At 60.5% G+C, this 55,700-nt stretch carries 57 protein-coding genes and 1 tRNA gene (2 of these 58 cut by a window edge); 24 read left to right on the top strand and 34 right to left on the bottom strand.

What is annotated here, in order from left to right; all coding sequences use genetic code 11:
• The 4 genes from AB4874_RS10590 to nagA form a co-directional block, all read left to right on the top strand.
• Positions 1–180, top strand: the 3' portion of a protein-coding gene (locus AB4874_RS10590) for a glucosamine kinase nucleotide-binding domain-containing protein (protein ID WP_368391960.1). The gene continues 666 nt to the left of window position 1, outside the view; 180 of the gene's 846 nt are visible here — the last part of the coding sequence; the start codon falls outside the window, past its left edge; its stop codon occupies positions 178–180.
• Between the two features lie 86 nt (positions 181–266).
• Entirely contained in the window at positions 267–1,004 is a 738-nt protein-coding gene (locus AB4874_RS10585; RefSeq protein WP_368392044.1) for a GntR family transcriptional regulator, read from the top strand.
• Positions 1,001–2,032: an SIS domain-containing protein gene (locus AB4874_RS10580; protein ID WP_368391959.1), complete on the top strand. Its 1,032-nt coding sequence runs from the start codon at positions 1,001–1,003 to the stop codon at positions 2,030–2,032. The genes AB4874_RS10585 and AB4874_RS10580 overlap by 4 nt, the downstream gene beginning before the upstream one ends.
• Complete coding sequence (nagA, locus tag AB4874_RS10575) at positions 2,032–3,177, top strand: N-acetylglucosamine-6-phosphate deacetylase (protein ID WP_368391958.1); 1,146 nt, start codon at positions 2,032–2,034, stop codon at positions 3,175–3,177. The genes AB4874_RS10580 and nagA overlap by 1 nt, the downstream gene beginning before the upstream one ends.
• Positions 3,178–3,334: 157 nt before the next feature.
• Here the strand turns inward: nagA and AB4874_RS10570 are convergent, their stop codons facing one another.
• From AB4874_RS10570 to AB4874_RS10555, 4 genes are all read right to left on the bottom strand, one after another.
• A complete protein-coding gene (locus AB4874_RS10570; RefSeq protein WP_368391957.1) occupies positions 3,335–3,886 on the bottom strand; it encodes a biotin transporter BioY in 552 nt (183 codons plus the stop codon).
• 2 nt (positions 3,887–3,888) lie between these two features.
• Positions 3,889–4,503 carry an energy-coupling factor transporter transmembrane component T family protein gene (locus AB4874_RS10565; protein ID WP_295533005.1) on the bottom strand — a complete coding sequence of 205 codons (615 nt, stop codon included), beginning with the start codon at positions 4,501–4,503 and terminating at the stop codon, positions 3,889–3,891.
• Positions 4,478–5,242: an energy-coupling factor ABC transporter ATP-binding protein gene (locus tag AB4874_RS10560; protein WP_368391956.1), complete on the bottom strand. Its 765-nt coding sequence runs from the start codon at positions 5,240–5,242 to the stop codon at positions 4,478–4,480. The genes AB4874_RS10565 and AB4874_RS10560 overlap by 26 nt, the downstream gene beginning before the upstream one ends.
• Before the next feature lie 181 nt (positions 5,243–5,423).
• Positions 5,424–5,996 (bottom strand): cupin domain-containing protein, encoded by a 573-nt coding sequence (locus AB4874_RS10555; RefSeq protein WP_438273466.1) that lies wholly within the window; start codon positions 5,994–5,996, stop codon positions 5,424–5,426.
• A 142-nt stretch (positions 5,997–6,138) separates the two neighbouring features.
• Here AB4874_RS10555 and AB4874_RS10550 point away from each other — a divergent pair, with 142 nt between their 5' ends.
• Both AB4874_RS10550 and AB4874_RS10545 read left to right on the top strand, forming a co-directional pair.
• Positions 6,139–7,416: a 4-aminobutyrate--2-oxoglutarate transaminase gene (locus AB4874_RS10550; RefSeq protein WP_295533002.1), complete on the top strand. Its 1,278-nt coding sequence runs from the start codon at positions 6,139–6,141 to the stop codon at positions 7,414–7,416.
• A gap of 1 nt (position 7,417) precedes the next feature.
• The gene (locus tag AB4874_RS10545; protein WP_368391955.1) at positions 7,418–8,896 is read left to right on the top strand and encodes an NAD-dependent succinate-semialdehyde dehydrogenase; all 1,479 of its coding nucleotides are present in this window, start codon (positions 7,418–7,420) and stop codon (positions 8,894–8,896) included.
• Between the two features lie 45 nt (positions 8,897–8,941).
• Here AB4874_RS10545 and AB4874_RS10540 read toward each other — a convergent pair whose 3' ends face one another.
• Positions 8,942–10,279, bottom strand: coding sequence for an ATP-binding protein (locus AB4874_RS10540; RefSeq protein ID WP_368391954.1), 1,338 nt, complete (start codon positions 10,277–10,279; stop codon positions 8,942–8,944).
• Positions 10,276–10,935 carry a response regulator transcription factor gene (locus AB4874_RS10535; RefSeq protein ID WP_295532999.1) on the bottom strand — a complete coding sequence of 220 codons (660 nt, stop codon included), beginning with the start codon at positions 10,933–10,935 and terminating at the stop codon, positions 10,276–10,278. Before AB4874_RS10535 ends, AB4874_RS10540 begins: the two co-directional genes overlap by 4 nt.
• 137 nt (positions 10,936–11,072) lie before the next feature.
• Between AB4874_RS10535 and AB4874_RS10530 the strand changes: the two genes are divergently transcribed.
• The 5 genes from AB4874_RS10530 (at position 11,073) to AB4874_RS10510 (ending at position 15,657) form a co-directional block, all read left to right on the top strand.
• The gene (locus AB4874_RS10530; protein ID WP_295532998.1) at positions 11,073–11,366 is read left to right on the top strand and encodes a PepSY domain-containing protein; all 294 of its coding nucleotides are present in this window, start codon (positions 11,073–11,075) and stop codon (positions 11,364–11,366) included.
• 168 nt (positions 11,367–11,534) lie between these two features.
• A complete protein-coding gene (locus tag AB4874_RS10525) occupies positions 11,535–11,972 on the top strand; it encodes a hypothetical protein (protein ID WP_368391953.1) in 438 nt (145 codons plus the stop codon).
• A gap of 21 nt (positions 11,973–11,993) precedes the next feature.
• Positions 11,994–12,464 carry a DUF2271 domain-containing protein gene (locus AB4874_RS10520; RefSeq protein ID WP_368391952.1) on the top strand — a complete coding sequence of 157 codons (471 nt, stop codon included), beginning with the start codon at positions 11,994–11,996 and terminating at the stop codon, positions 12,462–12,464.
• Positions 12,465–12,479: 15 nt separating this feature from the next.
• Positions 12,480–14,687 carry a PepSY domain-containing protein gene (locus tag AB4874_RS10515; protein WP_368391951.1) on the top strand — a complete coding sequence of 736 codons (2,208 nt, stop codon included), beginning with the start codon at positions 12,480–12,482 and terminating at the stop codon, positions 14,685–14,687.
• The gene (locus tag AB4874_RS10510) at positions 14,668–15,657 is read left to right on the top strand and encodes an FAD:protein FMN transferase (RefSeq protein WP_368391950.1); all 990 of its coding nucleotides are present in this window, start codon (positions 14,668–14,670) and stop codon (positions 15,655–15,657) included. Before AB4874_RS10515 ends, AB4874_RS10510 begins: the two co-directional genes overlap by 20 nt.
• Before the next feature lie 211 nt (positions 15,658–15,868).
• Here AB4874_RS10510 and AB4874_RS10505 read toward each other — a convergent pair whose 3' ends face one another.
• The 13 genes from AB4874_RS10505 to AB4874_RS10445 all read right to left on the bottom strand — a co-directional run bounded on the left by AB4874_RS10505 (position 15,869) and on the right by AB4874_RS10445 (position 31,358).
• Complete coding sequence (locus tag AB4874_RS10505; RefSeq protein WP_368391949.1) at positions 15,869–16,576, bottom strand: ABC transporter ATP-binding protein; 708 nt, start codon at positions 16,574–16,576, stop codon at positions 15,869–15,871.
• A gap of 4 nt (positions 16,577–16,580) precedes the next feature.
• Positions 16,581–17,717 carry an ABC transporter permease gene (locus AB4874_RS10500; RefSeq protein WP_368391948.1) on the bottom strand — a complete coding sequence of 379 codons (1,137 nt, stop codon included), beginning with the start codon at positions 17,715–17,717 and terminating at the stop codon, positions 16,581–16,583.
• On the bottom strand, positions 17,714–18,868 hold the full coding sequence (locus tag AB4874_RS10495; RefSeq protein WP_368391947.1) for an efflux RND transporter periplasmic adaptor subunit: 1,155 nt from the start codon (positions 18,866–18,868) through the stop codon (positions 17,714–17,716). The genes AB4874_RS10500 and AB4874_RS10495 overlap by 4 nt, the downstream gene beginning before the upstream one ends.
• Positions 18,865–19,479 (bottom strand): TetR/AcrR family transcriptional regulator, encoded by a 615-nt coding sequence (locus AB4874_RS10490; protein WP_368391946.1) that lies wholly within the window; start codon positions 19,477–19,479, stop codon positions 18,865–18,867. Before AB4874_RS10490 ends, AB4874_RS10495 begins: the two co-directional genes overlap by 4 nt.
• Positions 19,480–19,719: 240 nt before the next feature.
• A complete protein-coding gene (locus AB4874_RS10485; protein ID WP_368391945.1) occupies positions 19,720–20,262 on the bottom strand; it encodes a DUF2478 domain-containing protein in 543 nt (180 codons plus the stop codon).
• A 39-nt stretch (positions 20,263–20,301) separates the two neighbouring features.
• On the bottom strand, positions 20,302–20,922 hold the full coding sequence (locus AB4874_RS10480) for a carbonic anhydrase (RefSeq protein ID WP_368391944.1): 621 nt from the start codon (positions 20,920–20,922) through the stop codon (positions 20,302–20,304).
• A 3-nt stretch (positions 20,923–20,925) separates the two neighbouring features.
• The gene (locus tag AB4874_RS10475) at positions 20,926–21,723 is read right to left on the bottom strand and encodes a peptidylprolyl isomerase (RefSeq protein ID WP_368391943.1); all 798 of its coding nucleotides are present in this window, start codon (positions 21,721–21,723) and stop codon (positions 20,926–20,928) included.
• 4 nt (positions 21,724–21,727) lie between these two features.
• Positions 21,728–22,492 carry a respiratory nitrate reductase subunit gamma gene (gene narI / locus AB4874_RS10470; protein ID WP_368391942.1) on the bottom strand — a complete coding sequence of 255 codons (765 nt, stop codon included), beginning with the start codon at positions 22,490–22,492 and terminating at the stop codon, positions 21,728–21,730.
• Positions 22,493–22,503: 11 nt separating this feature from the next.
• Positions 22,504–23,226, bottom strand: a complete 723-nt coding sequence (gene narJ / locus AB4874_RS10465) for a nitrate reductase molybdenum cofactor assembly chaperone (RefSeq protein ID WP_368391941.1) — start codon at positions 23,224–23,226, stop codon at positions 22,504–22,506.
• Positions 23,223–24,746, bottom strand: a complete 1,524-nt coding sequence (narH, locus tag AB4874_RS10460) for a nitrate reductase subunit beta (RefSeq protein WP_368391940.1) — start codon at positions 24,744–24,746, stop codon at positions 23,223–23,225. The genes narJ and narH overlap by 4 nt, the downstream gene beginning before the upstream one ends.
• Positions 24,743–28,471: a nitrate reductase subunit alpha gene (locus AB4874_RS10455; protein ID WP_368391939.1), complete on the bottom strand. Its 3,729-nt coding sequence runs from the start codon at positions 28,469–28,471 to the stop codon at positions 24,743–24,745. Before AB4874_RS10455 ends, narH begins: the two co-directional genes overlap by 4 nt.
• Before the next feature lie 67 nt (positions 28,472–28,538).
• Entirely contained in the window at positions 28,539–29,930 is a 1,392-nt protein-coding gene (locus AB4874_RS10450; RefSeq protein ID WP_368391938.1) for a NarK family nitrate/nitrite MFS transporter, read from the bottom strand.
• 63 nt (positions 29,931–29,993) lie between these two features.
• A complete protein-coding gene (locus AB4874_RS10445) occupies positions 29,994–31,358 on the bottom strand; it encodes an MFS transporter (RefSeq protein ID WP_295532981.1) in 1,365 nt (454 codons plus the stop codon).
• Between the two features lie 240 nt (positions 31,359–31,598).
• Between AB4874_RS10445 and AB4874_RS10440 the strand changes: the two genes are divergently transcribed.
• A complete protein-coding gene (locus AB4874_RS10440) occupies positions 31,599–32,333 on the top strand; it encodes a cyclic nucleotide-binding domain-containing protein (RefSeq protein ID WP_368391937.1) in 735 nt (244 codons plus the stop codon).
• Between the two features lie 125 nt (positions 32,334–32,458).
• Here AB4874_RS10440 and AB4874_RS10435 read toward each other — a convergent pair.
• The 3 genes from AB4874_RS10435 to AB4874_RS10425 form a co-directional block, all read right to left on the bottom strand.
• Positions 32,459–32,535 (bottom strand) — tRNA-Arg (locus tag AB4874_RS10435).
• 47 nt (positions 32,536–32,582) lie between these two features.
• The gene (gene aroB / locus AB4874_RS10430; RefSeq protein ID WP_295532979.1) at positions 32,583–33,695 is read right to left on the bottom strand and encodes a 3-dehydroquinate synthase; all 1,113 of its coding nucleotides are present in this window, start codon (positions 33,693–33,695) and stop codon (positions 32,583–32,585) included.
• Entirely contained in the window at positions 33,688–34,203 is a 516-nt protein-coding gene (locus tag AB4874_RS10425) for a shikimate kinase (protein WP_438273470.1), read from the bottom strand. Before AB4874_RS10425 ends, aroB begins: the two co-directional genes overlap by 8 nt.
• Before the next feature lie 175 nt (positions 34,204–34,378).
• On the opposite strand from AB4874_RS10425, the gene AB4874_RS10420 reads away from it, so the two are divergent.
• Genes AB4874_RS10420 through AB4874_RS10405 form a run of 4 tightly spaced genes read left to right on the top strand, consistent with a single transcriptional unit; the run spans position 34,379 to position 38,487 of the window.
• Positions 34,379–34,618, top strand: coding sequence for a hypothetical protein (locus AB4874_RS10420; RefSeq protein WP_368391935.1), 240 nt, complete (start codon positions 34,379–34,381; stop codon positions 34,616–34,618).
• A complete protein-coding gene (locus tag AB4874_RS10415) occupies positions 34,608–36,194 on the top strand; it encodes a hypothetical protein (protein ID WP_368391934.1) in 1,587 nt (528 codons plus the stop codon). Before AB4874_RS10420 ends, AB4874_RS10415 begins: the two co-directional genes overlap by 11 nt.
• The gene (locus tag AB4874_RS10410; RefSeq protein WP_368391933.1) at positions 36,191–37,144 is read left to right on the top strand and encodes a site-specific tyrosine recombinase XerD; all 954 of its coding nucleotides are present in this window, start codon (positions 36,191–36,193) and stop codon (positions 37,142–37,144) included. Before AB4874_RS10415 ends, AB4874_RS10410 begins: the two co-directional genes overlap by 4 nt.
• A gap of 32 nt (positions 37,145–37,176) precedes the next feature.
• Positions 37,177–38,487, top strand: coding sequence for an HlyC/CorC family transporter (locus AB4874_RS10405; protein ID WP_295535047.1), 1,311 nt, complete (start codon positions 37,177–37,179; stop codon positions 38,485–38,487).
• A gap of 6 nt (positions 38,488–38,493) precedes the next feature.
• On the opposite strand, the gene arsJ is transcribed toward AB4874_RS10405, so the two are convergent.
• From arsJ to AB4874_RS10390, 3 genes are read right to left on the bottom strand one after another with little or no spacing between them, the layout of a single operon-like run.
• Positions 38,494–39,753 carry an organoarsenical effux MFS transporter ArsJ gene (arsJ, locus tag AB4874_RS10400; RefSeq protein ID WP_368391932.1) on the bottom strand — a complete coding sequence of 420 codons (1,260 nt, stop codon included), beginning with the start codon at positions 39,751–39,753 and terminating at the stop codon, positions 38,494–38,496.
• Positions 39,750–40,748: an ArsJ-associated glyceraldehyde-3-phosphate dehydrogenase gene (locus AB4874_RS10395; RefSeq protein WP_368391931.1), complete on the bottom strand. Its 999-nt coding sequence runs from the start codon at positions 40,746–40,748 to the stop codon at positions 39,750–39,752. Before AB4874_RS10395 ends, arsJ begins: the two co-directional genes overlap by 4 nt.
• On the bottom strand, positions 40,745–41,587 hold the full coding sequence (locus AB4874_RS10390) for an arsenate reductase/protein-tyrosine-phosphatase family protein (protein WP_368391930.1): 843 nt from the start codon (positions 41,585–41,587) through the stop codon (positions 40,745–40,747). Before AB4874_RS10390 ends, AB4874_RS10395 begins: the two co-directional genes overlap by 4 nt.
• Before the next feature lie 264 nt (positions 41,588–41,851).
• Here AB4874_RS10390 and AB4874_RS10385 point away from each other — a divergent pair, with 264 nt between their 5' ends.
• From AB4874_RS10385 to AB4874_RS10375, 3 genes are all read left to right on the top strand, one after another.
• The gene (locus AB4874_RS10385; RefSeq protein WP_368391929.1) at positions 41,852–43,576 is read left to right on the top strand and encodes a type I secretion system permease/ATPase; all 1,725 of its coding nucleotides are present in this window, start codon (positions 41,852–41,854) and stop codon (positions 43,574–43,576) included.
• Positions 43,573–44,868 (top strand): HlyD family type I secretion periplasmic adaptor subunit, encoded by a 1,296-nt coding sequence (locus AB4874_RS10380; protein ID WP_368391928.1) that lies wholly within the window; start codon positions 43,573–43,575, stop codon positions 44,866–44,868. The genes AB4874_RS10385 and AB4874_RS10380 overlap by 4 nt, the downstream gene beginning before the upstream one ends.
• Before the next feature lie 189 nt (positions 44,869–45,057).
• On the top strand, positions 45,058–46,086 hold the full coding sequence (locus AB4874_RS10375; RefSeq protein WP_368391927.1) for a polysaccharide biosynthesis/export family protein: 1,029 nt from the start codon (positions 45,058–45,060) through the stop codon (positions 46,084–46,086).
• Positions 46,087–46,171: 85 nt separating this feature from the next.
• Here the strand turns inward: AB4874_RS10375 and AB4874_RS10370 are convergent, their stop codons facing one another.
• Both AB4874_RS10370 and nth read right to left on the bottom strand, forming a co-directional pair.
• The gene (locus AB4874_RS10370; RefSeq protein ID WP_368391926.1) at positions 46,172–47,158 is read right to left on the bottom strand and encodes an adenosine kinase; all 987 of its coding nucleotides are present in this window, start codon (positions 47,156–47,158) and stop codon (positions 46,172–46,174) included.
• Positions 47,155–47,799 (bottom strand): endonuclease III, encoded by a 645-nt coding sequence (gene nth, locus AB4874_RS10365; RefSeq protein WP_368391925.1) that lies wholly within the window; start codon positions 47,797–47,799, stop codon positions 47,155–47,157. Before nth ends, AB4874_RS10370 begins: the two co-directional genes overlap by 4 nt.
• Positions 47,800–47,968: 169 nt before the next feature.
• Between nth and AB4874_RS10360 the strand changes: the two genes are divergently transcribed.
• The 4 genes from AB4874_RS10360 to AB4874_RS10345 all read left to right on the top strand — a co-directional run bounded on the left by AB4874_RS10360 (position 47,969) and on the right by AB4874_RS10345 (position 51,551).
• Positions 47,969–48,913, top strand: a complete 945-nt coding sequence (locus AB4874_RS10360) for a Hint domain-containing protein (RefSeq protein ID WP_368391924.1) — start codon at positions 47,969–47,971, stop codon at positions 48,911–48,913.
• A 70-nt stretch (positions 48,914–48,983) separates the two neighbouring features.
• The gene (locus tag AB4874_RS10355; protein ID WP_368391923.1) at positions 48,984–49,841 is read left to right on the top strand and encodes a methylated-DNA--[protein]-cysteine S-methyltransferase; all 858 of its coding nucleotides are present in this window, start codon (positions 48,984–48,986) and stop codon (positions 49,839–49,841) included.
• Between the two features lie 163 nt (positions 49,842–50,004).
• A complete protein-coding gene (locus tag AB4874_RS10350) occupies positions 50,005–50,685 on the top strand; it encodes a YiaD family glycine zipper/OmpA-like lipoprotein (protein WP_295535075.1) in 681 nt (226 codons plus the stop codon).
• 98 nt (positions 50,686–50,783) lie between these two features.
• Positions 50,784–51,551, top strand: a complete 768-nt coding sequence (locus AB4874_RS10345; protein ID WP_368391922.1) for a FadR/GntR family transcriptional regulator — start codon at positions 50,784–50,786, stop codon at positions 51,549–51,551.
• A 79-nt stretch (positions 51,552–51,630) separates the two neighbouring features.
• On the opposite strand, the gene AB4874_RS10340 is transcribed toward AB4874_RS10345, so the two are convergent.
• From AB4874_RS10340 to AB4874_RS10320, 5 genes are all read right to left on the bottom strand, one after another.
• Positions 51,631–52,185: a F0F1 ATP synthase subunit B gene (locus AB4874_RS10340; RefSeq protein ID WP_295535080.1), complete on the bottom strand. Its 555-nt coding sequence runs from the start codon at positions 52,183–52,185 to the stop codon at positions 51,631–51,633.
• 4 nt (positions 52,186–52,189) lie between these two features.
• On the bottom strand, positions 52,190–52,759 hold the full coding sequence (locus AB4874_RS10335; RefSeq protein ID WP_295535082.1) for a F0F1 ATP synthase subunit B': 570 nt from the start codon (positions 52,757–52,759) through the stop codon (positions 52,190–52,192).
• 91 nt (positions 52,760–52,850) lie between these two features.
• The gene (locus AB4874_RS10330) at positions 52,851–53,087 is read right to left on the bottom strand and encodes a F0F1 ATP synthase subunit C (protein WP_295535084.1); all 237 of its coding nucleotides are present in this window, start codon (positions 53,085–53,087) and stop codon (positions 52,851–52,853) included.
• Positions 53,088–53,151: 64 nt separating this feature from the next.
• A complete protein-coding gene (locus AB4874_RS10325; RefSeq protein WP_295535087.1) occupies positions 53,152–53,937 on the bottom strand; it encodes a F0F1 ATP synthase subunit A in 786 nt (261 codons plus the stop codon).
• Complete coding sequence (locus AB4874_RS10320) at positions 53,921–54,289, bottom strand: AtpZ/AtpI family protein (RefSeq protein WP_295535090.1); 369 nt, start codon at positions 54,287–54,289, stop codon at positions 53,921–53,923. Before AB4874_RS10320 ends, AB4874_RS10325 begins: the two co-directional genes overlap by 17 nt.
• Before the next feature lie 217 nt (positions 54,290–54,506).
• Between AB4874_RS10320 and AB4874_RS10315 the strand changes: the two genes are divergently transcribed.
• The gene (locus AB4874_RS10315) at positions 54,507–54,896 is read left to right on the top strand and encodes an ArsR/SmtB family transcription factor (protein ID WP_438273468.1); all 390 of its coding nucleotides are present in this window, start codon (positions 54,507–54,509) and stop codon (positions 54,894–54,896) included.
• Between the two features lie 25 nt (positions 54,897–54,921).
• Here AB4874_RS10315 and AB4874_RS10310 read toward each other — a convergent pair whose 3' ends face one another.
• Together AB4874_RS10310 and AB4874_RS10305 are read right to left on the bottom strand one after the other, a co-directional pair.
• On the bottom strand, positions 54,922–55,098 hold the full coding sequence (locus AB4874_RS10310) for a hypothetical protein (protein WP_295535095.1): 177 nt from the start codon (positions 55,096–55,098) through the stop codon (positions 54,922–54,924).
• 188 nt (positions 55,099–55,286) lie between these two features.
• A protein-coding gene (locus AB4874_RS10305) for a succinate dehydrogenase iron-sulfur subunit (RefSeq protein WP_295535097.1) crosses the window boundary here: on the bottom strand, positions 55,287–55,700 show its 3' portion. Its footprint extends 363 nt past the window's final position; only the last 414 of its 777 coding nucleotides appear in the window; its start codon lies off the right edge, out of view; its stop codon occupies positions 55,287–55,289.

Below are 55,700 nucleotides of genomic sequence, written 5' to 3'. Positions count from 1 at the left end.
CTGCGCCGGCTCGAACATTTGCAACCCGAAGCAGCGCGGCTTCCGGTCTGTTTCACAGGCGGGCTCGGCCCGATCTTTGCCGCGCGTCTGGGCGATCGACTGGGCGTCGATTTGCTTGAACCGCGCGGAACCGGGCTTGACGGGGCGCTGATGCTGGCGCGCGCGGGGGGCGTGACATGAGTGATAAGCACATGAGTGATCAGGGCATGAAAACACCGGAGTTGGGCGATGTCAGCGCGCGGATCTTTTCCGCCGAGGGGTTCGATATGCCCGGCGCTGGCCCGCTTTATCTGCAATTGCGCGCACGCATCACCGAGGCGATCGAGAGCGGTGCGTTGCGCCCGGGCGAGAGCCTGCCAGCCGAGCGTGATATCGCCGCGATGTCGGGCCTGTCGCGAGTGACGGTGCGCAAAGCGGTCGAGCAACTGGTCGCGGCGGGCAAATTGGTGCAGCGGCATGGCTCGGGGACCTTCGTGGCGCCGCGGGTCGAGAAGGTGGAGATGGCGCTCTCGCAGCTTAACTCCTTTACCGAGGACATGGCGCGGCGAGGCCGCGAGACCCGTGCGATCTGGCTGGAGCGCGCCTTGGTGCGACCGTCGACGGATGAAGTGATGGTGCTGGGCCTCAAGGCGCATGAAAGGGTCGCGCGGCTGGCGCGGGTGCGTCTGTCGGACGGGGTGCCGCTGGCGATTGAGCGGGCCGCGCTGCCCGAGACGATCCTGCCCGATCCAGGCGCGGTCGGGGACTCGCTTTATGAATATCTTGGCTCGCGCGGAATGCGCCCGGTGCGCGCGGTGCAGCGCATCTCGGCGACCAATATCGACGCCGAGACCGCCGCACTTCTTGAATCGCCCGAAGGGGCTGCGGGCCTGCAGATCGAGCGGGTCTCATATCTGCCATCCGGGCGGGTAGCGGAGATCACGCGCTCGATTTATCGTGGTGATGCTTATGATTTTACAGCGGAATTGCTGCTGTCAACGGCACCGGAAAGGAATGGCACATGACGGAAAAGACGTTGATGCGGCGCGAGATCGAAGAGATCCCGCAGGCCACACGCAGGCTTCTGGAGCAAGGCTTAGCGGAGCGCGCGATTGCCGGAGAGGCGCTGCGTGCGCTTGATCCCCATTGCATCGTGACGGTGGCGCGAGGCTCGTCGGATCATGCCGCGACCTATCTGAAATATGCCATCGAACTGGCGGCGGGCGTGCCGGTGGCCTCGGTCGGGCCCTCGGTCGCCTCGATCTACGGAGCGCAGCTGCGACTGGGTGGCATGGGCTGCATCGGGATTTCGCAATCGGGTCGCAGCCCCGACATTGTCGAATTGTTGCGCGCGGCGAAAACGGGCGGCGCACTGACCTGCGCCATCACCAATGACGGCGCGTCGCCGATGGCCGAGGCTGCCGATCATTCGCTGGCGTTGCGCGCGGGACCGGAACGCTCGGTCGCGGCGACGAAAAGCTTCGTGACCTCGATCGTCGCGGGGCTATCGCTGCTGGCAGAATGGCGTCAGGACGCAGCACTGGGCACAGCGCTGGCCGGGCTGCCAGACGTGTTCGAGCGCGCGATTTCCTGCGACTGGACACCTCTTTCGGATCGGTTGGTGCGCAGCCAGTCGCTTTACGTGCTCGGGCGCGGCCCCGGTTTTGCCATCGCCAACGAAATGGCGCTGAAATTCAAGGAAACCTCGGGGCTCCACGCCGAGAGCTTCTCGGCAGCCGAGGTGCTGCACGGGCCCGCAGCCATCGTGCAGGCAGGGTTTCCAGTGTTGGCGCTGGCGGTGGAAGATGCGGCCCTCGACCGGCTCGAGGCAACGGCCGAGCGGCTGGTCGCGCAAGGGGCGGATGTGTTCCTGACCGCGCCCGGCAAGACCGCGGGGGCGGTCATCCTGCCTTCGGTGAGCGGTTTGCATCCGCTGGTCGCGCCACTGGTGCCGGTGGTGAGTTTCTATGCCTTTGTCGAGGCCCTGTCGCGGCGGCGCGGTTTCCATCCCGACACGCCGCCGCATCTGCGCAAGGTCACGGAGACCGTGTGATGACGCAGCTTACGGTCTATTCTGGTGCGCGGATTGTTGACGGTACCACGCTGTTTTGCGATCATGTGCTGGTGATCGAAAAGGATCGCATCGCAGCGATCATGCCCGCCGCCGCCGCGCCAGCGGGTCAGCATGTGGCTCTGGCTGGCGGCATCCTCGCGCCGGGGCTGCTGGACCTGCAGGTCAATGGCGGTGGCGGGGTGATGCTGGGCGCAGGCGATGCCACGACCGAGATCCGCACCATTTGCAACGCGCATCTGAGGCTGGGCACGGCAGGGTTACTTCCGACGCTGATCACCTCCACGCGCGAGACGGTGGGCGCGGTGTTGCAGGCCGGGATCGCGGCTGCGCGGGCGCAGGTTCCGGGGTTCTTGGGGCTGCATCTTGAGGGGCCGCATCTTGACCCGAACCGCAAGGGGGCACATGCGCCCGAGCTAATCCGCCCGATGGAACAGGTCGATCTGGACATGATCTGCGCCGCAGCGCGGCAGATGCCCGCCCTGATGGTGACGCTGGCCCCGGAAACGGTACGCCCCGATCAAATCGCAGCGCTGACACGCGCCGGGGTAATCGTGAGCCTTGGCCACTCCAATTGCAGCTACGACACAGCCATGGCGGCATTTGGCGCGGGGGCGCGTTGCGTGACCCATCTCTACAATGCCATGAGCCAGCTTGGCCATCGCGCGCCGGGGCTGGTGGGCGCGGCCCTCGACAGCGGCGTGGCGGCCGGGATCATCGCGGATCTCGTCCATGTCTCGGCTCCCGCGCTGGGAGTCGCGCTGCGGGCCAAAAGGGCGCCAGAGCGGCTGTTTCTGGTGACAGATGCGATGGCGGTGGCGGGGACAGATCTGTCTGGTTTCACCCTCAATGATCGCTGGATCGAGCGCCGTGACGGGCGGCTGACGCTGGCCGACGGGACGTTGGCCGGTGCCGATGTGACCCTGCCACAGGCCATTGCAAACATGCATCACCGGATCGGGCTTGATCTGGTTACGGCGCTTGGCATGGCGACACGGGCCCCCGCAGATTGCATCGGGCTAAGTGCATCCTGCGGCACTTTGCGCCCGGGGGCCGCAGCGCATTTCGTGCATCTGGATGACGGGCTGAAACTGCGGCAAAGCTGGCATGGCGGCGGCCCGTTGTGACGGGCTGAGGGTGTGCATCTGCCGCCGAGTCTGTGATTGCACTGCCCCTGACAACGGCATCCTTTGAAGCTGGAGTTGTCAGCTAAGCATTCCGGGTGGTGAGAGGTGCGCTCGGCCCACCGATCGCACCTCAACTGACACCAAATCTCCCGCCGCTTTATCGCGCCTGACGCGACAAAAGACTGCTTGGGCGGGCGCGCGCCAGTGATGCGGTCAACAGTCCGGCCACGATGGCTTTGGCGATGTCCCCCGGAATAAACGCCAACACCAAAAGCGTCGCTTCCGAAATGGTTTTGCCAAGCACGAGGGACATACCAACGATCCCAAAGGCATAAAGCACCGCAATTCCCCCGATGATCGAGGCCACGCTCGCCACAAGCACCAAGGGCGCGCCGCGCCACTTCTCAACGATCAAGCCGGTGACAAAGGCCGCCGCGACCCAGCCAAACAAAAAGCCCGAGGTCGGCCCCACAAAGACCCCAAGCCCACCACGTCCGCCAGACAAAAGCGGCAAGCCAAGCGCGACAAGCAGCAAGAAGACAAGCACCGCCATCGCCCCGCGCCGTGCGCCCAAAACCGTGCCGCATAGCATCACACCCAGACTTTGCGCCGTGATCGGCACGCCAAATCCAAGCGTGATATTGGGCACCAACCCCAGAACTGCGATCAGCGCCGCAAATAACGCCACATTGGCGACAGTCTTTTCCATTCTCATCTCTCCTGCAAGTCGATCAACCCACCGCGGGCGCGAAGGGCCTCTGCTACGTGATCCGCATCCTCAAGTGCGCACAGCGCAAGCGGTAAAACAATGCGCCAGCGCGGCTTTCGCGTCGAGCGCGCGCGCCAGCTTTGCGATAGCAACTGTCCCTTTTGCGCCAAAACGGGGATCATGCGGATCACAAGGGCGATGCAAATTTCAAGCGCGCGCAGGTTCAAGCCAAATCGCGCGAAGGGGGCCGTGAGCCTGTGCACCACCGCCATCATGTCACTCAGACGCGTGGTCATCGTCACCAGATTGGCAAGCGCCACAGCGCTCATCATGCGCAAAACGATGACTAGCCCCGCAGTCGTCGCGCCGCTCCAGATGTGCCACGCCAGAACAACCACGACGAAGGGCCAAAGAATGAAAAGCCGCCGCAGGCCCACGCTGAAAAACAGCCAGCCCGGAAGCAGATACAAGATCACCGTGGCCAGAAAAACCGCGCCATGAAACCACAGGTTTGACGTGCTCGCCAAGATCACCGTGGCCAGAAACAACAGCCCCAGCTTGAGCGCCGCAGGCATATCATGAGCGCGCGTTCTAACGGGAGAGGTCAGAGATATCATCACCTTCTCCCAGCTTGGTCATTGCCTCAAGATAGTCGTTCAGAACATCCGGCGCGGCACCGGCACGCGCAATCTGCCCCTTTTCCAACCACAGGACCGTCTCGCAGTCTGCCAGATCCTTGGGGTCATGCGAGATGTGAATTACCGTGCCGCCAAACAGTTGCAGATAGCGGCTTAGCTGCGCTTTCGTGGGCATATCGAGCCCCGCGAAAGGTTCGTCCAGCACCACCACCTTGGGGGACATCGCAACGATGGACATCAGACAGACAAGGTGTTTCTGCCCATGTGAGAGCGTTGAAATCGGCATCTGCGCCCATTGCGATTTCTGGAACCGCGCGAGGATTTCATGGGCGTCGCGTTCGGCCTGCTTTGCTTTGCGCCCGAGTTGCGCAAGGCCAAAGGCGACCTCCTCAAGAACGGTGGGAAAAATGATCTGGTGATCGGGATTTTGAAACAAGATCCCGACTTCTCGTAGCGCCGCGCGGCGATCCCCGAAAACATCGACCCCGTTCAGACGCACCAGCCCGTCCTGCGGCGCAATCAACCCGGCAAGCAGGCGTGCAAAGGTGGATTTCCCTGATCCGTTACGCCCGACAATTCCAAGGCGACGAAACGAGACATCGAGGCTGAGTTGGTTCAGCACGGGGCGCTCTTCGATGCGCACCGAGACATCGGCAAGGGTCAGCTGCGCCTCGGGTGCCTCTTGCATCTGCTTGGCCGTCATGCGGTTCAACGTCATTCTCCCGCCCCAATCCGGGTTTTTCGGTTGCGACACGCTCCCAACGTCATCTGCAACGCATTTCTACGCACCATCTGCCTGCACGCACTGATTTACGCAAGGCTCATCCCGTTTTGACGCCCGATACGCAAGACCGCTCTGCAGACAAGTCCTTGACGCAGAGCCGCACCCGCGACGCCGCTCAAAAGGTTGGCGGCGTGCAGGCGCTGACGATGATACTTTTTTCCGGGCCGACCTGACGAAAGCGATGCGGCGCACGGCTGTCGAAATAATAGGCATCCCCCGGGCCAAGGATTTTGCGTTGTGCACCCACCGTGATCTCGACACGTCCCGCCAGAACAATGCCCCCCTCTTCGCCCTCATGGCCATACATGACCCGGCCCGTATCCGCCCCAAGGTCATAGGTTTCATACAAGATCATCAACGCCCGCCCGAACAGGCTTGACCCGACCTGCTTGAGCGACAACTTGCCCTTGCCAATCTCGCTGAGATCGCCTGCGGCATAAAAGCTGACCTTCTCGCGGTCGGGCTGAAACGCGAAGAATTCCGACAGGCTGATCGGGATGCCGATCAAAACACGGCGCAGCGCCCCGACAGACGGATTCATCTTGCCCGACTCGATCAAGGAGATCGTCGAATTCGGCACCCCGGTCTTCTTGGCCAGCTCGCGTTGCGACAATCCGGCACGCTCGCGCATGAAGCGCAAACGCTGTCCGATCTCGATGTCTTCCTGCGCGGCGTTTGGATTGTTCATTATTCACCATCATAATAATTCCATCCCAATTATTACAGCAAGTTAGCGCACAAAAGAAACAGACTATTTTAGTTCCCTCGACGCTTTATCGTGCAAAGATCGACTCACCGGGCGCTCATGCCTTTCCCAGAGGAACCACCAGATGAAAAACGCAGAGATTTCCAAACGCCGCGATGCCGCCATTTCGGTGGGTGTTGGAATGCAGACTCAAATCTATGTCGAACGCGCCTCTGGGTCAGAAGTCTGGGACGTCGAAGGTCGGCGCTATATCGACTTTGCGGCCGGGATTGCCGTGGTCAACACAGGCCATTGCCACCCCAAGGTGATGGCAGCGGTGCGCACTCAGACCGAGGCGTTCACCCATACCTGCCACCAGGTCCTGCCCTATGAAAACTACATCCGGCTTGCCGAGCGGCTGAATGAAAAAGTGCCGGGCGACTTCGCGAAAAAGACCGTCTTCGTGACCACCGGTGCCGAGGCCGTCGAGAATGCCATCAAGATCGCGCGCGCCGCCACCCGCCGCCCCGCCATCATCGCCTTTGGCGGTGCGTTCCATGGCCGCACGTTCATGGGCATGAGCCTGACCGGCAAGGTTGCCCCCTATAAGAAAAACTTCGGTGCGATGATGCCCGATGTGTATCACGTCCCGTTCCCGATTGAACTGCACGGAACCAGCACCGAAGACACGCTTTCGGGCATTCAAAAGCTGTTCAAGGCTGATCTGGACCCCGATCGCGTGGCTGCAATCATTGTGGAACCCGTTCAGGGCGAAGGCGGCTTCTACCCCGCGCCGGCCGAACTGATGCGCGCCCTGCGTGCGCTATGTGACGAGTATGGCATCCTGATGATTGCCGATGAAATCCAGACCGGCTTTGCGCGCACTGGCAACCTGTTCGCGATGGAGGGCTATGACGTGGTGCCCGACCTCACGACCATGGCCAAGGGTCTTGCGGGCGGTCTGCCGCTGGCGGCGGTCACCGGGCGCGCCGAGATTATGGATGCCGCGCAACCGGGCGGTCTGGGGGGCACCTATGGTGGCAACCCGCTGGGCATCGCTGCGGCCAATGCCGTGCTTGATGTGATCGAGGAAGAAGACCTGTGCAACCGCGCCAACGCGCTGGGGTCTCGCCTGAAACAGCGGCTGAATGAGATCCGTTCGCGGGTGCCCGAAATCGTCGATGTGCGCGGTCCCGGCTTCATGATCGCAGCCGAGTTCAACACCGCAGATGGCTCTGCCCCCAACCCCGAGATGGCCAACGCCATTCGCGCCGAAGCGCTGGAGCGCGGGCTCGTGCTGTTGACCTGCGGTGTGTATGGCAACGTGATCCGTTTCCTTGCACCGCTCACCATCCCTGATGAGGTGTTCGCCGAGGCCATGGATATTCTGGAAGCGTCGATCGACGCCGTGAAAGGTGCCTGACATGACGCTTGATCTCACGCCGCGTGCGTTGTCGCTGAAAGACCCCTCGCTGCTGGAAACGCGGGCCTATGTGAACGGCACGTGGCACGCAGGCGATACCCGCTTTGGCGTTCACGATCCTGCCACCGGCGCGCTGGTGGCGGAGGTTACCGACCTGTCGGTGACCGAGACTGCGGGCGCGATTGACGCCGCCTATGCCGCCGGCCCTGCTTGGGCGGCGCAGACCGGCAAAGAGCGTGGCGCGATCCTGCGGCGCTGGCACGATCTGATAATCGAGAACGCCGATGATCTGGCAACGATCCTGACGGCCGAGATGGGCAAGCCCTGGCCCGAGGCGCGCGGCGAGATCCTGTATGGCGCGTCCTTCATCGAATGGTTCGCCGAAGAGGCCAAACGCGTTTATGGCGATGTCATTCCCGGCCACCAGCGCGATAAACGCATCATGGTGCTCAAGCAGCCCGTGGGGGTTGTCGGCTCGATCACGCCGTGGAACTTCCCCAATGCGATGATCGCGCGCAAAGTTGGCCCGGCGCTGGCGGCAGGCTGCACTTTTGTGGCCCGGCCCTCTGAATTGACCCCGCTTTCCGCGCTGGCAATGGCGGTGCTGGCACATCGCGCGGGCATTCCCGCCGGTGTGTTCAACGTGATCCCATCAACCGACGCCTCGGGCGTGGGCCTTGAGCTTTGCGCCAATCCCAAAGTGCGCAAGATCACCTTTACCGGCTCCACCCGCGTTGGCAAAATCCTGATGGAGCAATGCGCCAGCACAATCAAAAAAATGTCGTTGGAACTGGGCGGCAACGCGCCTTTCATCGTCTTTGATGACGCGGATCTGGACGCGGCGGTCGAAGGCGCAATGATCGCCAAGTTCCGCAATAATGGGCAAACCTGCGTTTGCGCGAACCGCATCTATGTGCAGGCCGGGGTCTATGACGCCTTCGCCGAAAAGCTCAAAATCAAGGTGCGCGATCTGTCCGTGGGCAACGGCTTTGACGAAGGCGTAACCACCGGCCCCCTGATCAACGAGGCCGCAGTCGCGAAAGTCGAAGCGCATATTTCGGATGCTTTGGCAAAAGGCGCCGAGGTGACAACCGGGGGCACGCGCTCTAACTTGGGGGGCACATTCTTTGCGCCGACCGTTATGCGCAACGTGACCCGAGACATGTCCGTCTGTCACGAGGAAACCTTTGGCCCGCTGGCCGCCCTTGTGCCCTTCACGACCGAAAGCGAAGTGATCGCACTGGCCAATGACAGCGAATTCGGGCTTGCTTCGTATTTCTACAGCCGGGATCTGGCGCGTGTGTGGCGCGTGGCCGAAGCCTTGGAAAGCGGGATGGTCGGGGTGAATACCGGCCTGATCTCAACCGAGGTCGCCCCGTTTGGCGGCATCAAGCAATCCGGTCTTGGCCGGGAAGGCTCAAAATACGGGATCGAGGATTTCCTCGAAATCAAGAACGTCTGCATCGGCGGGATCAGCTAAGCGCGCCAAAATAAGACGGCTCGCAAGCGCCTGTACCCCGCGTATCTAGTGGTGCAGGCGCAGCGGCAGATCGGCGCGCGCAACAAAGCCGCGCTCGCGCCCCGGCGCGGGCGATTTTACATCAAATGTGCCGCCCGCGCGCTCCATGATCGCGTGCACAATGGCAAGGCCCAAACCGCTGCCAACTCCCGATCCGGGGGCGCGCTCAAACCGATTGCCAAGCTGGGCCAGCACCTCGGCGGGCAGCGGGTCACAATCATTCTCAACCGATAGCTGACCAGCCTGTGTCAGGCGCACCACCACCGGCGCGCCCGGCGTGCCGTGGCGCAGCGCGTTCTCGATCAGGTTGCGACACAAGATGCCGAAGATGTCGGGATCAAGATCAGAGCGCACCTCAGTCTCGGGCAGCTCAAGCTGAACCGGCGGCGCCCCAGCAAGACGCGCAGTATCATCGGCCATCAAGCGCAGGATCGGGCGCAGATCGCGCATATCCTCATTGCGCAGCTTGCCGCCCTCGGCGCGCGCCAGTTGCATCAACCCCTCGGACAGCCGGGTGAGCCGCTTTAACCCGGCCTCAATCTCGCCAGCACGCGCGGCGCTTGCGGGGTCTGTCGTCTCTGAACGCAGCCGCTGCGTCTGCGCGATGGCCCCGGCCAGCGGCGTGCGCAACTCATGCGCGGCATTGGCCGCAAAATGGCGTTCGGCCTGAAACGCCGCATCCAGCCGGGCCAGCAGCGCGTTCAGCGTCTCGCCCAAAGGCTGCACCTCGGCGGGCAGATCGCGGGTCTCCACCGCAGAAAGATCCGCCGCTCCACGCGCCGCCAAGCGTAACCGGAACCGGCGCAGCGGGGTAAAGCCCAGCCCCAACACCAGCGCAATCGCCCCAAGCGACAACGGAATGATCAGCCCCAGCGGTGCCAATAGACCCATCTGCACCTCATGCGCGGCGTTATCGCGATGCGTGCGCGGTTCGGCGACCGAGATCGTGATGCTGCCGCGCAGCGCTGAATCGGAATAGATTCGCAGCTTGGGCGTGTCGTAAAATCCGGGCCCCGAATAGGGTGGAAACAACGCGGGCTGCGCCATATGCGACTGCAGCAAAACAGTGCCCGACGCATCGCGCACGACATAGGTGAAATGCTCTTCATGGGGGCGAACTATCGGCACGGTCTGCGCCCCCGTCACACCCTCACGGCCAAGGATTTGCCCAACCGCAAGCGGCAAAATCCGTTGCGCAGTCTCTTGCAATGCAGAATCGAACACCTCGTTCATCTCGCCGCGCATCAGCTGCGCTGTCACCAACGCACTCGCGACCCAAAGCAGGGTCACAACCACCCCCACCGCAAGACCCAGCCTGATCTGGAGCGAGTGCGGCCACCTCATCGTCGGCCCAACCGATAGCCAAGCCCGCGTTCGGTCACGATCACACCTGCCCCCAGTTTCTTGCGCAGGCGGCTGACATGTACCTCGACGGTGTTGCTCTCGATCTCGGCGTCAAAGGAATAGAACCGCTCTTCAAGCTGTTTTTTGGACAATAACTGGTCAGGGCGGCTCAGAAAGGCCTCAAACAGCACCCATTCGCGCGCCGTCAGCGCGACCGGATTGCCATCGCGGTAGATCGTGCGCGCCGCCAGATCAATCTCAAGCGGGCCATGCGTGATCGTCGGGTTGGGATTGCCCGCATAGCGGCGCGCAACAGAACCGATACGGGCCGAAAGTTCCTCCAAATCAAAGGGTTTGACCAGATAATCATCCGCGCCCGCATTCAGCCCGTCGATCCGGTCAGACACCTGATCAAGCGCGGTCATGATGATCACCGGGGTGACATCGCCACGCGCACGCAGCTTGCGCAGAAAGCCAATCCCGAGCCCGTCGGGCAGCATCAGATCAAGCAGCACAAGGTCAAAGACCGCCACCGCCATCGCATCGCCCGCCTCATCGAGCCGCTTCATCCAATCGACCGAATGTCCATCGGCTGCGATCTGGTCGCGCACGGCAGAGCCAAGCACGCTATCATCTTCGATTAGCAAAATGCGCATTCAACTCTCCAAGCGGCCGTTACAGGTTATCGTGTGCCAAGCTGACCGCAAGCTGAACCCGACGCGCCCCCCCGCTTCAGGTTGGCGTCAGCTTCATGCGCCACATCAGCGTCAACCGACCTGAATCGGAGCCCTTCATGCCGCGTCTTTTTCGTCTTCGTCGTCTTGCCCTGCCCTTGGTTCTTGCCACGGGCATGGGCACGGCTGCGCTGGCCTCTGAGCATGATTGCCGCGTCCCGATGGCAGATTGGCAACCGATAGCAGCGGTCAATGCGCTGATGCAAAAGCGCGGCCTGACAGTACGCCGTATCAAGATCGACGATGGCTGCTACGAGGTCAAAGCACGTGACGCAAAAGGCAACCGGGTTGAGCTGCGCCTCGATCCCGGCACGTTGCGCGTCTTGGAGCCAGAGCGCCAGGACGACGACTGATCCCGGGCCCGTTCCCCGGGGCAGGGCGCGTCGATTCACCCCCAAGTTAGCGATCGACGCGCCCACCTGACACGAACCTGAAGCGCTGCGGCGCAACGCTTCAGGCTCCTATCAGACTCAGCCCTCATGGTCGGCCCAAGGAAACGCCACAGACAAAGGAAATCGTCCATGAAATCCGCATTTGCCCTTCTCGCCCTGACCGCCGCTGTTGGCACAAGCGTCTTTGGCGCATTGTCCGCAGCCCCGATCCCTGCACCTGATGTCACTGTCACGCGCACGGCGACGCTGATGCAATCGACATCCAGCACAGCTGCGTTGGTAGGGTCTGCACTGGTCGGCTCTGCGCAGGTCGTAACCAGCCCTGCCGCGATTGCCAGCGCACAAACCGACGCGCCCGCCGCCCATATCGTGCTCGCTGATAACGATAGCGACGAGCACTGGTTCAAGAGCCGTAAGAAACATCACGACGATGAAAACGACGACGAAGATGACGATGACGGCGGCATGGGCAGCAAAGCCATGAACCCCGCGCCCGCTGGCACCGCGCCACCGCCCGCGAACGGTTTGTTCAACAACGCCACCCCGCCGCAAGTTCAAGCGAACTGATCGCGCAGCCAGGAGACACCGATGAAAACTCTGTTGACCACTTTGGCGCTGACAACCGCGCTCACCGTGCCCGGTCTCGCCTCTGCGCGCCCTGTCACCTTTAGCACCCAGATGACCGACTATTATGGCAATAACGCCTATTTCGCGATGTATGTGACGAACGCGAATGGGGCCTATGTCGGTAGTCTGTGGATGGCGGGAGGCAATGCGCGCTACTACCGCCACCTCAGCGGCTGGTATCAGGCAACGGGCGGGGATGCCGCGCAAGTTTCGGGCATTACCGGGGCCTCGGTCGGCTCCGGGCGTTCGGTCAAGGTGACGCTTGATCTACAAGATGCGCTGTTTGATGCGGGCTATGTTCTGCATGTCGATGCGGCGGTCGAGAACATGCCCGAAAGCCCCAAGGAAATCGTGGTGCCGTTGAGCAAGGCCAATCTTGGCAAAGCCATTGGCGGGCGCCGCTACATCAAGAGCCTGACCATTACCGAGTGACCCAGAGGATATCGCATGTTGCGTCTAACCCACCGCTGGCCCGGTCTGATCGCGGCCCTGCTTGTGATTGTCGTGTCGCTCAGCGGGGCCGCGCTTTCGGTCTTTCCCGCGCTTGATCATCTGAGCGCCCCTCAGGCTTCAGCGAATTTGACGGTCGCGGCGCTGACCCAACAGGTCGCGGCCAATCATCCGGGGCTTGAGCAGATCCGGCGCACGCCATCGGGCCAGATCGAGGCCTATTGGTTCAAGGCAGGTGCACCGGGTGCGGCCGTAATCGACCCGGCAACGGGCAAGGATGCCGGGTCAGCCGATCCGTCGCGGGTGGAGCTGTGGCTGACCGATCTGCATCGCTCGCTGTTTCTGGGCAATGCCGGGCGGTGGATAACGGCGGCGGGCGCGGTGGCAATGCTGGTGCTGACGCTGTCGGGCGCGGCGCTGGTGGCGCGCCGGATGGGCGGCTGGCGGCGTTGGTTCGGGCCCACCCGTGGCCCGTGGCCCGGACGCATCCATGTGGAACTGGCGCGCTTTGCGGTCGGGGGCTTGGTGCTGTCCTCGCTGACGGCGCTCTGGCTGACCGCGCTGACGTTTTCGATGATCCCCGATGACAGCGCGCTGCCCAGTTTTGCCAGCGCCACGCCGGGGGTTACCGCGCTGCCGGTTGCGCAAATACCGATCCTAGCAAGCACAAAGGTTTCCGCGCTGGAAAAACTCTCGCTGCCCTCGCCCAGTGATCCCACCGATGTCTATACTCTCAAGACGGATGGTGGCACCGCATTGGTCGATCCGGGCACGGGCAAGGTGCTGTCTTCGGCCACGCCCGGCATCTGGACGCGCATTTCCAACATTATCATGTTGTTGCACACCGGGCGCGGCGCATCTGTGCTGGGGCTGATCCTTGGCCTGATGGCGCTGAACGTGCCGACGCTTGCGCTGACAGGGGTCGTGCAATGGCTGGCACAGCGCGGCAAGGCCAGCCGGATCAAGGGCAACACAGCCGCAGGCAGCGCCGAGACGGTCGTGCTTGTCGCCTCGGAAGGAGGCACAAGCTGGGGGTTTGCGCGCACCCTGCGCGACGCGCTCAAGGCGCAGCGTCAGGGCGTCCACGTCGCCCCGCTGAGCCAGTTTGACCCGAAACGCTATAGCCACGCCAAACGCTTCATCATCTTGGCCGCAACCTATGGCGAGGGCGCCCCCCCAAGTGCGGCACGCGGCGTGATCGAGCGGATCCGCGCATTGCCTGCAGCCCCGCACGCGCCGCTCACCATCCTGGGCTTTGGCGATCGCTCTTTTCCGCAGTTTTGCGGCTTTGCGCAGGATTTGGCGCGCGCGGCGCAAGATATCGGCTGGCCCGAGTTTCTCCCCTTGGCCACGGTGGACCGCCAATCGCCGCAAGATTTCGCGCGTTGGGGGCATGATCTTGGCGCGGCCCTTGGTCTGCCGCTTGAGCTGTCGCATCTTCCCGAAGTACCGCGCACCGAGGCGCTGCGCCTGATCCAGCGGCGCGATTACGGCAAGGCCGTGGGCGCCCCCACCGCCATTCTGCGCTTTGCCCTGCCCCCGCGCAGCCTGTGGCAACGCCTGACCTCTCAGGGGTTTGCCCGGTTCGAGGCGGGCGATCTGTTGGGCATTGTGCCGCAAGGCTCGACCGTGCCACGGTTTTATTCGCTGGCGTCATCGCGCGCGGATGGGTTCATCGAGATTTGCGTGCGCCAGCATGAGGGCGGGCTGTGCTCGGGGCAGTTGACGACGATGACCTCGGGCGAGAGTGTCGCCGCCTTCTTGCGCCGCAACCCCGATTTCCGCCCCGCCCCCGGACGCGCCCCCGTGATCTTGATCGGCGCGGGCACCGGGATTGGCCCCTTGGCCGGATTCGTGCGCGCCAATCACAAGCGCCGCCCGATGCATCTGTTCTTTGGCGCACGCACGCCAACCAGCGATCTGCTTTATGATGAGGAACTGCTCAACTGGCAGAGCGCGGGGCAGCTTGCGACCCTGACAACCGCCTATTCCCGCCAAGAGCCGCACCACTATGTGCAAGACAGCCTAAAAATCAACGCCGGGCGCATACTGCAACTGCTGACGGGCGGCGCGCAGATTATGGTGTGCGGTGGGCGCGAAATGGCGGCGGGCGTGCGCGAAACCCTAGCCGAAATGCTGTCCGCGAGCGGGCAAAGCCCCGCCACTCTCAAAGCCGAGGGACGATATGCCGAAGACGTCTACTAAAGACCGATTTGCGCTGAACGGTGCCACGATGGGCACGCGCTGGTCGGTCGTGCTGCCTGCAGCCCCCGAGGATCGCGATGGGCTGCAAGACGCGCTGCAGCAGGCGGTTGCGCAGGTCGATGCGCAAATGTCGACATGGCGCGCTGAGAGCGATCTGATGCGCCTGAACGCGGCCCCCCTTGGGTCATGGGTGGACCTGCCCGCGCAACTGTTGGCGGTTCTGGACACGGCGCTACAGATCGGGCGGCTCAGCGATGGCGCATTCGAGATCGCGATGGGCGATGCAATTGCCGCGTGGGGCTTTGGCCCCGCCCCGGCAGACGCGCAGGCAATCCGCGCCGCATTGGCGCGCAAACGCCAGCCAAGTTTCACCACGCTGGAGTTGGATTGCGCCAATCTGCGCGCACGCAAACATGGCGAGATGACGCTGGATCTGTCGGGCATCGCCAAGGGCTATGGTGTGGACCGGTTGACCGAGGTGCTGGGCGCGCAGGGCATTCCCAACGCGCTGGCCGCGATCGACGGCGAATTGCGCGCGCTTGGGAATGGCCCCAAGGGGCGCGGCTGGAGCGTGGCGCTGGAACGTCCCGACCCGGACATCCGCGCCATGCATTCCGTCTTTGAACTGTGCGACACGGCGATTGCGACCTCGGGCGACTACCGCCACTGGGTGCAGGTCGGTGCGCAGCGGTTGGGCCACACGATGGACCCCGCGCGCGGCGCGCCGCTGATCGACGGCCCCGCCTCGGTTACCGTTCTGGCACCAAGCTGCGTCGAGGCCGATGCACTGGCCAGCGCGTTCATGGTCCTGGGCGAGGCCGCAGGGCGCGACCTGGCTGATCGATTGGGTGTTGAGGCCGTGTTCTTGTCAGAAAAAGACCGCTCCAAGACGGACCATTCCGACACGCGGGAAGGAAACCAACGAAAATCCAGCGGCCGGCGGCCGGCGGCCGGGAATAGGGTAAGATGACGTCGAAAAGGGATAACTCCCTCGTCGCCTTGGGATTTCGTGTGGCAGGACGATGCCGTGCAAATTCAAAGCAGCGTGGTTCGACCACCCAACAACGACAGTCATGAACGCCCACTATCCGTTGCGACAGCCACGTCCTGAGGATGCTGAAAGGACCGCAAGACGCCTACCTCGACTTTGAGGGGGGAGGTGTCTGAGATTGATACTATCTTCACATCGCCTCCCCCCGGTCAAGCTGCCCATCACGCAGATGGAAGACCTTGTCAAAACGGTCGTAGATCTTCTCGTCATGGGTCACGGCGATGATGCAGGCATAATGCTCGGCGGCAAGTTTGCGCAGCAAATCCATCACGATTCCCGCGCGCTTGCTGTCAAGTGCGGCCGTGGGCTCATCGGCCAGAATGATGCGCGGGCTATTGGCCAAGGCACGCGCGATCGCCACGCGTTGCGCCTCGCCGCCTGACAGAAGGGCTGGCATGGCATCCTTGCGATGTCCCACCTCCAGATAGTCGAGCAATTCAAGGGCGCGCCTTTGGGCCTCGGCTGAGGATTTGCCCGCCAGCTTCAACACCAGAGCCACGTTGTCTTGCGCGTGCAGGAAGGGCAGCAAATTGTGGAACTGAAAGATAAACCCGATCTTGTCGAGCCGAAGCTTGCGCAAATCTCCGCGCAGCCAACGGTCATCATACACCAGCTCGTCATCCAGAATGACCTTGCCCGCACTCGGGTCGATGATGCAGCCGATGATATTCAACAGCGTCGTCTTGCCCGATCCCGAAGGCCCCAGCAGCGCCACCACCTCGCCCGCATGCACCGACAGATCAACACTTTTCAAAGCGTCAACACGTGCATCACCTTCGCCATAGTGCTTGGAGACATTCGCAACATTAACGATCACGCGGCGCGTATCCACGGTCATCCCCCTACCCTCCGATCGCCGTTGCCGGATCAACCTTAAGCGCGGCACGCACGCCAAGGCCACTTGCCGCGATGCATACCACCAGAATGATTCCGGCAAGGGCCGCAGCGTTGATCGGTTCCAGCACGACGCGGCGTGGAAAGTAGTCTTTGACAAGCAATATGAGGACCAAGCCAAAGCTCCAGCCGACCGCGCCAAGCGCCACAGATTGCTGCACGATCAAGCCCACGATGGTGCGATCAGGCGCTCCTATCAGCTTCAACGTCGCGATTTGTTTGAGCTTTTCCATCGTCATGGTGTAAATAATCAGCGCAATCACCACGGCTGAAACCGTCAGAAGAATACCCAGAAACAAGCCGATCTGACGCTTTGCGCGGTCCACCACAGAGAGCAGCAAAATGGATTCCTGATCGCCTTGGGTCAGCGCCGAGAGATGTTTCCACTGACGCACTGTTTGCGCCACGGCTTGGGGGTCTGCGTCGGGTTCCAACTTGGCAATGACCGCCGCGACATTGTCTTGCGTTTTGAAAACGCCCTGATCGCGCGCGACCTGCACGCGTTGCGCAGCAGGGGCCAGTTGCGTTTGCAGCACCTGCGCATCACGCAACGTGATGAACACTGCCGGATCGCCCCCTGAATTCATCGTGTCTTTGACCAGCCCGACCACAGTAAACGGGTTCCGCCCCAGCCGGATCACATCGCCCACCTTCAGGCCGGATTTGTCATCGGCGACGATCTCGAAATGAGACTTCTCAATCGATCGCCCCTCAGAAATGACCTCGGGGCCGCCGGGATAACCTGGCTCATACCCAATGACATAAAGCCGCAACGTGTCCCCCCGGAAGGGTGCCTCGACGGTCTGATAGGTCAGACTGCCCGCCGCCGCCACGCCATGCAGTCGCGCAATGGCATTGCGTGTTTCACTGGGAATACTGGACGCCTCGGCAAACGGCCCCTGCGTGCCAGCCTCAACGACCCAAAGATCCGCTTTGGGTGCCTTCACGATATTGAGCGCATCTGCAACCAGACCGTTGTAGATGCCGATCATTGCCAGCACGACCGCCATCAAAAGGCTCAGCCCCAAACAGGTCAGAACGAAACGGAAAAGGTTGTGACGCACGTCACGATACGCAAGGTTCATGACGCATCCCCTTCAGCGACGCGCACCAAGCGGCCCTCTGACAAGCCTTTGAGCGGTCTTATGATGGCGCGTGCGCCCTCGGGGAGTTCGCTGAGCAACTCGACGCGCGCATCCTCGGTGCGGTGTCCGAAGCTGGCGCTCACCTGATGCGCGCGGCCATCTTGCGCAATCCAGAGACGCCCGGTGTCGCCGTCAAACCCGGTTATCGCGATCTCAGGGATCAGCAATGCCTCGGCCAGTTTGGCAACCGTGATCTGCACTTCTGCCTGCTCTCCGAGAAAGACTTGCGTGGGACATTGCTCACATGAGATCCAGACCCGGCGTTCTTCGTTCACACGGTCGCTTTCGATACCGATCCGCGCGATTTTTCCGTGAAACACCTGATGGGGCAGCGAACGCAACCGCACGTCAGCGCTTTGTCCGATGGCCAGCGCCCCGGCGCGGGCCTCATCCACATAGGCGAGCGTCCAAACGGTTGCAGGATCCATCAAGGTAAAGATCGGCTCACCGGCATTGACCACGGTTCCCGCCTCGGCATGACGTTCGACGACGACCCCATCGAAGGGGGCCCGTAGCTCGTGTTGATCAAGCAACACCCGTTCGTATTGCAGGGCAGCTTTGGCGTCATTAAGCAACGAGCGCGCGACTTCGATGTCGCTTTGCGCGACCGTCAAATCGGCTGCCGCCACCGCCACATCGCTTTGTGACTCCTCGGCGGCTTGGGTCGAAACTGTGCTGCGTCCAACTAGGGCCTGCTGACGCGCATTCGTCGCCTCGCGCTGAGTGAGGATCGCGCGTGCGCGGATCTCATTCGCCTCCGCCTTGCCAAGCGTGGCGGCAGCCGCCGCGACTGCGGCCTCTGCGCGCGCAACTCTCGCTTGTTGTTCCTCGGAGCTCAGACGGGCCAGAACTTGTCCGGCTGCGACGCTATCCCCATTATCGGCGTAAAGCTGGGTCAATGCTGCGCCCACCTCAAAGCCCAAATCCGAAACGATCCGCGCCTCAATCGTGCCCAAGCCGTAGACCCGCACGGGCACGTCTTTTTCGACATTGGCGGCAGTGACGCTGATCGGGCGTTCGGTCAAGATGAACCATCCGGCGAAAACGAGGACTGCGGCAATCGCGAGCCCTAAAATCCTGCGACGCGTCATTGGGACACCTCAGCTTGTGTGTTTCGCAAAAGGCCCAACTGCGCATCCAGCAAGCGCCGCCCCTCTGGTACCAAGGCGAAATCGCGTTTTCCCAACGTCCAGCGGATCGTCAGGCCCTGCACCAAAGAAATCAGCAAAAGCGCCCCATCCTTGGGCGACAAAGCAGGATTGAAGACACCCGCCGCCTGCCCCGCAAGCAGTTCAGTTTGCAGCAACCCAATCAGTTGGGTCATCAACCCCTGAACTGAAGTGCGCAAACTGTCGTTCTCAACCTGCAGTTCGCGCGAAAACAGAATCGATGGAATGGCGGGCATCGCCTCGATCTGGCGCAACTGCACGAGGATCAAAGCTTTGATGCGCGATATCGGATCGTCGGACGACACCAACGCCTCGGCCCACGCCGTGGTCAGGTGATCTGAAATCATCTCGGCCACTGCCAGCCACAGGTCTTGCTTGGTCGCGAAATGGCGAAAGATCGCGGGCTGCGTAACACCGACAGCATCGGCGACGGATTGCGTGGTCAGACGGTCGGGGCCTAATTCATCTGCAAGGCGCAGCATGGCGGTCACGATCTCAGATTTGCGTTCATTTGCGGACTTGCGCACGAGCATGGGGTACCGCCCTCCACTAGTTAGTTATTACTCACTTACTAAGTGGCGAAATCCAATCTGAATGTCAAGGGGAGCTTTGATGTAGAGATTGCGTTGAGGGGGTGAAGGCCTGCGACTGACAAACAGGGCGTGGTTATATTGCACGCGTTAAGAGGCCCGCGAACAATTGCACCGAAACGGCTAACGGACGATGCGTGAGAGTGATCCGCGATCAGGTCAGATTTGATCCAGTTTCAGCCGTTAAATCGTCATCTGCTCTGTGCGCCCCTCCGAAATCGCTATCGCCTGGAAGCCGTCGAGCCAATGACACAGCGCGCCCATCTCAGGGGCTAATGCTTGCGCATAACCATCTGCAAACTGCGCGAATGCGGCCTCGTTCAGCCCATTCAATCCGGTCAAGATCGGAATGCCCAACGCCACCGCTTCGGCCATAACCGCGCGAAACCCACGTCCCTCGGCCTCCATCTTCCCAAATTTATTAATGATGAGAACATCCGCCCCCTCAAGCCTGTCAGAGACCGCATGCACAGCCGTTTCCAGTGCGGCCGGATTAAGCCGGCAGCCACGCGACCCAGCCCCAAGCGCCTGCGAGATCCGCAACACTGGCCCATCAGGCAGCACCTGAATATCCATGTCGCAGGCATGCGATTTCGCGCGTTCGGTATTGATCTGAACCGTGCCACAGACCCGCAACCCTGAAGCGATCAAATGCTGCGCAAACCGGCTGAGCAGCAAATCCGCGTCACCTCTGCCGGGGCAACTGACCGTTGCAATCGGAAACATCACAGGCGTCCTTTCCATTTTTCGCATCGCGGCATCCGCTCAGCCCTCTGGCGCATCCGAGAAGACGCTCGCGCGGGTGATCGTGCAGTCAAGATCGCTCAGCACCCCGTCCTTGAGCCCGTAAATCAGCCCGTGCACCTTGACCCCGTGACCCGCCGCCCAAGCGCGTTGCAGGATCGGGGTTTCGGCGATACGGCGCACACCCTCGACCACGTTCAGCTCGGCCAAGCGATCGCGGCGCGCCTCGATATCGGGCAGCTGCCCAAGATCAATCGCGTAAGCCCGCGCCAAGCGTCGGATCGGTTCCAGCCAGTGATCGGTCAACCCGCCCAGCATGTCCTCAGTGGCCGCGCGCACGCCTCCGCACCCGTAATGGCCACACACAATGACCTCACGGATATGCAGCGATTCAACCGCAAACTCCAGCGCGCTGAGCAGGTTCATGTCGCTGGAGTGAACGATATTGGCGACATTGCGCTGCACGAACACCTCGCCCGGATCAAGCCCCGCCACGACATTTGCAGGCACCCGACTATCCGAACAACCGATCCAGAAAAATTCCGGGTTTTGCCGAGAAGCAAGGCGATCAAAATAGCCCGGCTCCTCGGCTTTTCGCTGTTGCGACCAAACGCGGTTGCGCGAGAACAGGTCACTCAGCATGCCTCACCCCGTGCGCAATTCTGCACCCGAAATTTCGGCTGCGGCGGCCAATTCAGCAATGAAATCGCGCGCGCCAACAGTCCAGGCGGCCTTTTCCATCGCCTCGGCAATGCGCGGACGCACCGCGTCATAGGGCAACGGCACGCCCTCGGCTGCGGCATCAAGACGGATGATATGCCAGCCAAAGCGACTAAGAACCGGCTCGGCGGTGATTTCGCCCACGTTCAGGCGGCGCAGCACTGCCTCGAATTCGGGCACGGTATCGCCCGGCCCAAGCTGCCCCAAAAACCCGCCTTCGCCGCGCGAAGAACAATCACTGTTTTCCTTCGCCACATGCGCAAAGCTTTTGGGTTTGGCGATGACCTTTGCCGCCAGATCGCGCGCACGCTTTTCAGCAATGTCACGGATGTCCTCGTGGCGCGGATCGCAGGCCACCAGAATATGGGCCGCCTCCCACAGCGGGGGCGCACGAAAGCGCGTTGGGTCGCGCTCCCATTCAAGGCGGATCGTGTCTTCGTCGGGGGCGGGCACGTCAATTGCCGCCTCCAGAAGACCGCGGATCAGCGCCTCGTCCTCGGTTTCGGTCTGACCGGGGCCGACCTCTTGGGGATCGGGATCGATCCCGCGCCGCGCCGCCTCTTGAAGTAGCAGCGCGCGCACTGCCAGCGCATTGGCCGCCTTGCGCCACGCGATGCCGGGCTTATCGCGCGGCCCCTCGTGGTTCTGGGTTTCGGCGGCAATCGCGGTCGAGGGAATGATCTGACCATTCACCACGACATCGGGAAACAGTGGCTTGTTCATGGCTTTACTCCGCCGCTGAGGGCCGTTTGGCCGCCGCAATACGCGCTTGCGTGATATCCGAGTCAGAGCGCGGCGGCAGCGGTTTGGTGCGACGCGACCGCACGATTTGATAGCCCGGGCGCAAGAAATAACGCATCGGCGCAAAGAACCCCGAGGCGATATGAACGAGCCGCGTAAACGGGACCAGCAGGAAGATCGTCAACCCCATGAAGATATGCAGCTTGAAGATAATCGACACGCTGGAAATCTGATCCACAGGAACGGGGTGAAAGATCACAATGCCCTGCGCCCAATGCATGAACTTGACCATTTCTTCGCCATCAAGATGCTGCGCGGAGATAAAGATCGTGAACAGCCCCAAAAGCAGCTGCGCCAGCAACAGCCCCAAGATGGCGATATCGGCAAACGAAGAGTTGATACGAATGCGCGGATCGGTCCAGCGACGGTGAAACAGCATGGCACCGCCAATGATCGCCGCGAGACCCGCAACACCCCCGACAACCATCGCAAGGATCTGCTTGGCTTCGTGACTGACACCCAAGGCGGCAAGCAATGGCAGCGGCGTGAAAAGCCCTACGAGATGGCCAAAAAAGATCGTCAGGATGCCGACATGGAACAGGATCGAGCCGATTCGGAACTGTTTGCCGCGCAGCAACTGGCTCGATGAGCTTTTCCAGGTGAAAGGGTCACGGTCATAGCGCGCGATCGAGCCGAGAAACAGCACCGACAACGCGATATAGGGATAGATCAAGAAGAGAAACGTATTCATCTGAGCCTCCGTTATTCAGCCGCGGTATCGGCCGGGCGGGGTTTGGGTGTGTCCATCTGCGCAAGCATGTCGCGCACCTGCGGGCAGCCTGAATTCGGATCGGGGCCAAAGGTGACTTCGGTCTCTTCCCAAATCTTGTCGAGCGCCTCCAGATCGGTCGGGTCCGGATCAGGCCGCGCGAGAATCTCGGCAACCGCGTCTTCGTCGACCTCAGCCTTGGCAAGCTGCACCAATGCCGTAAAGACTCCGGCATAAGTGCTTTGCCGTTGCTCAAGGCGCTGCGCCACTGCGGCCAAGATATGGGCCGCATCCGCCAGCATATCGCGCGCCTCCCCGGCGGCGCGGGTCGCAAGGAATTCCAGCAGCACTGGCAGGTGGTCGGGCAACTCGGTCGTTGCCGGTTCAAAGCCAGCGGCGCGGTAGGTTTCCAGCAGATCGACCATCGCGCCGCCGCGATCACGGCTTTCACCGTGAACATGCTCAAAGAGGTTGAGCGACAAGCTTTTCGAGCGATCGAACAGCATCACGAACTCTTCCTCCAGATCAAAGAGATCGCGCGTCGCGAGGGCATCGACCAGTGGGCGCAAATCCCTGCGCGCCGCTGCGGTCAGCCGGGTCTCGGCGGCCAAAACACCGCCGATTTCCGACATCGCGCCTTGCAACTCGGCCGTGGGGTAGCACAGCAAAAGCGACAGCGCCTTGAGTGTGCGATCTTGTAAAACGGCGTCCATCATTGCACCTCCTGGGGCATTTTCAGCGGTCGTTTCTGGCCGCCAAACAGCGAGCCTTTCGACATCCCCGTCGAGCAGCTGTTGCAATCGGTAAAGCCCTCGCCGGTGCGAATGTCATAGGCGACCTCGACCTGTTCGCGATGCGTGGTCGGGATCACGAAGCGATCCTCGTAATCGGCAAGCGCCATGATTTTATACATGTCCTCGATCATCGCCGGAGATAGCCCGACACGCGCGGCGATCCCTTCGTCGATCACCCCATCCACGGTCTTGGCACGCATATAGGCGCGCATCGCCAGCATCCGTTCAAGCGCAGTGGCAATCGGCTCTTCGTCGCCCGCCGTCAGCATATTGGCGAGGTAGCGCAGCGGGATGCGCAGGTTGCGCACATCGGGCATCGCCCCATCCATGCCGATCGCCCCAGCCTCTGCCGCGTTCTGGATCGGCGAGAGCGGCGGGATATACCAAACCATCGGCAGCGTGCGATATTCGGGATGCAGCGGGAAGGCGACCTTCCAGTCCATCGCCATCTTCCAGATCGGGCTGGCTTGGGCGGATTTGATCCACTCTTCGGGCACACCATCGGCACGCGCCGCCTCGATCACCACCGGATCGCTGGGATCAAGGAACACCCCGAGCTGCGCGTTGTAGAGTTGGTTCTCTTCAGGTGCGTTGGCCGCTTCTTCGATCTTGTCGGCGTCATACAACATCACGCCAAGATAGCGGATGCGCCCGACGCAGGTTTCCGAGCACACGGTCGGATTGCCCGATTCAATGCGCGGATAGCACAGCGTGCATTTCTCGGATTTGCCAGTCGACCAGTTGTAATAGACCTTCTTGTAGGGGCAGCCGGACACACACATCCGCCAGCCACGGCATTTCTCTTGGTCGATCAGCACGATGCCATCTTCCTCGCGCTTGTAGATCGCGCCGGAAGGACAGGACGCCGCGCAAGCCGGGTTGAGGCAATGCTCACACAGGCGCGGCAAATACATCATGAAGGTGTTTTCGTATTCTCCGTAGATCTCTTTTTGGATGCCCTCGAAGTTGTAATCCCCCGAGCGTTTGGAAAATTCGCCACCCAGAATTTCTTCCCAGTTCGGCCCCTTCTCGATCTTCTCCATCCGCTCGCCGGTGATCTTGGAACGCGGGCGCGCGGTCGGAAACGCCTTCATTTCGGGGGCGTTGGCCAGATGCTCGTAGTCGAAATCGAACGGTTCATAATAGTCGTCGATTTCAGGCAGATCGGGGTTGGCAAAGATATTCGCCACGATCCGCCATTTCGAGCCCTGCCGCGGGATCAACTTGCCGCTGCGGGTGCGTTTCCAGCCGCCATTCCAGCGTTTCTGGTTCTCCCAATCGGTCGGATAGCCAAGCCCGGGCTTGGTTTCCACGTTGTTGAACCACGCGTATTCAACGCCATCGCGGCTGGTCCAGACGTTCTTGCAGGTCACAGAGCAGGTGTGGCACCCGATGCATTTATCGAGGTTCAGCACCATGCCGATTTGTGCGCGTACTCTCATTGGGCCGCCTCCTGGGTAGCGGGCTCGTCAAGCCAGTCGACTTTGTGCATTTTGCGGACGATGACGAATTCGTCGCGGTTGGCGCCGACGGTGCCATAGTAGTTGAAGCCATAGGAAAGCTGGGCATAGCCGCCGATCATGTGGGTCGGTTTGAGCGTGGTGCGGGTGACCGAGTTGTGGATCCCCCCACGCAGCCCGGTCTTCTGCGATCCCGGCGTATTCATGATCTTTTCTTGCGCGTGATACATGAAGACCGAGCCTTCCTTGATCCGCTGCGACACCACCGCCCGCGCCGTCAGCGCACCGTTGGCGTTGTAGGCCTCGATCCAGTCGTTATCGACAATTCCCGCCTTGGCGGCATCGATTTCCGAAATCCAGACCACCGGCCCGCCACGGTTCAGCGTCAGCATCAGCAGGTTGTCGGTATAGGTCGAGTGGATGCCCCATTTCTGGTGCGGCGTGATGAAGTTCAGCACGACATGCTTTTCATCGCCGTCGATCACGTCCTTGGTCACCGTTTTCAGATCAACCGGCGGGCGATAAGACACGAAACCCTCACCAAACGCGCGCATCCACAGGTGATCCTGATACAGTTGCTGGCGACCCGACAGGGTGCGCCACGGGATCAGCTCATGCACGTTGGTATAACCAGCATTATAGCAGACCTCGTCGCTCTCGATGCCTGACCATGTCGGTGACGAGATGATCTTGCGCGGCTGAGCGGCGATGTCGCGGAACCGGATCTTGACGTGTTCCTGCCCCTTCGCAAGATGGGCGTGTTCACGACCCGTGGGTTTCTCAAGCTCTCCCCACGCTTTCACGGCAACGTCGCCATTGGTCTCGGGCGCGAGCATCAAGATCATTTCAGCTGCATCAATATCGGTAACAATCTTGGGGCAGCCTTTCGCGGGACCATCCTCCCAGACACCGTTGAGTTGGCGCAGTTCTTCGACCTCGTGCTTGGTATCCCAGCCGATGCCCTTGCCGCCATTGCCCAGCTTGTCGAGCAACGGGCCAACGGCGATGTAGCGGTCATAGATCGCGGTATAGTCGCGTTCGACCGTGACATAATTGGGCGCGGTTTTGCCCGGCAGCATCTCACACTCGCCCTTCTTCCAATCCAGCACGTCGGACTGGGCCAACTCGCCCGCCGTGTCATGCAGGATCGGGGCCTGAACGATATCGGTCTCAACACCGAGCACACCTTTCGAAACCTCTTGGAACTTCTTGGCGATCGCCTTGAAGATTTCCCAATCCGATTTCGACTCGTAGGCCGGGTCCACCGCCGCCTGAAGCGGGTGAATAAACGGGTGCATATCCGAGGTGTTGAGGTCGTTCTTCTCATACCAGCTTGCCGTGGGCAGCACGACATCGGAATAGACCGCCGTGGTGGACATCCGGAAGTCGATGCACACCAGCAGGTCCAGTTTCCCCTCGGGGGCCTTGTCGTGCCAAGCGACCTCTTTGGGCTTGGCGCGGCCTTCTTCGCCCAGATCCTTGCCCATGATGCCACTATCGGTGCCCAGCAGGTGTTTCACGAAATATTCGTGTCCCTTGCCGGAGGACCCCAGCAAGTTGGAACGCCAGACATAAAGGTTGCGCATCCAGTTCTCGGGCGCATCCGGGTCTTCGCACGACATCTGCAATTCGCCCGATTTCAGCTTGTCGACCACATACTCTTTGGGATCGACACCCGCGGCTTTCGCAGCCTTCGCAACCTCTAGCGGGTTGGTCTTGAGCTGGGGTGCCGAGGGCAGCCAGCCCATGCGTTCTGCGCGCACGTTGTAATCGATCAGCGAGATGTTCCAATCGCCCTCAGGCGCGGTCGGCGAGAGGATTTCACTCGCGCTCAACGTCTCATAACGCCACTGATCGGAATGGGCGTAAAACGCCGAAGTGCCGTTCATCTGGCGCGGCGGGCGTGACCAATCCAGCGCGAAGGCCAGCGGCAACCAACCCGTCTGCGGGCGCAGCTTTTCCTGACCCACATAGTGGCTCCAGCCGCCACCTTCCTGGCCAACACAACCGCACATCACCAGCATGTTGATGATGCCGCGATAGGCCATGTCCATGTGATACCAGTGGTTGATACCGGCCCCAAGGATCACCATCGACTTGCCATTTGTCTTCTCGGCGTTGCCCGCGAATTCACGCGCGACGGCGATGATCTTTTCGGCCTTTACGCCGGTGATCTTCTCGGCCCATTTCGGGGTGTAAGGGAGATCCTCGTTGAAATCATGGCTGACCCATTTGCCTCCCAAGCCACGGTCCAGACCGTAATTGGCGCAAAGCAGGTCGAACACCGTGGCCACCATCGCCTCGCGGCCATCCGCCAACGTGACGCGGCGCACAGGCACATTGCGAGTCAGCACCTCGGGGTGTTCGCATTTGACAAAGTTCTCGCTGGCCGCGCCGCCGAAATAGGGGAAATCGACGCCGACGACGGCATCGTGTTGGCCCTCAAGAATTTGGCTGAGCTGCAACTTTACGTTGGCTTTATCCGCACGCTCCTCAAGGTTCCACTTGCCCTCTTCGCCCCAGCGAAACCCGATCGAGCCATTGGGCGCAATCATCTGGCCGCTGGTCTCATCATAGGCGACCGTTTTCCATTCGGGATTGTTCGCCTCGCCCAGCCCGTCTGCCAGATCAGAGGCGCGCAATTGCTTGCCGGGGATAAGCCGGTCACCTTTTTTGTCCAACACCACCAGCATCGGCATGTCGGAATAGCGCCGCACGTAATCTTCGAAATACTCGGTCTGACGATCAAGGTGATACTCACGCAAGATCACATGGCCCATTGCCATCGCCAGCGCGCTATCGGTGCCCTGTTTCGGGTTCAGCCAGATATCGCCGAATTTCGACGCTTCGGAATAGTCGGGGCAGATCACCGCTGACTTGGTGCCGCGATAACGCGCTTCGGTGTAGAAATGCGCGTCCGGCGTGCGGGTCTGAGGCACGTTCGACCCCCAGATCAGCAAGAAGCCCGCGTTGAACCAATCGGCTGATTCCGGCACGTCGGTCTGCTCGCCCCAAGTCTGCGGGCTGGCTGGCGGTAGGTCGCAATACCAGTCGTAAAACGACAGCACCGAGCCGCCCATCAGCGACAGATAACGCGCGCCCGCCGCATAAGACACCATCGACATTGCCGGGATCGGTGAGAACCCGAACACCCGGTCGGGGCCGTATTTCTTGGCGGTGTAGGCGTTGGCGGCGGCGGCGATTTCGGTCGCCTCATCCCAGCTTGCGCGCACGAACCCGCCCTTGCCGCGGGTCTTGGTGTATTCCGCACGCAGGATCGGATCGCTTTGGATCGCCTCCCAGGCCGCAATCGGGGCCAATGTCTTGCGCTTCTCGCGCCACATCCGCATCAGGCGACCGCGCACCATCGGGTGCTTGAGACGTGCCGCACTATAAAGATACCAGCTATAGCTTGCCCCGCGCGAGCAACCGCGCGGTTCATGGTTGGGCAAGCCGGGGCGAGTGCGCGGATAATCGGTCTGTTGCGTCTCCCAAGTGACGATCCCGGATTTCACGTAGATCTTCCAGCTACACGACCCGGTGCAGTTCACACCATGCGTCGAGCGCACGATTTTGTCGTGCCGCCAGCGGTTGCGATACGTGTCCTCCCAGTCGCGGTTTTCGCGCGTGACCTGGCCGTGACCATTGGAAAATTGCTCCAGTTCGCTGGACTGGAAAAAGTTCAATCTATCGAGCAGGTTGCTCATATCTCGTCTCCTCGGGAACAGGATAAGGGCGCGCGCCACGAGACGCCGGGGCGCGCGTCACAGGATGTCAGCAGGGAACCGGGGCGCCCTTGCGGCTGTAAAAGAACCAGGTCACCACCACGCAGATCGCGTAGAAGATCATAAAGCCCCACAGCGCGGCGTTGGGCGCGCCCGTGTAATCGATCGAAATGCCGTAGGCCTTGGGGATGAAAAAGGCGCCATAGGCCGCGATTGCGGAGGTGAAGGCGATGATCCCTGCGCTCTCCATTTCAGACTGCTTCAACGTAGCCTTCGGATCGAGCCCGGGGTTCAAGCGCGGCACTTCTTGGCGCATGATCGTGGGGATCATCTGGAAGGTCGAGGCGTTGCCCACACCCGTCAGGAAGAACAGCACCATGAAGCAGGCAAAGAAGCCCCAGAAATTCCCGGCATCCGCGCCAGAGGGCAGGAATTGCATCACACCCCAGACCGCAATGATCATTCCCATAAAGGTCCACAGCGTGACGCGCCCGCCGCCGAAACGGTCGGAAATCCAGCCCGTGCCCGAGCGGCTTAGCGCACCGACAAGCGGACCGAGGAACGCGTATTGCAGCACGTTCACATCGGGAAACTGAGTCTTCATCAGCAGCGGGAAGCCCGCCGAATAGCCGATGAAGCTGCCGAATGTCCCGGTGTAGAGAAACGACATCACCCAGTTATGGAAGCGCCCGAAAATCACCGATTGCGTCTTGAACGAAGCAGTCGCCGAGGCAATGTCATTCATCCCGAACCACGCCACAACGGCAGCGATGGCGATAAAGGGCACCCAGATGAACCCGGCGTTTTGCATAAACAACTCGCCCCCATCGGCAAGCTGCTGCGGCGCGCCACCGATGGCCCCGAACACCCCAAAGGTGATGACCAACGGCACGACGAACTGCATCACCGAAACCCCAAGGTTCCCAAGCCCCGCATTCATCGCCAGCGCGTTACCTTTTTGCGCCTTCGGGTAGAAATAGGCGATATTGGCCATCGACGAGGCGAAGTTGCCCCCGCCAAAGCCGCACATCAACGCGAGGATCAGGAACATCGAATAGGGCGTGTTCGGGTTCTGCACCGCGAAACCGATACCAAGCGCGGGCAACAACAGGGTCGCGGTGGACAGCGCCGTCCATTTGCGCCCGCCAAAAATCGGGATCATGAAGCTGTAAAAGATGCGCAGCGTCGCGCCTGACAGGCCGGGCAGTGCCGCCAGCCAGAACAGCTGATCGGTCGTGTAGTCAAACCCGATTGAGGGCAGTTTCGCGACAACCACCGACCACACCATCCAGACCGAAAAGGCCAGCAAGAGCGCGGGGATCGAGATCCACAGGTTACGGGTCGCGATCGCGCGACCGCGGGTGGTCCAGAAATCGGGGTCTTCGGGATGCCAGTCGGTCAGGACGTGGCCATTTGTCGGGGAGAGATTGGTGCTCGCCATGATGCGGCTCCTATAGAGTGCTTTGATGATGCAGGCCGCAGGGCGCGGCCCGCTGGAAACTCGTTACTTCGCGGGTTGCGGCATTGCGCGCCCGGCATCACGTGCACCGGAACGGCTTTGGGAAAGCGGGGCCTCGGGCACGTCTGAAAGGTATTTTTCGTCGGCCAGACCCGGATGACGCGCATGCTCCATCCGCCGGATCGCGACATGCATCCAGATCGTCGAGACCAGCACCAGCACGAACATCAGCATGAAGGGCGCCGTCCAGACCCCGGTCAGATCCAGCAGGAAGCCAAACGAGATCGGCAGGAAAAATCCACCAAGGCCGCCGATCATGCCCACAAGGCCACCAACCGAACCGACGTGATGGGGATAATAGACCGGAATATGTTTGTAGACCGCCGCCTTGCCGAGGCTCATTACAAACCCCAGCAGCACCGTCATTCCCATGAACATCGTCGCATTCAGCCCGAAGGTGAAGGTGATCGGCCCGTGAATGCCAGATACGGTGTAGCTCGTTTCCGGGTAGCTCATGATAAACAGCACCACGAGCGAGACGAGGAATGTCAGATACATCACAGAGCGCGCGCCCCATTTGTCCGACATCCACCCCCCGAGGGCGCGGAAAACCGAACCGGGCAGCGAGTAGAACCCCGCGAAAACGCCCGCTGTGGTCAGCGGCAAACCGTAAGCGCCAACATAGTAGCGCGGCAGAAATGAGGCCAGCGCGACAAACCCACCAAAGACGAAGAAGTAATAGGTGGCAAAGCGCCAGACCTGAATATCCTTGAGCGGTGCAAGCTGATCGCTTGCCGAGACCGGTTTGGCACCCGTTTTCTTGCGCTCGGTCTGAACCGGGTCGGTCTTGGCGAGTAGATAGAACAGCACGGCAGTCACGACCAGCACGATGGAGTAGACCTTGGCCGTCCCTTGCCAACCCAAAGCCACCACAAGAAAAGGTGCAGCAAAGTTCGTCACCGCAGCGCCCACATTGCCTGCGCCAAAGATCCCCAAGGCCGTGCCCTGACGCTCTTTTTCGAACCAACGGGACGTATAGGCCACGCCCACGATAAACGAGCCACCCGCAAGCCCCAGCCCCAACGCAGCCAGCAAGAAAATCTCATAGGTGTGGACGGTTGCCAGCAGCCAGACGGCAACAGCCGTGATCAGCATCTGCAACGGAAACATGATCCGTCCGCCGAATTGCTCGGTCCAGACGCCCAGAAAAATCCGACTAATCGAACCGGTCAGAACCGGCGTTGCAACCAGCAGGCCAAATTGGGTGTCACTCAGACCGAGTTCCTGTTTGATCCGTACGCCGATGATCGAAAAAATCGTCCAGACGGCAAAGCAGACGGTGAAGGCGAAGGTGCTGAGGCCCAAGGCCCGGTATTGTTCCGTGCGCGTGACGCCATCGAGTGTGTGCATGATGTCTCTCCAAGATTTGGACCGACCTTTCGCCGGTTAACCCGGGGCCACCTCAACAGCGTTGCTTCGCCAGATATGTTGATGCAAATCAAAGAAATTCACCAAATTATATAAATAATTCATCGCCTTACATTTATCACAACCAAACGGAACGCAGATCAAACCAGCGATAGCAGTCGACCCATAGCGCGCTTGACATTTGTTTGGTCAAAGGCGTCTAATTTCAGCCGGAGGTACATGATGGTCATCCACACAAGCGATCGCGAATCGGAAGAGATCCGGTCCCTCGACCTGTTCTCAGGCCTTGATGACGCTCGCTTTTCTCTGTTGATGCGCGGTGCCTATGTGCAAAATTTCCCGCCGATGATCGAATTGATTACCGAAGGAGATACGAGCGATTTTCTTCATGTGCTGGTCTCTGGCTCCGTCGAGTTGTTCGCAAATTGGAACGAGCGTGAGACGACTATGGCCGTTCTTCAACCAACCTCGACGTTCATTCTTGCCGCCACCATTCGACGTGCGCGCTACCTTATGTCGGCCCGCACCCTTGAAAAATCGCGCATCATTCTGGTTCCCTCTGAAGACGTCGGCGCGGTGTTCGATCTTGACCCGGATTTTTCGCGTGCGGTCGTGACAGAGCTGGCCCAGTGTTATCGAGCCAACATCATGGCCACCAAGAACCTGAAATTGCGCAGCTCGCTTGAACGGCTGGCGAACCATCTTTTGTCCGCGCGCAAACTTGCCGGAGACCTCGAGAGTTTCGAGCTTGGACTCGAGAAGCGCCGCCTCGCCTCAAATCTTGGGATGACCCCTGAAAACCTGAGCCGCGCGATCCGACAGCTTAAACCCTATGGGGTCGCAATCGACGGGAGCCGTGTGACGATCGCAGACCCAAGCGATCTGGAAGGTTTGGCCAAGCCCACTGACTTGATCGACACGCCCTGCGCGTTTCAGGCGTCAGCGCCCGCGGGATAGGTTTGCGGATTTAAACAGATCCCGAAATGGCATCGCCACTTGGTTTTGCAGACCGTTTCAACGCAGGTGTGGATGCACGCGTGAATTCAAGACGCGCAACGCACAAGATGAGCTATCGAAAAGAATGGTGCACCCAGTAGGATTCGAACCTACGGCCTCTGCCTTCGGAGGGCAGCGCTCTATCCAGCTGAGCTATGGGTGCCTGAGCGCGGATATAGTCGAGCCACGCGCGCGCCGCAACGGAAAATCTCAGGCGCTGCGGGTTGCCAGCGCATCGTCCAGAACGCCCGCCAGAACATCGCGCGGCACATCTGCGCTGACAAAGCTTTGCCCAATTGCGCGCGCAAGGATAAACCGCAGCTTGCCGTCCTCGACCTTCTTGTCTTGCGCCATCAACGCGATCAACGCGTCAGTGCCCGGCAAGTCGCCCGGAATATCACCCAAATCAACCTTCATCCCCATCGTGCGCAGATGCGCGCGCACGCGGCTGGGGGCCTCTTGCGAACACAGGCCCAGACGTTGGCTAAGCTCAAAAGCGAGCGCGCAGCCAATCGCCACGCCTTCGCCATGCAGCAGCCGATCCCCGTAGCCCGTCGCGGCCTCAAGCGCGTGACAAAAGGTGTGACCCAGATTGAGAAGCGCGCGGTCGCCTTGTTCGGTCTCATCGCGCGCCACGATCTCGGCCTTCATCTGCACCGAGCGTTTGACCGCATGCATCCGCCCCGCCATATCGCCCGCCGCCATCGCGGGGGCGTTGGCCTCGAGCCAATCGAAAAACGCGGCATCGCCGAGCAGCCCGTATTTCACGACCTCGCCATAGCCCGCCAGAAAATCGCGCGGCTTCAGCGTGCCCAGCACCTCAAGATCGGCCAGAACGAGGCTGGGTTGATGAAACGCGCCGATCAGGTTCTTGCCTTGGGGCGCATTGATCCCGGTCTTGCCGCCAACCGAGCTATCGACCTGTGCCAGCAGGCTCGTCGGGATCTGCACAAAGCGCACGCCCCGGCGCAAAACAGCCGCCGCAAAGCCCACCAGATCGCCGATCACACCGCCACCAAACGCAATGACGATATCGCGCCGTTCGACCTTTTGCTCCAGCAGCCATTCGACGGTGCGGGTAAAATGCGGCCAGCTTTTCGTGCCCTCGCCGGGGGGCAGACGCAGCGCGACCATCTCGATATCGCCAAGCCCGGCGCGCAAAGCGTCTAGATGCAGGTCGGCGACCGTTTCATCTGCGACCACGGCCACGCGCGGGCGGCGCAAGAGCGGCGCAATCTCGGCCCCGGCATTGGCCAGCAACCCAGTGCCGATGCGCACCTCATAGGACCGCGCCCCCAAGCTGACTGGCACAATCTCACGCATCGTTTCTCTCCTCAATCAGCCCATCCACTTGTTTGACTGTCTGAACCACTTTCTTGGCCATATCGGTGATCGACAGCTCGGGCTCTGCCTCAACCACAAGCTGGGCTTGGGAATAATGGGGCTCGCGGGCCTCTAAAAGCGCGCTCAGCGTGGCCTTGGGGTCAGCGGTGCGCAACAGCGGACGGGTGTTTTTGTGGCGCACCCGGTTCCACAACAGATTCAGATCGGCGCGCAACCAGATCGATACGCCCAACCGCGCGATCAATGCGCGGTTCGACTCGGCCAGAAACGCCCCGCCCCCGGTCGAGATCACCCCGGGCGGCCCTGACAGCAGCCGCTCAAGCACCTCTGATTCGCGCGCCCGAAAAAATGGCTCGCCATCGCGGGCGAAAATCTCGGCAACGCTCATTTGCGCGGCGCGCTCGATTTCGTGATCACTGTCCAGAAATGGCACATTTAACATCCGCGCAAGCGCGGTGCCCACCGCTGTCTTGCCCGAGCCCATCATGCCCACAAGCACAATAGAACGCTTTAGCGTGCCCCCAGAGCCCTGCTGATCCACCGTCACTGCCGCTCCTTCGTGTCAATCCCGTTCCGGCCTGCGCCTTGCCCCATCGGCGGAGCCTTGCACAATCGTGAAATGAGACCCCTTGAATGGCGTGAACTTCCCTGAAAAGCCATATATGATCAATGTGAAACCGCAACTAAGAACGACGCGCCGCTTCGGGACGCGCCGCAATCCGGCTGAAAGTGAGACTATGGGGCGTATCTTCAAGCTCGTCGTGATCCTTCTGGTGCTCGGCGCGATCGGGATCATCGGCTATGCCTACTTGGGCGACATGAAACCCGATGCGCAACAACAGCGCATCGAGGTCACCTTGCCGGGGGGCCTTGGCAGCGGCGGGGATACGGGTGGGAATTAAGCACAGTTTTGCTTTTCTGATTGCGCTGGTGCTGGGCGGGGCCGCCGCGGCGTCACCAGCACTCGCGCAAACGCAAACTGCTCAGACGCGCGATACGAAACCGCTTTCAGCGATCGACTGGCTGTCGCGTTCGGTTGTCACGCCCGCAGCGGTGCGCCCCGGCGCCTCCACCCACCCCCCCGTTTCCGGCGCAGGCGGGATCGAAAACATCTCGGTTTTGTCGCTCGATGCGCCCTCGGCGGATCGGCTGGGGCTATTGTCAGAGGCCCGCACCGGCTTGCCCGCCAATCTTTGGGGCAGCACGCCTGCGCCCGAACTGGCGCGGGCGCTGCGCAACACCCCTGATGACAACCTGCCCGCATTGCATGATCTGCTGATGACGCTGCTGTTGGCCGAATTGGACCCACCGCAGATCACCACACCCGCCCAGCGCGACATGCTGTTTCTGGCGCGGGTGGATCGCCTGCTGGATATGGGCGCGTTGCAGCAGGCCCATGCCTTACTGGAACAGGCGGACCCGACCAATCCGGCGATTTTCCGGCGGCGCTTTGACGTCGCGCTGTTGCTGGGCAATGAAACCGAGGCCTGCCGCGTGATGGAGCGCACGCCCGCCATCGCGCCCTCATATCCGGCGCGCATCTTTTGCCTGGCGCGCACGGGCCATTGGGACACCGCCGAATTGACCTATGGCACGGGCCGCGCGCTTGGACAGATTCCAGAGGATCAGGCCGAATTGATCGCGCAATTTCTTGATCCCGAACTGGCCGATGGTGCCGATGATCTAACGCCCCCTGATCCGGTGACCCCGCTTAGTTTCAAAATGATGGAGGCGATTGGCCAGCCGCTTGCGACCTCGATGTTGCCGCTGGCCTTTGCGCATGCCGATCTGACCGAAAACAACGGCTGGAAGGCGCAGCTTGAAGCAGCAGAGCGTCTGGCGCGCGCCGGGGTGATCGACCCGAACCGGCTTTTGGGGCTTTATACCGAACGCAAGGCTGCGGCCTCGGGCGCGCTTTGGGATCGGGTCAGTGCCATCACGGCGCTGGACAAGGCGATGAACGCTCAGGACAACGCAGCGGTGGCCAAGGCCCTGCCCCGCGCGTGGCGCGAAATGTCCAAACAAGAGCTGGAACCCATGTTGGCCACGCTATACGGCACCCGATTGGCGGCGATGAACCTGCCCGGAGACGCAGGCCGGATCGCCCATGATCTGGGGCTTTTGACGCCGGATTACGAAGAGATCGCGAATGACGGCTCTGGCACCGGGGCGAATGCGGCCTTGCTGAGCGGGTTTGCCAAGGGTCAGTCCGCCGGCATTCCCGCCCAAGATGATTTGACCCGCGCGCTCAAGGACGTCTTTGACACAGCGCCCGGCGCGGTGCCTGCGCGCTATGCAGGGCTACTGCCCGATCAACTGGGCGCGGCGCTGTTGCATGCGATCGACGATGTGGCGCAGGGCGCGCGCGGAGATTATCCGCGCTTGGTCGATGGGCTGAAATTGCTGCGTCTGGCGGGGCTGGAATCGACGGCGCGACGCGCCGCAATCGAGTTGATTGTGCTGGACCGACGCGGATGAGTGAGGCGCCCCCCGACCCCCATTGGTTGCCTGCCTTCCTTGAGGCGCAAGCCGCCGAGGCCGGTTCGGCACGCAACACGATTGAAAGCTATGCGCGCGATCTGACCGATTTCCTTGGCTTCACGCAGGCCAAATCCCTGTGTCTGGCCGATCTGCAACGCGGCGATATCGAGACCTACCTGATCCGCTGCGAGGCCGATGGGTTGGCCAAATCAACCCGCGCACGCAGGCTTAGCGCGATCCGGCAAATGTTTCGCTTTGCCTATGAGGAAGGCTGGCGCAGCGATGACCCTGCGATCCGCATTTCCGGGCCGGGGCGGGCCCAGCGCCTACCCAAAACGCTGAGCATAGACGAGGTCGAAGCCCTGCTGGAAGCGTCGCGCGATCAGGGCCGCTCGCTGCGCGACCAGATCCGCAACCGCGCCTTGATGGAACTGCTATACGCCACTGGCATGCGGGTCAGCGAGTTGGTCGGCCTGCCCGTTGCGGCGGCGCGGGGCGATCCCCGGATGTTGCTGATTTCCGGCAAGGGCGGCAAAGAGCGCATGGTGCCGCTTTCGCCCCCTGCCCGTGAGGCGCTGGCCGATTGGCTGCGCGCACGCGACACCGCTGAGGAAGAGGCACGCGTCAAACGCCGCATCCCGCCGTCGCGGTTCTTGTTCCCCTCAAGCGGCAAAGAGGGCCATCTGACGCGGCAAGGCTTTCACCGCCTGCTCAAGGATATTGCCGTCAGCGCGGGCATCAGCCCTGCCAAGGTCACGCCCCATGTGCTGCGCCACGCTTTCGCGACCCATCTGCTGCAAGGGGGTGCCGACCTGCGCGCGATCCAGATGCTGCTGGGTCATGCCGATCTGTCCACCACCGAGATCTACACCCATGTTCTCGACGAGCGCCTCAAAGAACTTGTGCTGGAACATCACCCCCTTGCCAAACGTGATCGCAGCGCTTGAATAGCGCCCCGGTGCACCCCATAACCTGAGCCATGGAAAATTCACTCGACCTTTATTTCTGGATCACCGCCGGTGCCATCGCGCTGCTACTGGCACTGTCTGCGTTTTTTTCGGGGTCTGAGACCGCGTTGACTGCGGCCAGTCGCGCCAAGCTGAAATCACAAGCCGACCGGGGCGAAAAAGGCGCGCAAGTTGCGCTTGAGGTGACCGAAGATAGCGAACGGCTGATCGGCGCGATCCTGCTGGGCAATAACGTGGTCAATATCCTGTCGGCCTCGTTGGCGACCGCGCTGCTGACAAAGGTGTTCGGGCAATCCGGCATCGTGCTGGCCACAGTGGTGATGACCCTGCTCGTTTTGATATTTTCCGAAGTTTTGCCAAAGACCTACGCAATCACCCTGCCCGAGAAAGTGGCCGCGAAAGTGGCCGCGCCGATCCGGCTTTTCACCAAACTTCTGTTCCCTGTCGTGGCGGTGGTGCGCATGATCGTGCGCGGCATTCTGTATGCCTTCGGAATGCGCACCGACAAGAACCAGCATATGTTCTCGGTGCATGAAGAAATCGCGGGCGCCTTGGCGATCGGACAATCCGAGGGCAAAGTCGACAAAGAGGACCGCGACCGGCTGCTAGGCGCGCTTGATCTCGGCAATCGCACGGTCGAGGAAATCATGCTGCACCGCTCGGGCATTGAGATGCTCGACATCAACCAAGACCCCGATGCGATCCTGACGGCCGTGCTGTCCTCGCCCCACACCCGCCTGCCGCTGTATCGCGAAGAGCGCGAAAACGTGGTCGGCGTGATCCATTCCAAGGACTTGCTGCGCGCGGTGGAAAAAGTCGTGCGCGGGGGGGATGGAACGCTGGAAAGCGTCGCCGATCTGGACCTGTCGAAGGTGATGATGAAGCCCTATTTCATCCCCGAAACCACGCCGCTGGATGAGCAGATGCAAGAGTTTCTCAAACGGCGCACCCATTTCGCGCTGGTCGTGGATGAATATGGCGATCTGCGCGGCTTGCTCACGCTTGAGGATATTCTTGAGGAAATCGTGGGCGAAATCACCGACGAATTCGACCCCAAGGCCGATCGTCGCCTCAAACCCACCGATAGTGGCGACTATATCGTCGAGGGGGCGATGACGATCCGCGACTTGAACCGCGAAACCGACTGGAGTCTGCCCGATGACGAAGCCAACACCGTCGCTGGCTTGGTGATTCACGAGGCACAAACGATCCCGACCGAGGGGCAGGTCTTTGCCTTTCACGGCTTTCGCTTTGAGGTCGCCGCGCGCAAGGATAACCGCCTGACACAGCTGAAAATTCGCCCGCTTTCCAACGGCAGCTAACGGCACTCAGGCGGGCGACGCGTCAAGTCTTCCGGCAAAGATCGCGCTGAGTGCGACCATCACGGCGGCGCATCCCAGCACCAGTGGCAGCCCGCCAATCTGATAGGTGAGCCCCGAAAGCAGCGTGCCAATCAGGCGCCCGGCTGCATTGGCCATATAGTAAAACCCGACATCCATCGTGACCCGCTCGGCGCGCGAAAAGGCGAGGATCAGGTAGGAATGCAGCGATGAATTGATCGCGAAGATCACGCCAAACACCATCAGCCCCGCAATCAGCGTCAGCGTGAACCACAACGCGGGTTGAGGGGCCAGCGCTGCCGCCACCGTCAGCACAGCGGGCACAAAGAACAGCGCTACCGCCCAATAGCGTGCAGCCCCGATCAGATCGGCCTCGGGACGCGCGGCGGCGCGCAAGATCCGGGGCGCCGCCGCCTGAACCGCACCGTAAAGGATGATCCAGACCGCCATGAACGTGCCGACAAGGAAAAACGCCGCGCGATCTCCCGCTGGCGTGCCATCCGAAAGCACAGCGTAAAAATAGATCGGGATGCCCACAACAAACCAGACATCGCGCGCGCCAAACAGAAACACCCGCGCCGCCGAGAGCCAGTTGACGTTGACCGATTTCGAGAACACGTCTGAAAATTTCGCGCCTTTGCGACCCGTCGGCAGCCCCGCAGGCATCAAGGATATGATCGCAATCAAGACCAGTGCCAGCGCGCCCGCCATGCTTAGCACAGCGCCGTCAAACCCCAGCCATGCCAGCAAACCCGCCCCCAGCAAGAACCCCACGCCTTTGACCGCGTTCTTCGACCCCGTGAGCACCGCAACCCAGCGAAACAACCCGCCATTTTCGCGCGGCGCCAGCAGTTTGACCGCAGATTTCGAGGACATTTTCGCAAGGTCCTTGGCCACACCGCTCAGGCCTTGCACCGCCATCACATAGGCGATGGACAGCCCGATAGCCCAACTCGGATCAAGCTGCGCCAACGCAAGCAGCGCAACCACCTGCAACGCCAACCCGGCATACAGCGTCACGCTGAGCCCAAAGCGGGCCGCGATCCAACCTGCTGACAGGTTGGTGACCATGCCCGCCACTTCATAAAGGACGAACAAATAGGCCAACTGCACCGGCGAAAACCCCAGCGTATGAAAGTGCAGCAACACCAACATGCGCAGCGCGCCATCACTTAACATAAAGGCCCAATAGGCGGCCGTCACGGCAATATACGCCGCCAAACCCGCGCGCTGAGGGACCTGTGTCACAGCGAGCCCCCGACCATCATCGCCACATCGACAAGCCGATGCGCATAGCCCATCTCATTGTCATACCATGCAAATATCTTTACCTGCGTGCCATCCACGACCATCGTTGAGGGTGCGTCGATGATCGCCGAGCGAGTGTCATTGGTATAATCGGCCGAGACCAGCGGGCGGGTCTCATAGCCCAAGATGCCCTGCAGCGGACCTTCGGATGCCGCCTTGAGCAGCGCGTTGACCTCATCGACGGTGGTCTCGCGCTCGACCTCGAAGACGCAATCGGTCAGCGAGGCGTTCAACAGAGGCACCCGCACCGCATGCCCATTCAAACGGCCCGTCAGTTCAGGGTAGATCAGCGTGATCGCGCTGGCCGAGCCCGTCGTCGTCGGGATCAGCGAATTGAGCGCCGAACGCGCGCGACGCAAATCCTTGGCGGGGCGGTCCACAATCGTTTGTGTGTTGGTTACGTCATGGATCGTCGTGATGACACCATGCCTGATCCCAAGGTTTTCCTGCATCACCTTGACCACCGGGGCGAGGCAATTGGTCGTACAACTGGCTGCCGTGACAATGCGGTGACGCGCCGCATCATAGGTCGCATGGTTCACACCGAAAACGATATTTGCCGCCCCGCCATCCTTGACCGGAGCCGAAACCACGACCTTCTTCACACCCGCCTCGAAATAGGGTGCTAAGGCGGCCTCGGATTTGAATACACCGGTGCAATCGATCACCACATCGACACCCGCGAGCGGCAGATCCTCGATCCGCTTGGTGCCGATGAATGGCATCCGCGTGCCGTCGATCGTGACGCTATCCGCATCATGAGAAAACGCCCCCTCCCAACGGCCATGCACGCTGTCAAACTGCGCCAGATGCGCGTGCATTTCCGGGTCGCCAACAGCGTCATTGATCCACGCGATCTTGGCCCCGCGCGCCAAAAGCGGTTTCAACGCCAGTTTGCCAATCCGCCCGAGCCCGTTCAAAGCATAAGTGGTCATTGTTTAGATTCCTGTGTTTGGCGTGCGATGTCGTCGATCGCAGATTGCAAGGCGATCCGCTCTAGCGAGGCGATTGGCAGCGCGGTAAACGCCTCGATCCGGCGCTTGAGCCCCCCGTAAGCCTGTTGAAACGCAATCGCCTTTTCTGCCTGCGTGCCTTGCACCTTGACCGGGTCGGGGACGCCCCAATGCCCGCTGATCGGCTGGCCTTTCCAGGCCGGGCATTCTTCATTCGCGGCGTTGTCACAAACGGTAAAGACGAAGTCGAAATTGGGCGCGTCGCCCTGCGAAAACTCGGCGATATTTTTCGCGCGCAAAGGCGCAATATCGTGCCCCTTCATCTTGAGCAGATCAAGCGCGAAGGGGTTGAGTTGCGATGACGCCTGAGTGCCTGCCGAATAGGCGTTGAAACGATCACCCGCCTGCTTTCGCAACAGAGATTCCGCAAAAATCGAACGCGCCGAATTGCCGGTGCAGATGAACAGCACGTTGTATTTGCGCCCCGAATCGAGAGTCGCGCGCACCTCTTCACGTGATGCTGGCGCGCAAATTTCGGGGCGACCACGGCAGCAATCAAAGAGCAGATAGTCGAAAACCTGACGCACGGACTCCATATCGATTTGGTAAAGACGCTGCGTGCCAGCACGCTCTTGACTGACCAAGCCAACCTGCAAAAGGGACGCAAGATAGGCCGAAAGCGTGCTTGCCTTCAGGCCCAGCGCCAATGCGATTTCCCCAGCCGGCAGGCGGTCGGGATAGCGACGCATCAACAAGCGAAACAAAGCCAGACGATGGGGATGTCCGAGGGTCGTGAGCTGATCTGAGATTTGTTTTTCCATATTTCATGAATATAGGAAATATGGACGTTCAGCCAGTGAAATTTGTGTAACATCCACACGACAGGCCCCTACACGCCGCAATCATGATTTTGTGCTGTCACCGGGACCGTACAGGCACTTGGAACCCGACGAGTTGGTTCATTTTGTAGGAAAATAATGGCCGAAATCGCGATGGCGGAAGACCTTCATTAAGATTTTTCACGCACTCTTGGCGAACACAAACATGCAGAGTTGCACCGCTTCTTGTCTTGGGACTGATCACAAATGACCAAAGATAAATCGTCACGCGAAATGATGGTTCCCCTTTGGGAATCGGCGTGGGCGCTGGTCGGGGTGGCGGTGTTTAGTGCAACGATCAACGTCTTGATGCTCACGGGCCCGCTGTTCATGCTGCAGGTCTATGATCGCGTGCTTGGCAGCCGGTCGACAAGCACGCTGATCGTGCTGTTTGGCATGGTTGCTTTCGTCTTTACAACGATGGGAATCCTTGATTTTTCGCGTGGTCGGGTGCTGGCGCGGATCGGCGCGAAATTGCACGCGCGCCTTGACGAGCGGGTATGTCGCGCCGTTTTGCGCCAGGCCGAGCATCCGGCCGCGCGCGCTCGGCCCAGCTCTGCGCTAAGGGACCTTGCACAAATTCAGGGGATGTTTGCGGCCCCGGCCTTTGGCACGATTTTCGATCTGCCCTGGACACCCCTATTCTTGGGCGTGTTGTTTCTGTTTCACCCACTGATGGGGTGGTTTGCGGTGGCAGGAACGATCCTGATTCTGCTGTTGGCAGTGGCCAACCAGGTCCTCACAAAACAAAGCCAGCTTGCAGCCCTGCGCGCCCTGGATGAGGCCGAGATGCGCAGCGCCGCGATGCGAAATGAAATTGAAACCGTCCTAAGTCTGGGCATGCGCGCCAGCCTGATGCGTCGCAGAAACACCGCAAGCGACAACGCCTTGAAAGCGCGCATTCGTGCCTCTGATTTGGGTGGCGGAATTACAGCGACGACCAAGTCTTTACGTATCTTGTTGCAATCGGCAATGTTGGCCTTGGGGGCGTGGCTGGTCTTGCAAAACGCCTTGTCGGCAGGCGCAATGATCGCCGGGTCGGTTCTGCTTGGACGCGCGTTAGGCCCGGTTGAGCAAACGGTCGCGCAATGGCCACAGATTCAACGCGCGTGGAGCGCGCGCAAGTCCTTGTCGTCGCTGCTCGCAGCTCTGCCCGACACCGACAAACCGATGGATTTACCTGCACCCAAAGCCCGTTTGGTGGTGAAGAACCTTGCCATTGCGCCCCCAGGAGGGCGCGCCACGACATTGCAAGGCCTTCAGTTCGCCGCAAAAGCTGGAGACACCATCGCTGTGATTGGGCCCTCTGCATCGGGGAAATCAACCCTTGCCCGGGCCCTTGTTGGCTTGTGGCCCCCCGCGCAGGGCGAAATCCGACTGGATGGCGCAAAGCTTGACCAATACGACCCGGATCGGCTGGGACGATTGTTGGGGTATCTCCCCCAAGACATCGTGCTTTTTGATGGAACGGTCGCAGAGAACATCGCACGCTTCGCGCGGAACACCGATCCCCGAGCCGTCGTAGCAGCAGCGCAAGCCGCAGCGGCCCACGACCTGATTCTAAGCCTGCCCCATGGCTATAACACCCTTGTCACGGATGGCGGCAAGGAACTCTCGGGCGGGCAACGCCAACGTATCGGGCTGGCGCGCGCATTTTACGGAAATCCGATCATGTTGGTATTGGACGAACCCAACTCTGCGCTCGACGATGAAGGTATTCGCGCCCTCAACCAAGCCATCGCAACAGCGCGCCGTGGAGGGAAGATCACCTTCGTCATGTCCCATCGCCGCTCTGCATTGGCGCATTGCAATCTGGTTCTGATGATCGACGCTGGCCATGTGCGTGCCTTTGGGCCGCGTGATGAGGTGCTTGTTCAAATGATGAACGCCGCGCCCGATGCCATGCAGCCAAGAAAGAGGGCGCAAGCATGACGCGCGACTGGTCGCCGGCCAAATTTCTCATACTTGGAATACTGACCTGGGTGATCGGACTTGGCGGCTCGCTTTGGTGGGCGATCGTCACCGATATTAACGGCGCGGTCGTCACAACAGGGCGTATCGCATTCAAGGCGCATACGCAGATCCTGCAGCATCCTGATGGCGGTCTGGTCGCTGAAATCCACGTGCAGAACGGCGATCACGTTGAGCAAGGCACCCCCTTGATTCGCCTTGATGGCACCGAGCTAGAGGCCCAGCGCGCCTTACTGCGCAATGACCTTTACAATACGCTCGCACAGATTGATATGCGGCGTGCGGTAACGAACGACCAGTCGACGCTGCTCTATCAACCAGAATTGCTGAAAGTCGCGGATAAGACCCCCATGGTTTCACGCCTGCTCAGGGCGGAAAACCACCAAGTGGCTGCACGACGCAAGACTTTCGAACAGACACGCGCACAGTGGCGCGAACGCAAGAAGCAGACCGAAGCCCTGATTGAGGGCTACACTCATCAGCTTGAAGCGCGCAATCGCCAACTTGCACTTATTTCGCAAGAGCTTAGCGATCAGGTTTCACTTTATGAACGTGGGCTGACGCAAGCCTCACATGTTTTGGCCCTGCGCCGTGAGATCGCCAACCTCGAAGGCGGGATTGGTGAAATTGAGGCAGCCATTGCCAAAGCCCATAGTCAGATCGCAGAATATGAGATTGAACGCCTGCATGATGAGGCCGTGCGCCATCAAGAGATTGAAGAAGAAATCCGCGTCTTTGAACAGGACGCAATTCAGTTGCGCGAGAAGCTGCGTCTGATCAGGATCAAGTTGGGTCGTCTGGTGATACGCGCGCCAATGACAGGCCGGGTATTATCGCTGAATGTTCACACAATTGGCGGCGTCGTTGCCCCCGGGCGCGATGTGATTTCAATCGTACCGCAAGGGCAGCAGCTTCACTTCGAGGTCAAAATTGATCCGCGTCAGATTGACCGGATACGACCCGGATTAACCGCAGCGATCACGTTTCCAAATTTCAACACCCGAACGACACCTCTCTTTACTGCTACCGTGCGCGCCATCTCTGCGGATACGATTTCCGATGCGCAAACCGGTGCACATTTTTACACTGCAGTGCTGACCCTTTCGCGGGAAAGCAACGCGGCGCTTCAACCGCTAGGTGCGAAACCCGGCATGCCATTCGAGGCGTTCATTGCGACGCGATCACGCAGCCTCGCCTCAATCCTGATCAAACCGTTTACCGACTATTTTTTCCGCGCGATGCGTGACGACTGAAACCGGAACAGGCGGATCGCTGAGAAAAGCTTTTTCTATGTGCCTTGCGGGGAAAAATCGCTAAGAAGTCTACGCGGTCGAAAGACCCCGGGGGAGTCACAGAATTTGCGCCAAAAATTTCTTCAAGCCGTTTTCGCCCTATTTTGCGCCGTCGCGCTTGGCGCGTGCTCCCTGCCACGCGGCATCGGAATGACCAACGAGATCATTGGGCATGATCAAAACGAAAAAGCCGACGCCCCCTTTGAAGTTGTTCGGGTCGAGCGTGACAATGTCAAAGCACTCGGTTCATGGCCCGCCACGGGATGGTCTGGAAAATATCATTGGCTTGCTGCGAGCCGCGGCTCCAATGCTCCGCTCATCAGCACCGGAGATCGGGTGAACCTACAAATTTGGGACAATAGCGAGAACTCGCTACTCACCGATCAGGCGCAAAAAGTTGCGTCCATCAGACAAGCAAGCGTCGCTCCCGATGGCACGATCTTTGTCCCCTATGCCGGCGATATTTTCATCCGCGGCATGTCCCCCAGCTCGGCCCGCCGCAAAGTTGAAGCGGCCCTGCAGCCCTTCATCGCCTCGGCTCAGGTCCAGCTCACCTATGAGCCTGGTCAGGAAAGCTCTGTCGATCTTGTCTCTGGCGTTTCAAAGCCTGGCAGTTATCCGCTGCTTGATCGCAACAGCACGATCTTGTCGATTATCGCGCAGGGCGGGGGCGTTTCACCGGGGCTGCAAAACCCGCTCGTTCGTTTGATGCGCAACGGAAAAACTTATGAAATTCGCGCCGACAAATTGTTCTCGGATGCGTCTTACAACACGGTCATGCGCGGCGGCGATAAGGTGGTCGTGCAGGAAGATCAGCGCTATTTCACCGCCTTTGGCGCGAGCGGCACGGAAAACCTGATCCATTTCAAACAGGAAAAGATCACCGCACTTGAGGCGATGTCGCTGATCGGCGGGCTCGACGATACGCGCGCCAATCCCAAAGGTGTTCTGGTCTTGCGCGAATATGACGCCAAGCAGGTGCGCACCGATGGAAGCGGTCCATCACAGCGCGACGTTGCCTTTGTCTTTGATGTGACCAGTGGCGAGGGGCTGTTTGCCGCCCGGAAATTCCAGATCAACCCGGAAGACACCGTGATCGTGACGGAATCACCGGTGGTGAGTGTGCGCACGGTCTTTGGCCTGCTCAATACGTTGTTGGTGACGGGAAACCGTCTCTAGGGCGGGTCGACACCGCACCTTTCAAGACATGAAAACGCGCCCGTCAAAACCATGACGGGCGCGTTTCTAAATTTGCAGATGGGCGTCAGATAACGCCATGCTCAGCGAAGAGTTTTTTGACATCAACTTCGGGACGCGCGCCGTAATGCCCGATCACTTCGGCTGCCGCGATACAACCCATTCGCCCCGCCGTTTCAAGGCTTTGGCCCGTTGCGTATCCATACAGGAAGCCAGCCGCGAATTGATCGCCCGCCCCCGTGGCATCCACGGGCACCACGCGCTTGACGGGCACTTCGACGCGCTGATCGCCGCGCATCAGCACCACATCAGCCCCCGACCGCGTGCACACGACCAGCTCGCATTCGCTCGCAGCCTGTTTGAGCGCTGTTTCCAGGTCTGTCTGATAAAGCGATTCCCACTCATGTTCGTTGCCGATCACGTAATCCATCTGCTGGGCGACCAACCTGCGGAAATCAGCACGGTGACGCTCAACGCAGAACGGGTCCGACAGGGCGATCCCCGCCTTGCCACCACCACGATGGCAGCCCTGTGCCGCCTTGAGGAACGCAGCCTTGCCGTGATCCTTGTCGAAAAGGTAACCCTCAAGGAACAGAATCGCGGTGTTTTCCACCACATCCAGACTGACATCCTCGGTCGAGACCTCGGCAGAAATCCCGAGATAGGTGTTCATCGAACGCTCGCCATCGGGCGTTACAAAGATCATCGAGCGCGAACTGGGCAACTCGCCTTCCTTGACGGGCGCATTCGGGAAATCTGTGCCCTCACCATGCAGCGCAGCCTCATAGAAACGACCCAGCGCATCGTCGCGAACCCGTCCGATAAAGGCGGTCTTGAGCCCAAGATTGCCACAGCCCGCAACGGTATTGGCAACCGAGCCACCGGGGGCTTGTGTGCGCTCTTTCATAGCAGCGAACAGCGTCTCGGCGCGCTCGCGTTCGATCAGCTGCATGATGCCTTTTTCAATGCCCATATGGGCCAGAAAGCTGTCATCGCATTGTGCGATCACATCGACCACGGCGTTACCGATGCCGACAACCTGATAAGATGTCACAGAATTTTCTCCTCGAACTGGCACAGATCCCGGATCGGACAGGCGCCGCATTTGGGTTTGCGTGCCACGCAGATATAGCGACCGTGCAGGATCAACCAGTGATGCGCGTGGCGTTGATATTCGACGGGCACATTGTCTTCGATGGCGCGCTCGACCGCGTCCACATCCTTGCCCGGACAAATACCCGAGCGGTTGCCAACGCGGAAAATATGCGTGTCAACCGCCTGCGCAGGATGACCAAACCACATATTCAGAACGACATTTGCGGTCTTGCGCCCCACACCGGGCAGCGATTGCAGTGCGGCGCGTGAACTGGGCACCTCGCCGTCGTACTGATCCACAAGGATCTGGCTTAGCTTAATGACATTCTTGGCCTTTTGGCGAAACAGTCCGATGGTCTTGATGTGCTCCGTCACGCCCTCAAGACCAAGCGCAAGCATCTTTTCCGGCGTATCGGCACGCGCAAACAGTCCCCGTGTGGCCTTGTTCACACCGGCATCCGTCGCCTGCGCCGAAAGCGCCACCGCGACAACGAGCGTGTAGGCATTCACATGCTCAAGCTCCCCCTGCGGATGGGGCTCCGAGGCTTCGAACCGGGCGAAGACCTCTTTCATCGTGGCGTAATCGAATTGCTTGACCATTCCCTCTAATGCCCGCCCGCGCGCACAAGGGCAAGACTGGCGCGAAAACCATGGGGGTTTTGCGCAAATTGAGTACAAATACCGCCAGCAGACCGCGCAGCAGTTAACCCGCTATTTGCCGATTTATCGCAAAGTTGAACGCAAAGGGTTGGCTTGGAAAGGGGTTGCAATGGAATACGGGTATCCCATCGGCAGCATTTGTCATGACGCGACGAATAACAGTTGGCAACTTGCGCCAGGTTTTGATCCGCTGGGCGACCTTTGGCAAATCGCGCCGCTGGCCGGGGCCAACGCAACGAACGTCATTCTGCGCGACTCCGCCGGTCAGATTGTCAACGAAGGGGCGCTGAGCGCCGATCTACCGCTTTTTCTGGATGGCCCTGACGGCATGATCCGCCTTGATCGGATTGAGATCGACGCAGAGCTGGTTCTGTTTGTCCCCTCCGTGCCACTGGAGCCGGGGCATACTTACAGTGTCTCCAAGCCAGATTGGCAGGCTGGACGTGCTGCCACACCCGAAGAAATCGCGACCTTGCCCGCGCTCGGTGCGGGAACTTTGATCGCAACCGAGAATGGCGAAGTCCCAGTTGATTGGCTGCGGCCGGGCGACAAGGTCTTGACCCGCGACAATGGCTATCAACCGCTTGTGTGGCTCGCCCAGCATGTGGTGCCGCGCCGCGCGCCGGTTCAGTCACGCCCGATTAAGCTAGACGCCGGTCAATTTGGCGACGAACAGCCCTCGCAATCCCTTCTCATCAGTCCCGGCTGCCCGGTGCTTTTGGCTGGTGCCGAGCTGGATATCTGGTTCGGGGAAAGCGAAATGTTTGCGCGCGCGACCGATCTGTCGAATCCCGCAACCCCCTCGCTTGGACGACAGGTAGTATATACCCTGCTATTTGATGCACCCGAGGTGATTTTGGCAGCTGGGCTTTGGACGGGATCGGTCCATGCCGATGCGGCCTACCTGTCGTTGCTGCCTGCCGCGGTGCGCTCTGCCGTCGCGCCCTATTTGCTCGGCCCGCACCAGCAGCCCGCGCGCGCATGGCTTGCGCAATGGGAGGTAGATATGTTCATCCGGGAGCGGATTGAAAAGCACGAGACATTGGCCGCCTGAATGCGCAGCTTTCGGGTCGCACGATTGCCCGGCTCTGGCTAAGCTGGCGGGCAATCGAAAGGCCCTGCCAATGACCCAAGCCCCCTCCCTGGATGCACGATACCACTACCGTCTGATCGCGCGCGCCCTGCAAGAAATAGATGCCGCCGAAAGCGCGGGTGAGATGCTTTCTTTGCAGGTTCTGGCTGATCGTCTTGCGATGAGCCCGGCGCATTTTCAGCGCCTCTTTTCGGCTTGGGTCGGGGTCTCGCCCAAACGCTATCAGCAATATCTGCGCCTTGATCTGGCGCGCGACTTGTTGGCGGCGCGTCAGCCGCTTGATGTGGTGGCAGATCGCGCCGGTCTTTCGGGCACCGGGCGGCTACATGATCTCATCTTGCGTTGGGAGGCGATGACGCCCGGGGAATTCGCGCGCGCCGGTGCGGATGTGACGATCCATTGGGGTCGATTTGACAGCGCATTCGGCCCGCTGATCGCGATGGGCACGTCGCAGGGCCTATGCGGCATGGGATTTTGCGCCGAGATGGGCGAGAGCGACGCTTTGGAAGACCTTGCCAAACGCTGGCCGGCGGCACATTTCGTGCACGATCCCAAGCCGCTTACCGCTTGGGTCACAGCAGCCCTTTCGGGGCGCGGCGAGGCGCGCATGACCCTGATCGGCGCACCGTTTCAGATCAAGGTTTGGGAGGCGCTTTTGGCGATCCCCTCGGGCCATGTCACCACATATTCCGATATTGCAACCGTGATCGGTCACCCCAAAGCCACGCGCGCGGTGGGCACAGCGGTGGGGCGCAATCCGATCTCATATCTCATCCCCTGCCATCGGGCTTTGCGCAAATCCGGGGGCTTGGGCGGCTATCACTGGGGCTTGGGCGTCAAGCGTGCGATGCTAGGCTGGGAGGCCGCGCGCGCCGACGCCGCGCAATAATCCACGGCGTCGGGCCTTGATCGGCAGAGCCTGGCCAGTTTCAGAACTGTGATGGGCGGAAATCTGCCCGCGCGTAAATCGTGATGGAACCTGCTCAAATTTTCTGCATTAGATCAAAGCCAAGCCCTGCTGCATGGGGCGCAAAACAAGGCTGACGAGCATCATGACCATTTACCTCAAGACCAAAACCATTCTTTTGAGCTCCATCGCGGCGATCGCGTTGGCAGCCTGTGTGCCCAGTGGCTACAACGAGACAAGCAATCCCAACCAAGACCCGAACGCCAACCGCAACGCCGGAGCGGTCACTGGTGCGCTGTTGGGCGGTGCATTCGGCGCGACGCGGCGGGGCGATGACAAGCTGGCCAAAGCGGCTGCGGGCGCGGTTGTCGGCGGCTTGATCGGCGGTGCGATCGGCAATCAACTTGACCGCCAGGCGCAAGAACTGCGTCGCGATCTGACCACCAATGGGGTCAGCGTCGTACGCTCGGGCAACCAGTTGATCGTGACGATGCCGCAAGATGTCCTCTTTGCGACAGACAGCGCTTCGGTGCGTCCCGATTTGCAGCGCGATCTGTACACCCTCGCGGGCAGTCTGAACCGCTATCCCGACACCACCGTCGAGGTCGTTGGCCATACTGACAACACCGGCGATGCGGCTTATAACATGCGCTTGTCGCGTGAGCGCGCGCGCTCGGTTGCGTCGATTCTTGAATCGGGCGGCGTACCGTATAATCGCGTGATCACGACCGGGCGCGGGGAAAGCGAACCGATCGCCTCGAACCTCACCGCTGAGGGCCGTCAGGCCAACCGTCGGGTCGAATTCATCATCCGCGCGAACAACTGATCGGACCACTTGCGTTCGAAGAGGCCGGGGAAACCCGGCCTTTTTTACATTGTCTGAGTCCGGGCGCGGTCATATATCTTGACCAATCGGGAGGAGACATGCCGTTCAAAAAAATCGAATCGGAGAAGCTCGCTAGCGCGGTCGTGCGCCAGATCGAGGATCTCATTTTGCAGGGGATTTTACGCCCCGGAGAGCGCTTGCCCTCTGAACGCGAACTGTCCGAGCGCTTTGGTGTGTCGCGCCCAAGCTTGCGTGAGGCGGTGGCGGAGTTGCAGAAATCCGGCCTTTTATGCACAAAGGCGGGCTCTGGAATCTTTGTCGCAGATGTTCTGGGCTCGGCCTTTTCGCCCGCGTTGATCCGGCTGTTTTCGAGCAATGAACAAGCGCTGTTTGACTACATTTCGTTCCGGCGCGACCTTGAGGGACTGGCCGCCGAACGCGCCGCAACCTATGGCTCGGATACCGATTTGAAGGTCGTCGATACGTTGTTTGCGCAGATGGAAGCCGCGCATGCCAAACGCAATCCCGCCGAGGAAGCGCAGATTGATGCGCAGTTTCACATGGCCATCATCGAGGCCAGCCACAACGTGGTCATGATCCACATGATGCGTGCAATGTTCGATCTTCTGGCCGAAGGCGTTTTCTACAATCGCGCGATCATGTTTCGCAATCGCACGACTCGGGTGCGCTTGCTTGATCAGCACCGCGCAATGAACGCAGCCTTGCAAGAGCGCGACCCCGTTGCGGCGCGCGCGGCGGTGGCGGGGCATATGGATTTCGTCGATCACGAGATGTCAGTAATACGCCGCGCCGAGCGCAATGAGGCCACTGCCCTATTACGCCTGTCACATAACGACGAGCGCTAGCGCTCACCGCGCGTGAATAGGCATAGAGAAACCCCGGCCACTTGGACCGGGGTTTATTGTTTAGCGCCAAATCGCCAGCTTAGTTGAAGAGGCTTTCGACCTCGCCCAGCGAGGAGTCGATCAGCGCGGCACGATCCTTGGCGGTGAACTGCTTGGACAGCACATCCCCCGCAGCCGCAACAGCCACGGCCACGGCCCGGTGTTTGACGTCACGCAGCGCTTGGGCTTCTGCAGAGGCGATATGTTCGTCAGCCGCCTTCAGACGACGGGCAATCGACACTTGCAGATCTTCTTTGGCCTTTTCAGCGGCGACTTCAGCGTCACGCTTGGCAGCCGCCACGATCTTGTCGGCTTGCGTCTGCACTTCGCGCGCCTTGCGCTCGTAGCTGGCCAGCACCGATTGCGCCTCTTCGCGCAGACGGCGAGCCTCTTCGAGGTCCGAGCGGATATTGCCGGACCGCTTGTCCAGCATCTTGCCCAGCGTTCCCGGAACCTTCGCGTAGATCACCAGTCCCACGAAGAGCAGGAAGGCGAGCATCACGATGAAGTTGGTGTTCCAGATCGAAAAGAACGGGCCGGTTGCCGCAAAAGCGGGCTGCGCGGCGATCAGGAAGAGAAGCGAAAGTTTTTTCATCATCTTACCCTTTCATCCGCGCATCGACCGCGCCATTGACAGCGCTCGTGTCAGCCTTGCCGCCCAGTGCCGCAACGATCTCGCCCGCCGTATCCTTGGCGACCGCATCAATTGCAGCCAGTGCGCCATCCCGAATGTCCATGATGCGCTTGGACGACTCTGCAGCCCGCGCAGCAATCTCGGCATCGGCCTTGACGATCGCCGCATCCAGATCCTTCTGGATTTCGGCTTTGGTTTCGCCAGCAATCTTTTGCGCATTTGCGCGCGCTTCGGCCAGTGCCTTTTCATAGGCGGCTTCAGCTTCTTCGGCTTTGCGCTTGAAATCTTCGGCAGCGGCGATGTCGCCTGCGATCGCACCTTGACGATCGCCCAGCACGCCCGCGATGCGGGGCAGCGCAATGCGCGACAGCAACCAATAGATCACCGCAAGGGCAACCAGAAGCCAGAAAATCTGGTTCGGGAAGCTCCCGAAATCAAGCTGCGGCATACCACCGGCATCGGCAGTATGCATAGGCTCGGCGCCCGGCAGCCCGCTTGCGGCTGCGCTCGCCATGTCGTGCGTTTCGCTTGCCATGTCGTTCCTCGACCCTGCTACACGGTTTCCCTGAAAGGTCACGGGATGGGCCCCGGATGAGCCCACCCGCCTCAAGGAAAAGAGTGCCGGATCAGACGGCGAACATCAGCAGCAGAGCGACGAGGAACGAGAAGATCCCCAGTGCTTCTGCGAATGCGATGCCGATGAACAGCGTCGCGGTTTGGCCAGCGGCGGCCGAGGGGTTGCGCAGAGCGCCCGACAGGAAGTTGCCTGCCACGTTGCCCACACCGATGGCCGAGCCGCCCATGCCCATGCATGCCAGACCCGCGCCGATGTAAGCACCCATTTGAACGATATCGCCTTGCATGATTGTCACTCCTTGAGGTTGCAATTGGCTAATTGATAGTGAAGCGTTGTGATCCCAAATCCGGTCAGTGTGCCGGGTGAAGCGCGTCTTTGAGATAGACGCAGGTCAGGATCGTAAAGACATAGGCCTGGATAAAGGCCACGAGCACTTCGAGCCCGTACATCGCGGCAATCGCGATGATCGACAGCGGGGTCACCGCGATGCCGACACCCGAGAACAGGATCAGCGGCGCGAAGGCAGCGAACACTTTCATCACGGCGTGTCCCGCCATCATGTTGCCCGCAAGACGAATGGAATGGCTTACGGGGCGCACGAAGTAGGAAATCACCTCGATCAGCGCGAGGATCGGACGCAGCGCCAACGGTGCCGAGGACACCCAGAACAGCCCCAGGAAACCCGCCCCGTTCTTGACAAAGCCAACCACGGTGACCGTCACGAAAACCAGCAGCGCCAGCACGCCGGTCACGGCGATATGCGAAGTGGTGGTGAAGGCGCGCGGCAGCAGGCCAAGGAAGTTCGAGAACACGATGAACATGAACAGAGTGAAGATATAGGGGAAGAACTTCAGCCCATCCTTACCAGCGACATCTTCGACCATCTTGTGGATGAAACCGTAGGCCAGCTCTGCAATCGACTGCGCACGGCTCGGGATCACGGCGCGACCACGCGTGCCGATCACCATCATGAAGAAGATCGCCGCAACGCAGATCGCAAGCCAAAGCGTCACGTTGGTGGGCGTGTACCAATGCACGGGACCATCGCCAAAGAGCGGCTTGACGATGAACTGATCCATCGGGTGAAACACCAACTCATTACGGACATCCTGCGGCACATCAGTCACGTCTGTCATCCTCTTCATCAGCAACCGATAGCGTCTCAGCCTGCTCGGCAGCACGGTCTTCGTTCATCTCTTTAGCCGAGCGCAACATTACCTTCACGCCCGCCGCGAAGCCCAGCATCGTAAACAGCACCATGAATATGGGCATCGTGCCAAACAGCGCATCCAGCCCCAATCCGATGCCGAAGCCGATACCCAGCCCCGAAACCATTTCGATCACCATACGCCACGCCATATTGGCCTGACTGAGGTGATGATCGACTCTTTGCGGGGGCGGCTCCTGTGACTTCCGCACCGCGGCAAGCTTTTTCTCAAGCGCGGCAAGGCGCTTAGGATCGGGCTCGCCTGGGGGGAGATCGGACATGGAATGACCCCGCTAAACTTGCAAGTTTGATAGACGCCACCCGCGCCTGAGTCAATCGCGTTAAGTCTTCGCTTGCGAACATTCAACGTATTGTATTTCAATCATTTTTAGAAACCGGCGAAAATTTATCCCGACCCATCTTCACGGAAATGCGAGCATCAGCATATTCAACCGATCGGTTGACGTTTTCACCAAGGCGCGCCATCACACGTGCATGATGTCGCCGCCCCGCCCCTCACTCGACGCGATTTTCGCCGCCCTGTCCGACCCGACGCGGCGGGCCATTTTGACGATGCTGCTCGAAGACGACATGGCGGTGACCGATGTTGCCGAGCCCTTCGCGATGTCGCTGGCGGCGATCTCAAAACATCTGGGCATTCTGGCAGAGGCCGGGCTGATATCGCAGGAAAAGCGCGGGCGCGTGAAATGGTGCAAGCTCGAACCGCTGTCCATGCAAGAGGCGATCACTTGGATTCAAGGGTTTGGCCAGTTCGAGCCGTTGGATTTTGACGCGTTCGAGCGGTTCTTGGAAACCGAATTGAGCGCGGATAGCCGCGCACAAAAAGAGACCCCGGACGCGATGCCGGGGTCAGGTTCGCCACGATAGAAAACGCGGGCGATCTGCGGGCCGCTCACGCGGCGCTGTAATACTCATACATCAGGTCCAGTGCCTCGAGGCCTGTTGCAACGCGCGCTACGGGTGCGGCTTTGGTGGGCTGATTGCGGGTTTCGGGCGTATAATAAGCCAAGTTTTCTTCGACTTCCGTCGCCACTTGCTTGCCCTTAGGGAAGTTTACGATGCTCGCCATGGGAACTCTCTCTTTTGATTTCGAGTTCCTCCCTGCGCAGTAATTTAGGCGGGTTTTCGGCTCTGCACAGTGCCCAATGCTGCAAACGCGCTATGCACTTGCTGCAACGCAGCAAAAAGGGCAGCTTTCGCCGCCCCTTAGCCAGTCTTTGGGACCGGCAGATGCCACCCCCCGATATGGGGTCGCGATCAAACCGTGCGGCTAACCATCATCTTTTTGATCTCGGCAATCGATTTCGCCGGGTTCAGGCCCTTCGGGCAGGTCTTGGTGCAGTTCATGATGGTGTGGCACCGATACAGTTTGAAGGGGTCTTCAAGCTGATCAAGGCGCTCGGCGGTGGCTTCATCGCGCGAGTCGATGATCCAACGATAGGCATGCAGCAGCGCTGCCGGGCCAAGATACTTGTCGCCATTCCACCAGTAGCTCGGGCACGAGGTCGAGCAGGACGCGCACATCACGCATTCATACAGACCATCAAGCTTCTTGCGATCTTCGATCGACTGACGCCATTCCTTTTCGGGACGGTTGGTCTTGGTTTCCAGCCACGGCATGATCGAGGCATGCTGCGCATAGAACATCGTCAGATCGGGGATCAAATCCTT

It is taken from the genome of Thioclava arctica (assembly GCF_040892615.1).
Classification (GTDB): domain Bacteria; phylum Pseudomonadota; class Alphaproteobacteria; order Rhodobacterales; family Rhodobacteraceae; genus Thioclava; species Thioclava arctica.
This window is presented reverse-complemented; position numbering and strand designations above follow the sequence as displayed.

Coding starts and splice junctions, on each gene's coding strand:
- narJ (WP_368391941.1), bottom strand. CDS start 23,226: ATGATGGACGCCGTTTTACAAGATCGCACACTCAAGGCGCTGTCGCTT.
- AB4874_RS10355 (WP_368391923.1), top strand. CDS start 48,984: ATGACCCAAGCCCCCTCCCTGGATGCACGATACCACTACCGTCTGATC.
- AB4874_RS10525 (WP_368391953.1), top strand. CDS start 11,535: ATGAAATCCGCATTTGCCCTTCTCGCCCTGACCGCCGCTGTTGGCACA.
- AB4874_RS10450 (WP_368391938.1), bottom strand. CDS start 29,930: ATGGCGAGCACCAATCTCTCCCCGACAAATGGCCACGTCCTGACCGAC.
- nth (WP_368391925.1), bottom strand. CDS start 47,799: ATGGTCAAGCAATTCGATTACGCCACGATGAAAGAGGTCTTCGCCCGG.
- AB4874_RS10475 (WP_368391943.1), bottom strand. CDS start 21,723: ATGAACAAGCCACTGTTTCCCGATGTCGTGGTGAATGGTCAGATCATT.
- AB4874_RS10535 (WP_295532999.1), bottom strand. CDS start 10,935: ATGCGCATTTTGCTAATCGAAGATGATAGCGTGCTTGGCTCTGCCGTG.
- AB4874_RS10330 (WP_295535084.1), bottom strand. CDS start 53,087: ATGCAAGGCGATATCGTTCAAATGGGTGCTTACATCGGCGCGGGTCTG.
- AB4874_RS10410 (WP_368391933.1), top strand. CDS start 36,191: ATGAGTGAGGCGCCCCCCGACCCCCATTGGTTGCCTGCCTTCCTTGAG.
- AB4874_RS10540 (WP_368391954.1), bottom strand. CDS start 10,279: ATGAGGTGGCCGCACTCGCTCCAGATCAGGCTGGGTCTTGCGGTGGGG.
- AB4874_RS10405 (WP_295535047.1), top strand. CDS start 37,177: ATGGAAAATTCACTCGACCTTTATTTCTGGATCACCGCCGGTGCCATC.
- AB4874_RS10420 (WP_368391935.1), top strand. CDS start 34,379: ATGATCAATGTGAAACCGCAACTAAGAACGACGCGCCGCTTCGGGACG.
- AB4874_RS10555 (WP_438273466.1), bottom strand. CDS start 5,996: ATGAACAATCCAAACGCCGCGCAGGAAGACATCGAGATCGGACAGCGT.
- AB4874_RS10345 (WP_368391922.1), top strand. CDS start 50,784: ATGCCGTTCAAAAAAATCGAATCGGAGAAGCTCGCTAGCGCGGTCGTG.
- narI (WP_368391942.1), bottom strand. CDS start 22,492: ATGAATACGTTTCTCTTCTTGATCTATCCCTATATCGCGTTGTCGGTG.
- AB4874_RS10445 (WP_295532981.1), bottom strand. CDS start 31,358: ATGCACACACTCGATGGCGTCACGCGCACGGAACAATACCGGGCCTTG.
- AB4874_RS10545 (WP_368391955.1), top strand. CDS start 7,418: ATGACGCTTGATCTCACGCCGCGTGCGTTGTCGCTGAAAGACCCCTCG.
- nagA (WP_368391958.1), top strand. CDS start 2,032: ATGACGCAGCTTACGGTCTATTCTGGTGCGCGGATTGTTGACGGTACC.
- AB4874_RS10495 (WP_368391947.1), bottom strand. CDS start 18,868: ATGACGCGTCGCAGGATTTTAGGGCTCGCGATTGCCGCAGTCCTCGTT.
- AB4874_RS10320 (WP_295535090.1), bottom strand. CDS start 54,289: ATGTCCGATCTCCCCCCAGGCGAGCCCGATCCTAAGCGCCTTGCCGCG.
- AB4874_RS10550 (WP_295533002.1), top strand. CDS start 6,139: ATGAAAAACGCAGAGATTTCCAAACGCCGCGATGCCGCCATTTCGGTG.
- AB4874_RS10455 (WP_368391939.1), bottom strand. CDS start 28,471: ATGAGCAACCTGCTCGATAGATTGAACTTTTTCCAGTCCAGCGAACTG.
- AB4874_RS10565 (WP_295533005.1), bottom strand. CDS start 4,503: ATGATATCTCTGACCTCTCCCGTTAGAACGCGCGCTCATGATATGCCT.
- AB4874_RS10310 (WP_295535095.1), bottom strand. CDS start 55,098: ATGGCGAGCATCGTAAACTTCCCTAAGGGCAAGCAAGTGGCGACGGAA.
- AB4874_RS10585 (WP_368392044.1), top strand. CDS start 267: ATGCCCGGCGCTGGCCCGCTTTATCTGCAATTGCGCGCACGCATCACC.
- AB4874_RS10490 (WP_368391946.1), bottom strand. CDS start 19,479: ATGCTCGTGCGCAAGTCCGCAAATGAACGCAAATCTGAGATCGTGACC.
- AB4874_RS10440 (WP_368391937.1), top strand. CDS start 31,599: ATGGTCATCCACACAAGCGATCGCGAATCGGAAGAGATCCGGTCCCTC.
- AB4874_RS10390 (WP_368391930.1), bottom strand. CDS start 41,587: ATGGAAAAACAAATCTCAGATCAGCTCACGACCCTCGGACATCCCCAT.
- AB4874_RS10425 (WP_438273470.1), bottom strand. CDS start 34,203: ATGATGGGCTCGGGCAAGACAGCGGTGGGCACCGCGCTTGCGCGGATG.
- AB4874_RS10515 (WP_368391951.1), top strand. CDS start 12,480: ATGTTGCGTCTAACCCACCGCTGGCCCGGTCTGATCGCGGCCCTGCTT.
- AB4874_RS10395 (WP_368391931.1), bottom strand. CDS start 40,748: ATGACCACTTATGCTTTGAACGGGCTCGGGCGGATTGGCAAACTGGCG.
- AB4874_RS10485 (WP_368391945.1), bottom strand. CDS start 20,262: ATGTTTCCGATTGCAACGGTCAGTTGCCCCGGCAGAGGTGACGCGGAT.
- AB4874_RS10505 (WP_368391949.1), bottom strand. CDS start 16,576: ATGACCGTGGATACGCGCCGCGTGATCGTTAATGTTGCGAATGTCTCC.
- AB4874_RS10520 (WP_368391952.1), top strand. CDS start 11,994: ATGAAAACTCTGTTGACCACTTTGGCGCTGACAACCGCGCTCACCGTG.
- AB4874_RS10360 (WP_368391924.1), top strand. CDS start 47,969: ATGGAATACGGGTATCCCATCGGCAGCATTTGTCATGACGCGACGAAT.
- AB4874_RS10560 (WP_368391956.1), bottom strand. CDS start 5,242: ATGACGTTGAACCGCATGACGGCCAAGCAGATGCAAGAGGCACCCGAG.
- AB4874_RS10530 (WP_295532998.1), top strand. CDS start 11,073: ATGCCGCGTCTTTTTCGTCTTCGTCGTCTTGCCCTGCCCTTGGTTCTT.
- AB4874_RS10335 (WP_295535082.1), bottom strand. CDS start 52,759: ATGGCAAGCGAAACGCACGACATGGCGAGCGCAGCCGCAAGCGGGCTG.
- AB4874_RS10315 (WP_438273468.1), top strand. CDS start 54,507: ATGTCGCCGCCCCGCCCCTCACTCGACGCGATTTTCGCCGCCCTGTCC.
- AB4874_RS10325 (WP_295535087.1), bottom strand. CDS start 53,937: ATGACAGACGTGACTGATGTGCCGCAGGATGTCCGTAATGAGTTGGTG.
- narH (WP_368391940.1), bottom strand. CDS start 24,746: ATGAGAGTACGCGCACAAATCGGCATGGTGCTGAACCTCGATAAATGC.
- AB4874_RS10500 (WP_368391948.1), bottom strand. CDS start 17,717: ATGAACCTTGCGTATCGTGACGTGCGTCACAACCTTTTCCGTTTCGTT.
- AB4874_RS10380 (WP_368391928.1), top strand. CDS start 43,573: ATGACGCGCGACTGGTCGCCGGCCAAATTTCTCATACTTGGAATACTG.
- AB4874_RS10340 (WP_295535080.1), bottom strand. CDS start 52,185: ATGAAAAAACTTTCGCTTCTCTTCCTGATCGCCGCGCAGCCCGCTTTT.
- AB4874_RS10580 (WP_368391959.1), top strand. CDS start 1,001: ATGACGGAAAAGACGTTGATGCGGCGCGAGATCGAAGAGATCCCGCAG.
- AB4874_RS10385 (WP_368391929.1), top strand. CDS start 41,852: ATGACCAAAGATAAATCGTCACGCGAAATGATGGTTCCCCTTTGGGAA.
- AB4874_RS10480 (WP_368391944.1), bottom strand. CDS start 20,922: ATGCTGAGTGACCTGTTCTCGCGCAACCGCGTTTGGTCGCAACAGCGA.
- AB4874_RS10375 (WP_368391927.1), top strand. CDS start 45,058: ATGACCAACGAGATCATTGGGCATGATCAAAACGAAAAAGCCGACGCC.
- aroB (WP_295532979.1), bottom strand. CDS start 33,695: ATGCGTGAGATTGTGCCAGTCAGCTTGGGGGCGCGGTCCTATGAGGTG.
- AB4874_RS10570 (WP_368391957.1), bottom strand. CDS start 3,886: ATGGAAAAGACTGTCGCCAATGTGGCGTTATTTGCGGCGCTGATCGCA.
- AB4874_RS10510 (WP_368391950.1), top strand. CDS start 14,668: ATGCCGAAGACGTCTACTAAAGACCGATTTGCGCTGAACGGTGCCACG.
- AB4874_RS10350 (WP_295535075.1), top strand. CDS start 50,005: ATGACCATTTACCTCAAGACCAAAACCATTCTTTTGAGCTCCATCGCG.